The sequence below is a fragment of the endosymbiont of Lamellibrachia barhami genome, from assembly GCF_011947365.2.
Taxonomy (GTDB): Bacteria; Pseudomonadota; Gammaproteobacteria; order Chromatiales; family Chromatiaceae; genus QGON01.
In genome coordinates, this window is record NZ_JAAVSH020000001.1 from 2048764 (window position 1) to 2091952 (window position 43189).

General features: G+C 55.2%; 34 protein-coding genes, 1 tRNA gene and 2 pseudogenes. 9 read left to right on the plus strand and 28 right to left on the minus strand.

The window, feature by feature from the left end; genetic code table 11:
- Positions 1 to 71 precede the first annotated feature (71 nt).
- Positions 72 to 596, minus strand: coding sequence for a type 2 periplasmic-binding domain-containing protein (locus tag G9Q73_RS09205; RefSeq protein ID WP_177419523.1), 525 nt, complete (start codon positions 594 to 596; stop codon positions 72 to 74).
- 110 nt (positions 597 to 706) lie between these two features.
- Positions 707 to 3772: a methyl-accepting chemotaxis protein gene (locus G9Q73_RS09210; protein ID WP_177419524.1), complete on the minus strand. Its 3066-nt coding sequence runs from the start codon at positions 3770 to 3772 to the stop codon at positions 707 to 709.
- Positions 3773 to 3917: 145 nt separating this feature from the next.
- Here G9Q73_RS09210 and G9Q73_RS09215 point away from each other — a divergent pair, with 145 nt between their 5' ends.
- Positions 3918 to 4190 carry a type II toxin-antitoxin system HicA family toxin gene (locus G9Q73_RS09215; RefSeq protein ID WP_177419525.1) on the plus strand — a complete coding sequence of 91 codons (273 nt, stop codon included), beginning with the start codon at positions 3918 to 3920 and terminating at the stop codon, positions 4188 to 4190.
- Positions 4191 to 4219: 29 nt separating this feature from the next.
- On the opposite strand, the gene G9Q73_RS09220 is transcribed toward G9Q73_RS09215, so the two are convergent.
- From G9Q73_RS09220 to G9Q73_RS09230, 3 genes are all read right to left on the minus strand, one after another.
- Positions 4220 to 4510, minus strand: a complete 291-nt coding sequence (locus G9Q73_RS09220; RefSeq protein ID WP_177419526.1) for a type II toxin-antitoxin system RelE family toxin — start codon at positions 4508 to 4510, stop codon at positions 4220 to 4222.
- On the minus strand, positions 4500 to 4754 hold the full coding sequence (locus G9Q73_RS09225; RefSeq protein WP_177419527.1) for a type II toxin-antitoxin system Phd/YefM family antitoxin: 255 nt from the start codon (positions 4752 to 4754) through the stop codon (positions 4500 to 4502). Before G9Q73_RS09225 ends, G9Q73_RS09220 begins: the two co-directional genes overlap by 11 nt.
- Positions 4755 to 5447: 693 nt before the next feature.
- Positions 5448 to 5524 (minus strand) — tRNA-Arg (locus tag G9Q73_RS09230).
- A 147-nt stretch (positions 5525 to 5671) separates the two neighbouring features.
- Between G9Q73_RS09230 and G9Q73_RS20180 the strand changes: the two genes are divergently transcribed.
- Positions 5672 to 6169: a c-type cytochrome gene (locus G9Q73_RS20180; RefSeq protein WP_369408866.1), complete on the plus strand. Its 498-nt coding sequence runs from the start codon at positions 5672 to 5674 to the stop codon at positions 6167 to 6169.
- 61 nt (positions 6170 to 6230) lie between these two features.
- On the opposite strand, the gene rep is transcribed toward G9Q73_RS20180, so the two are convergent.
- Positions 6231 to 8237: a DNA helicase Rep gene (gene rep / locus G9Q73_RS09240; RefSeq protein ID WP_177419528.1), complete on the minus strand. Its 2007-nt coding sequence runs from the start codon at positions 8235 to 8237 to the stop codon at positions 6231 to 6233.
- Between the two features lie 142 nt (positions 8238 to 8379).
- Between rep and G9Q73_RS09245 the strand changes: the two are divergent.
- From G9Q73_RS09245 to G9Q73_RS09265, 5 genes and pseudogenes are all read left to right on the plus strand, one after another.
- Positions 8380 to 9106 (plus strand): annotated as a pseudogene (locus tag G9Q73_RS09245) (LOG family protein).
- An 18-nt stretch (positions 9107 to 9124) separates the two neighbouring features.
- Positions 9125 to 9457 (plus strand): DUF2782 domain-containing protein, encoded by a 333-nt coding sequence (locus G9Q73_RS09250; protein ID WP_177419529.1) that lies wholly within the window; start codon positions 9125 to 9127, stop codon positions 9455 to 9457.
- 41 nt (positions 9458 to 9498) lie between these two features.
- A complete protein-coding gene (locus tag G9Q73_RS09255) occupies positions 9499 to 10038 on the plus strand; it encodes a TRAP transporter small permease subunit (protein ID WP_177419530.1) in 540 nt (179 codons plus the stop codon).
- Positions 10035 to 11420: a TRAP transporter large permease gene (locus tag G9Q73_RS09260; protein ID WP_177419531.1), complete on the plus strand. Its 1386-nt coding sequence runs from the start codon at positions 10035 to 10037 to the stop codon at positions 11418 to 11420. Before G9Q73_RS09255 ends, G9Q73_RS09260 begins: the two co-directional genes overlap by 4 nt.
- Before the next feature lie 473 nt (positions 11421 to 11893).
- A complete protein-coding gene (locus G9Q73_RS09265) occupies positions 11894 to 15208 on the plus strand; it encodes an SdrD B-like domain-containing protein (protein WP_177419532.1) in 3315 nt (1104 codons plus the stop codon).
- Between the two features lie 169 nt (positions 15209 to 15377).
- Here the strand turns inward: G9Q73_RS09265 and G9Q73_RS09270 are convergent, their stop codons facing one another.
- From G9Q73_RS09270 to G9Q73_RS09290, 5 genes are all read right to left on the minus strand, one after another.
- On the minus strand, positions 15378 to 15716 hold the full coding sequence (locus G9Q73_RS09270; RefSeq protein ID WP_177419533.1) for a hypothetical protein: 339 nt from the start codon (positions 15714 to 15716) through the stop codon (positions 15378 to 15380).
- Between the two features lie 77 nt (positions 15717 to 15793).
- Positions 15794 to 16402, minus strand: coding sequence for an RdgB/HAM1 family non-canonical purine NTP pyrophosphatase (gene rdgB / locus G9Q73_RS09275; RefSeq protein ID WP_177419534.1), 609 nt, complete (start codon positions 16400 to 16402; stop codon positions 15794 to 15796).
- A gap of 121 nt (positions 16403 to 16523) precedes the next feature.
- The gene (rph, locus tag G9Q73_RS09280) at positions 16524 to 17240 is read right to left on the minus strand and encodes a ribonuclease PH (protein WP_177419535.1); all 717 of its coding nucleotides are present in this window, start codon (positions 17238 to 17240) and stop codon (positions 16524 to 16526) included.
- Between the two features lie 8 nt (positions 17241 to 17248).
- A complete protein-coding gene (locus G9Q73_RS09285; protein ID WP_177419536.1) occupies positions 17249 to 18148 on the minus strand; it encodes a PP2C family protein-serine/threonine phosphatase in 900 nt (299 codons plus the stop codon).
- Complete coding sequence (locus G9Q73_RS09290; protein ID WP_177419537.1) at positions 18145 to 19098, minus strand: serine/threonine protein kinase; 954 nt, start codon at positions 19096 to 19098, stop codon at positions 18145 to 18147. The genes G9Q73_RS09285 and G9Q73_RS09290 overlap by 4 nt, the downstream gene beginning before the upstream one ends.
- Before the next feature lie 167 nt (positions 19099 to 19265).
- Between G9Q73_RS09290 and G9Q73_RS09295 the strand changes: the two genes are divergently transcribed.
- Positions 19266 to 20132, plus strand: a complete 867-nt coding sequence (locus G9Q73_RS09295) for a YicC/YloC family endoribonuclease (protein ID WP_177419538.1) — start codon at positions 19266 to 19268, stop codon at positions 20130 to 20132.
- Positions 20133 to 20422: 290 nt separating this feature from the next.
- Here G9Q73_RS09295 and G9Q73_RS09300 read toward each other — a convergent pair whose 3' ends face one another.
- The 9 genes and pseudogenes from G9Q73_RS09300 to guaB form a co-directional block, all read right to left on the minus strand.
- Positions 20423 to 21631 (minus strand): ImmA/IrrE family metallo-endopeptidase, encoded by a 1209-nt coding sequence (locus G9Q73_RS09300; protein ID WP_177419539.1) that lies wholly within the window; start codon positions 21629 to 21631, stop codon positions 20423 to 20425.
- Between the two features lie 10 nt (positions 21632 to 21641).
- Positions 21642 to 21899 carry a type II toxin-antitoxin system HigB family toxin gene (locus tag G9Q73_RS09305; RefSeq protein WP_304956586.1) on the minus strand — a complete coding sequence of 86 codons (258 nt, stop codon included), beginning with the start codon at positions 21897 to 21899 and terminating at the stop codon, positions 21642 to 21644.
- Between the two features lie 192 nt (positions 21900 to 22091).
- The gene (locus G9Q73_RS09310) at positions 22092 to 22364 is read right to left on the minus strand and encodes a hypothetical protein (RefSeq protein WP_177419541.1); all 273 of its coding nucleotides are present in this window, start codon (positions 22362 to 22364) and stop codon (positions 22092 to 22094) included.
- Complete coding sequence (gene hhe / locus G9Q73_RS09315; RefSeq protein ID WP_177419542.1) at positions 22364 to 27841, minus strand: DUF4011 domain-containing anti-phage protein Hhe; 5478 nt, start codon at positions 27839 to 27841, stop codon at positions 22364 to 22366. The genes G9Q73_RS09310 and hhe overlap by 1 nt, the downstream gene beginning before the upstream one ends.
- Positions 27842 to 27861: 20 nt before the next feature.
- On the minus strand, positions 27862 to 29577 hold the full coding sequence (locus tag G9Q73_RS09320) for a restriction endonuclease subunit S (RefSeq protein WP_177419543.1): 1716 nt from the start codon (positions 29575 to 29577) through the stop codon (positions 27862 to 27864).
- Positions 29574 to 31019 carry a type I restriction-modification system subunit M gene (locus G9Q73_RS09325; protein WP_177419544.1) on the minus strand — a complete coding sequence of 482 codons (1446 nt, stop codon included), beginning with the start codon at positions 31017 to 31019 and terminating at the stop codon, positions 29574 to 29576. The genes G9Q73_RS09320 and G9Q73_RS09325 overlap by 4 nt, the downstream gene beginning before the upstream one ends.
- On the minus strand, positions 31016 to 31408 hold the full coding sequence (vapC, locus tag G9Q73_RS09330; protein WP_246345157.1) for a type II toxin-antitoxin system VapC family toxin: 393 nt from the start codon (positions 31406 to 31408) through the stop codon (positions 31016 to 31018). The genes G9Q73_RS09325 and vapC overlap by 4 nt, the downstream gene beginning before the upstream one ends.
- 64 nt (positions 31409 to 31472) lie before the next feature.
- Positions 31473 to 32760: pseudogene (guaA, locus tag G9Q73_RS09335) on the minus strand (glutamine-hydrolyzing GMP synthase); the annotation flags it as partial.
- 71 nt (positions 32761 to 32831) lie between these two features.
- Positions 32832 to 34298: an IMP dehydrogenase gene (gene guaB / locus G9Q73_RS09340; RefSeq protein ID WP_177419545.1), complete on the minus strand. Its 1467-nt coding sequence runs from the start codon at positions 34296 to 34298 to the stop codon at positions 32832 to 32834.
- A gap of 251 nt (positions 34299 to 34549) precedes the next feature.
- On the opposite strand from guaB, the gene xseA reads away from it, so the two are divergent.
- The gene (gene xseA / locus G9Q73_RS09345; protein ID WP_177419546.1) at positions 34550 to 35899 is read left to right on the plus strand and encodes an exodeoxyribonuclease VII large subunit; all 1350 of its coding nucleotides are present in this window, start codon (positions 34550 to 34552) and stop codon (positions 35897 to 35899) included.
- A 22-nt stretch (positions 35900 to 35921) separates the two neighbouring features.
- On the opposite strand, the gene G9Q73_RS09350 is transcribed toward xseA, so the two are convergent.
- The 8 genes from G9Q73_RS09350 to G9Q73_RS09385 form a co-directional block, all read right to left on the minus strand.
- Positions 35922 to 38315 (minus strand): Lon protease family protein, encoded by a 2394-nt coding sequence (locus G9Q73_RS09350; RefSeq protein WP_177419547.1) that lies wholly within the window; start codon positions 38313 to 38315, stop codon positions 35922 to 35924.
- A gap of 2 nt (positions 38316 to 38317) precedes the next feature.
- Positions 38318 to 38716: a host attachment protein gene (locus G9Q73_RS09355; RefSeq protein ID WP_177419548.1), complete on the minus strand. Its 399-nt coding sequence runs from the start codon at positions 38714 to 38716 to the stop codon at positions 38318 to 38320.
- A gap of 141 nt (positions 38717 to 38857) precedes the next feature.
- Positions 38858 to 40303, minus strand: coding sequence for an aldehyde dehydrogenase family protein (locus tag G9Q73_RS09360; RefSeq protein WP_369408867.1), 1446 nt, complete (start codon positions 40301 to 40303; stop codon positions 38858 to 38860).
- Positions 40304 to 40321: 18 nt separating this feature from the next.
- The gene (locus G9Q73_RS09365) at positions 40322 to 40519 is read right to left on the minus strand and encodes a hypothetical protein (protein WP_177419549.1); all 198 of its coding nucleotides are present in this window, start codon (positions 40517 to 40519) and stop codon (positions 40322 to 40324) included.
- A gap of 71 nt (positions 40520 to 40590) precedes the next feature.
- Positions 40591 to 41019: a DUF1841 family protein gene (locus G9Q73_RS09370; protein ID WP_177419550.1), complete on the minus strand. Its 429-nt coding sequence runs from the start codon at positions 41017 to 41019 to the stop codon at positions 40591 to 40593.
- Between the two features lie 17 nt (positions 41020 to 41036).
- On the minus strand, positions 41037 to 41492 hold the full coding sequence (locus G9Q73_RS09375) for a DUF302 domain-containing protein (RefSeq protein WP_177419551.1): 456 nt from the start codon (positions 41490 to 41492) through the stop codon (positions 41037 to 41039).
- A 36-nt stretch (positions 41493 to 41528) separates the two neighbouring features.
- On the minus strand, positions 41529 to 42161 hold the full coding sequence (gene nth / locus G9Q73_RS09380; RefSeq protein ID WP_177419552.1) for an endonuclease III: 633 nt from the start codon (positions 42159 to 42161) through the stop codon (positions 41529 to 41531).
- Between the two features lie 291 nt (positions 42162 to 42452).
- Entirely contained in the window at positions 42453 to 42842 is a 390-nt protein-coding gene (locus tag G9Q73_RS09385; protein WP_177419553.1) for an arsenate reductase ArsC, read from the minus strand.
- Between the last annotated feature and the right edge of the window lie 347 nt (positions 42843 to 43189).

Here is a 43189-nt window from a genome sequence, read left to right on the forward strand (position 1 = left end):
TTGTTGTGCTTCGTTCAGTTACGTATTGCTCTTGAGGAAGGCCAGACAGTCAGCCAAATAAGCGCCCCCGTTCATAGATCACCCGGAGCAGCAATCTTTCTGTCGGGAGAGACCACCGCAGTCCCAGAATACTCAGCGCCAGCCATCACTTTTCTGGAACACGCGGTAGTGGCGGATGCAGGTTTGACGATATAGGGCTTGATCATCAGATCTTGACCTCCAGCTCTTTCCAGTTCTTGAGTCTTCCCGTAACCATCTCTGAGTTGCGTTTTGGAGAGCCGGGTCACCGGGTTACGAATATTGACCACTGCGGCAATAGCGTCTTTGCCGATCATCACCGCATGAACGCCCTGCTCCAGCGCACTGGGGTCGACCATGCGGGCGACTCCACCCAGCTCACACGTATCCCAGGTGGCACACTGCTCGCCACCCAGGCTTTCGCTATCATCATTTATCTTGAATGAGGATCCCACGTAGATCTTGTCGGCATCGGATATGAATTTTCCGATCGTGGAGGAACCTTCGTAGTTGATGGTGCCTGCCATAACGAAAAAGCTGGCGAATAACCCAATTAACGCTAACAATCCTCTTTTCATCTTGTCCTCTCCGCGCATAAATCGCGTTATATTCCCAGAAATCTTAGGAGGTGTATCGGCTATACCCACCATAACTTTAGGGACAAATACAGCGTGATCACACTAGCGGATTATTTCCCAGGCAGGGTGAAATTGCTTACCAGCTCCACCAGCCGCTTGGCTTGGTCATCGAGGGATTGACTGGCCGCCGAAGTCTCCTCACTCAGCGCCGCATTCTGTTGCGTGCTGTCGTCCAGCTGGATGACTGCCTGGTTTACCTGCCGAATGCCCTCCGCCTGCTCCGAACTGGCAGCTGCAATCTCAGAGACCACATCACCGACCTTTGTCATGGCGTCAATCATCTCTCTCAGGGTCTCCCCTGATTTGTTGACCAGATCGGAGCCTGTCGCCACTTTTTCTTCACTGTCCTTGATCAACGTCTTTATCTCCCCGGCAGCAGTGGCACTGCGTTGCGCCAGGTTTCTCACCTCGGCCGCCACCACGGCAAAACCACGCCCCTTTTCTCCTGCACGCGCCGCCTCCACCGAAGCGTTGAGTGCCAGTAGATTGGTCTGGAAGGCGATCTCATCGATAACCCCAATGATGTTGGCGATCTTACTGCTTGACTGGCTGATCTCTTCCATCGCCTGGACAGTCTGGGTCACCACCACGCCACCCTGTTCTCCGACACTCCTGCCCGCAATTGCCAATTGATTGGCGACAGAGGCGTTTTCTGCATTTTGCTGTACCGTGCTGGTCAACTCCTCCATGCTGGCAGCAGTCTCTTCCAGGCTTGAAGCCTGTGTCTCTGCACGCCGGGACATCTCCGTGCTACCGGAGGCAATCTCAGAGGTGGATTGGGTGATGGCGTCGGCGGAGGATTGAATCTCCTGAACCATGTTTCTGAGCTTGTCCACCGTCCGGTTTGCCGCTTCAGACAAACGCCCAAAAGCCCCCTCACTCTCTTCACTGAGTTTACGGGTCAGATCACCATCGGAAAGAGAACCGAGGACCGCTTCCATCTCTGAAACACTCTCAGCTACAACTTGGGTAAGTCTGTTGATACCTGTACCAAGGCTCCTCATGAATCCATGCTTGCCTTCAAGATCGATGTGCTGTTGTAGCTCTCCCTGCACCACGCCTTCCACCACAGCGGCCACTTCCTCTTCAACCTGAACCTGTTCGGTAACATCACTCCATTCGGTCGCAGTACCCTGTCGCTCCCCCTCATCATCCATGACCGGGCTGCTTGCAATATCAAAGATGCGACTGCCGAGGTTGATCCGGGATCGGTCTGTAGTGGTCAACTGGTCAAGTAACTGGCGTTGCTGCTCAGGATGTTTGTGGAAGCGGTCGATACTTGTGCCAATGATAGCCTCGGCGGAAAAATCAGAGATCTCCGTCAGGATCTCCTTCTCAATATCATGGAACAGTTTCTGCGCAGCTCTGTTGATGTAGATGATGTTGTGATCCCTGTCCGCAACCATCACGCTGCTGGAGACATTGTCTAGCGCCGTCTGGATCCGCAGGGCCTCGTCTGCCCGGCGTTCGGCCTCTGTGATATCGAAGCCGAGCTTGATCTGCATCGCCTTCAGGCCGCGCAGCACATTGCTGATCTCATCTTCCGATGTCGGTTCAATCCTGTTGTGATATTCACCGGAACTGATACGGCGAAATATCTTCAGCGTCTCCTGGAGTGGAATGGCCACACTTCTGCGCAGCAGGATATAGCTGATGAGGATTGTGGCAAGCACGATGAACAGCGCTGCACCCACTGCGAAATATACAACCTTCATTGCCTCCTGTTCACGCAAACTCAGGCCCGCATAGATCTGCTCGACGCCGATATCGAACAGTTGCAAAAGACCATCTATTCCCTGCACCGATCGGTTGGAGAAATCCTCCGGCGTGACGCCGGACTCCTCTCCGGTCAACACCTTGTTCGCCATGAGCTCCTGCATTGCCGGCAGGAGTCCGGAGGAGGCGTATTTGTACTCACCAAAAGGTGACGTTGTTTTCTCTTCCAACCCGGGGGTGTTCGCTGTCGTCTCCTCCAGCAATCTTCTGGAACGCTCATCCAGGATCGTCAAACTGTAAAAAGTATTGGTCAGTCCGGATTCACTCTCTTCATCCAACTCCCCACTTGCCTGCAGTGCCGTTACGATGGATTGAGATTGACTTAGAAAATCCGCCATCTGCGGCAGCAGTTCGATGAGCAGGATGCTCCAATTCTGCGTGTTCACATTTGGATCCTGCTTCAGCCCGGAATGCTTGCCCAGCAGGCGGAACATCTGCATCAGGTCAGACTGAAGTTCAGTATGCAGGAAGACATTCTCGGCCGGGCCATGATCTCTATACCCTTCGCGAATCTCTTCCCAGTAACTTTCGAGCCCCTCCAGATTTTCCTCCAACTGGAAGCGGTTCTGATGTTGCCCCACAAGTTGCCGGATCCTGACGAGATCATCCGAAATCTGATTACCCAGCGCATCAAGGCCCTCACCGGTCCCACCATCGCCAGCCAGCAACGCAGTACTTTGGCTGCGGTGGTCCGCGATGTGGCGCAGGGTCTGCTTCAGGTACGTCAGGTGTTCCACGCCGAGCTGTTCCGTCTCCACAACTTGCAGCCCCTGCCATCTGTCCAGAATCAAAACGGAAGCAAACAGGATCACCGCAATAACGGGAATGGCCGAAACCACCATCAGCTTCTTCAAAATACTAAAGCGGCGAAACAGGTTGAGCCGATCACGCCAGGGTGAGCGGATTACACTACCCTCGCGCAGGCCGACCTTGCCTTCCGCCGCCAATTTGTAGACGGTTTCCGCTGCCGAGATCTGCTCGCGGCTGGGTTTGTTGCGTACCGAAAGATAACCGGCAATCTCACCCGCTTCAAAAATGGGTGCCACGTTGGCTTCCACCCAGTAGAAGTCACCGTTTTTACAACGGTTTTTTACAATTCCCGTCCAGGGACGCCCCGCCTTGAGGGTCTGCCACAGATCCCCGAACGCGCCAGCAGGCACATCCGGATGGCGCACGATGTTGTGATTTTTCCCAATCATCTCAGCTTCAGTGAAGCCACTGATATCGATAAAATCCTGGTTGGCAAAGGTGATGATTCCCTTCAAATCTGTCTTGGAGACGATCGTCTGACCGTCTCGCATGACCTGCTCGTTATCAGTAACTGGAAGATTGACCTTCATGCGACGCTTCTTTTTAGTAAAAACCGGACAACTGAGGGGTTTAGCGTCAATAGGGGGGGGAACTTGAGACCTTCTCGATATTTGACAGCGTGTTTCGTGTCACCAAGTCAGCGCAACAACCCACACTGTTTTATACTCACTCGCTATGAGTCAAAAACATTCACGCATTCTGCATGCGATTCTCCAGGGGCCTGCCGGCGGCAATATCCATTGGCGGGATATTGAATCACTGCTGCGACATCTTGGAGCCGACATCCAGGCAGGCCACGGTGCACGCATGCGAATTATCCTGAATGGAGTGGAAGGCACTTTGCATCGTCCCCACCACAGCAGCACATACAGCAAGCAGGATATCCACCACCTGCGTGACTACCTCATCTCTGCTGGCATGGATATGTCAGCTTTGAATAATGAATAATCCGGGGCAGACTTGTTTGTGATTAGTCATCATTCGACAAGTCTACTCTTTGCGGCTTTGTAGGCCCGGTTTCTCTCGCGTTTGCCCACGGAGAGGACAAGGACAACGACATCTCCCTGATCTACGTGATAGACCAGCCGGTAACCTGAGCCACGCTGTTTGATCTTGTAACAATCTGGCATTCCAGACAGTCTGGCGGCAGGGCGGATAGGGCTTTCGAGGACTTTCTCAAGTTTGTTTTTGAGTGGCCTCCGAATGCTTTGATCGAGAGCGTGCCACTCGGCCAGCGCCTCTGGCATGAATCTTAGTTCATAGGTCATCCAACGAAACCGCAATGGCCTCATCAGCACGACTCAAGCGCTCACGGGCGATGGTAGCAAGTTCGATATCGTCCAGGCGCCCCACCATCTCTTCAAAGAGTTCGGCTGGTACGCAATAGAACTCGGGTGTATCGCGGTTGAGCACAGCCACAGGCCCACCGTGCCCCGCCGAGACAAACTTGGAGGGATTGCGCTTTAGTTCAGAAATTGAGCCGACAACATCGGCAAAAATTGCGTGTGGCATGATTTCGCCTTTTGGCTAAAGAGTCTTCGAAAGAAGTGTAGAAGGGATCACTAAAGAGGTCAATAAAGAGGTCGCTAAAGGGCGCTTTAAAGCGGTCTTAAGCGGTCTTAAGCGGAGTTTAGTCACCGGTAACTGGTTTTTCTGGCTCATCTTTCGGTTTTTGGGTGACAGGATTGTAGCGCCAGAACGGATCGCGCAATTTTGAGTTTTTCCAGATTGGCTCTTCATTGGCGGCAAGGTAGTCCTCAAAATCCTGATTGCGCCGATAGCACCTGGGGAGCTACGTATCTCCTCATGAACCGTCTGATGCCAAGAAAAGACTTACCAGATCCTTGCATCATTTCGGCTGCAACCCGACCGAGGCTCCAACCGGGCAGATGGCTGGGGTTTATTTTGGCGTCCAACAAAAAGTTCCCAAGTCATCAATTTAGATGACTGAGATGAGCACGCAAGTGAATAGTACGGAAAACGACGCGGCAGCAGCTTAGTAAGGTGCACTGTGTTCCCAGCCCCATCACGGTGTGGAATCAAAGCGATTTAGGGGGATCTTGAGTTAAAACACTAGACATTAGGAAGGCATTAGGAAGGCATTAGGAAGGCATTAGGAAGGCATTAGACTGTCGCATCCTATTAACAGTCATTATTAATTCCGGGAACTTTCCATGTAACGAATTGTTTTTTTATAAACAAAAATGGCGCGCCCGACAGGAGTTGAACCTGTGACCACCGCCTTCGGAGGGCGGTACTCTATCCAGCTGAGCTACGGGCGCGAAGATCGCGTATTTTACCCGCCCCCCAAGTGTGCGTCTATGCCGGTTCGCGCTTTTCTCTTCCTGCCTGTATAATCCGCTGATTTACTAATACTGGGCTCGCGACAGCGGACCATTGATTGAATCCTTTTGTGGAGGAAGATGCCTGTGAATAAGTTTGCCGCCCCTATGAGTATTGCGCTGGCTGGCGCCATGGCCCTGGTTTCCGCGAACCAGGTAATGGCTGATGACCGTGATGATGTGCTGTCCCGGATCAAGCCGGTCGGTACAGTTGCCATTGAGGGACAGCCTGCACCGGCTGCTGCCTCAGCTCCAGTCGCTGCTGCTCCGGCGGCTACACCAGCTCCTGCTGCCCCGGCACCCGCCCCAGTAGCGGCTCCCGCACCGGCTGCCGGTGGATCTGAGGGCGCCGCTCTCTATGCCGCCAAAGGCTGTGCAGGCTGTCATGGGGCAGATGGCAAAACGACCATAATGCCGATCTACCCCACGCTGGCCGGACAGAGTCCTGCCTACCTCGTAGCGCAGATGAAGGACATCAAGAACGGCGCCCGTAACAACGGCCAGTCGATCATCATGAAGGGAATCATTGCAGGTGTCTCTGATACCGAAATAGAGACCATTGCAGATTGGCTGAGCAATCAGTAAGCCTGACTTAGCTAGCACACAAGGGCTCGGAGTCAAATTTGACTCCGAGCCCCTTTCTGACTCACGAGAGCATCGACTTGAGATTGGCCAGATGTGCGCTGCCGCGCTCCTGCTTCTCCTCTTTCGACAGCTTGCTCTTCTTGCCCTCCCACACCAGATCGTCTTCCGGCAGTTCCTGCAGAAAACGGCTGGGTTCGCAACGGATGATCTCTCCGAAGCGTTTGCGTTTCGCCGCATAGGTCATGGTCAGACTGCGCTGGGCGCGGGTGATGCCGACGTAGGCGAGACGCCGCTCCTCTTCGATGTTCTCATCCTCGATGCTGGTACGGTGGGGCAGCAGCTCCTCCTCCATGCCGACCAGAAAGACGTGAGGGAACTCCAGCCCCTTGGCCGCGTGCAGCGTCATCAGATGGACCTGCTCACCCACCTCCTCTTCATTCTGGCGCTCCAGCACATCCATCAGGGTCAGATGGTTGACCATCTCCGCCAGGGTCTTCTCCTGCAGCTCGCCATTCTGCAGGGCATTGAGCCACTCCAGCAGATCGTTGACGTTACCCATGCGCCTTTCACTCACCGCATCACTGCTGCTGTTCTCCCGCACCCAATCCTCGTACTGAATTTCCAGGATCAGACTGCGAATCACCTTCACCGGGTTTTCGTTTTCGGCACGACGGGCAAAGTGATCGATCATCTGCGAGAAGCGTTGCAGACGTTCCAGCGGCCGGCTCGAAAGCTGGGTCTGCAAACCCAGTTCATCACAGGCGGCCAACATACCGACCTCCCGCTGCTGGGCGTAACCACCCAACTTTTCCAGGGTGGAGGGACCTATCTCCCGGCGCGGCGTGTTGACGATACGCAGAAAGGCGGTGTCGTCATCCGGATTCGCCAGCAGCCGCAGATAGGCCATCGCATCCTTCACCTCGGTACGGGAGAAGAAGGAGGTGCCACCACTGAGAAAATAGGGGATGTTGTGGGTGCGCAGCGCTTTTTCAAAGACACGCGCCTGGTGGTTGCCACGATAGAGAATCGCGTAGTCGCCATAGTTGCAGCGGCTGGTGAATTTGTGGTGCAGGATCTCAGAAACCACTCGTTCAGCTTCATGCTCCTCACTGCGGCACTCCAGTACCCGCAGCGGGTCTCCCGGTCCCAGCTCACACCAGAGCCGCTTCTCGAAGACGTGGGGATTATTGGCGATCAGATGGTTCGCCGCCTTCAGGATGCGGCCGCTGGAGCGGTAGTTCTGTTCCAGCTTGGTGACCTTGAGGATCGGAAAATCCGCCTTCAACTGCGCCAGGTTCTCCGGCCGGGCACCACGCCAGGCGTAAATCGACTGGTCATCATCGCCAACCACAGTGAACCTCGCCCGCACACCCACCAACTGTTTGACCAGCTCATACTGGGCCAGATTGGTGTCCTGATACTCGTCCACCAGCAGATAGCGGATGCGGTTCTGCCACTCGTCAAGGGCATCCGGATGATCCCGGAAAAGCTGTACCGGCAACAGGATCAAGTCATCGAAATCAACTGCGTTATAGGCCTTTAGATGACGCTGATACTCGGCAAAGAGCCGCGCATTGCCTGCTTCCAGGTCGTCTTCCGCCTGACTGAGCGCGGCTTCCGAACTGACCAGATCATTCTTCCAGTCCGAGATACGCCACTGGGCGCTGGAGACCACCGCCTCGTCACCGCTGTTCTGACGCTTCAGCAGATCCTTGAGCAGGGTGGCGCTGTCCTGATCGTCGAAGATGGAGAAGCCGGGTTTGTAACCGAGCCGCTTCAGCTCCCGGCGCAGTATATTCAGTCCCAAGGTATGGAAGGTGGAGATGTTCACCCCGCTGCCCGCTTTACCGCCCAACTGCTTGCCCACACGCGCTTTCATCTCCCGCGCCGCCTTGTTGGTGAAGGTGACGGCGGTGATGTTGCGCAGATTGTAGCCGCACTGCTCCACCAGGTGTGCGATCTTGGTGGTGATCACCCGGGTCTTGCCACTGCCCGCTCCGGCGAGCACCAGCAGGGGACCGTCGACATATCGAACGGCATCACGTTGGCCGGGGTTCAGGTCAGACATCTTGTTGCCAGGAAGTTTAGCGCTGTGTGGGCGAGAAGAGTACGCAGAGCATTTTGCCATTGCAACCATTCAAGCATCTGTTTCGTGGCCTTGATATGATGGATGCGTCCCTCCTTTCCACTATCTAGATATCGAGCAAGTCATGAGCATCCAGATCAAAGACCGGCGTTCCACGACCCGGCCACTGGCGGAAAAACAGCTGACCCGTGAATCCTGGCGGGTTTTTCAAATCATGGCCGAATTCGTGGAAGGATTCGAGCAGTTGGGACAGATCCGGCCCTCGGTGAGTTTCTTCGGCTCCGCCCGGACCCCCCCGCAGCCACCCGAACTATGCCCTGGCGGAAGAGATTGCACGACGCCTCTCCGACAGCGGCTTCTCGGTAGTCAGCGGTGGCGGCCCCGGCATCATGGAGGCAGCCAACAAAGGGGCTTTCGAGGGGAAATCAACCAGTATCGGCCTGAACATCCAGCTTCCGATGGAGCAGGTGGGCAACCCCTATCAGGATATCTCCCTCAACTTCAAACACTTTTTCTCCAGAAAGGTGATGTTCGTAAAATACGCTTCCGCCTATGTGGTCATGCCCGGCGGCTTCGGCACCCTGGATGAGATGGCGGAGATCCTGACCCTGGTGCAGACCCGCAAGACCAGGGAGATCCCGATTATCCTGGTGGATGACAAATTCTGGCGGGGTTTGCTGGATTGGTTCCGCGGCTCACTTTGTGAAGCCGGTACCATTTCACCCTCCGACCTCGATCTGGTGCAGGTCTGTAACGAGCCGCAAGAGGTGGTGGATGCTATCTTTGCGCACTACGAGAGCCGTGGCTTCGAACCTTCAGCGGAAGAGCAGGAGATGCTGCTTGAACTTTAGGCTCCTTAGGAGATGACAATGAATAAACTGCTGGCGCTACTCTTTGCAGGCTCGAGCGTTTTTTCCATCCAGTCAATGGCCGCAGAACCCTCTGCTGCACCTGAACCACCAGATATCCCACCGCCTGTTGTCAGTGGTGAGACCCTGGAGCCGGAAGTCACCATCATCAAGCAGGAGGAGGGCACCCTCTACGAATACCGGGTCAACGGTCTGCTCTATATGGTCAAGGTCGTGCCTCAGTTTGGCCCACCCTACTATATGCTCGACAGGGACGGCGACGGGGAATTCGACTCACGGGGCAGTGATCCCACCAATGTCTCCGTACCTCAGTGGGTGCTGTTTCGCTGGTAACGCCCTGCCCGTACAATCGCAACCCTCTGCCGCTGTAACCTATGAATGAACAACTGGAGCGACTGGCCGCGGCTATCGAAAACACCAACGACTGGCTGGGAAGACAGGTCTCCTGGCTCAGCCTGTTGATGGTACTGGTCACTTTCGCCATCGTCGTCCTGCGGTACGTCTTCGACCTGGGCTGGATCTGGCTGCAGGAGTCGGTGACCTACATGCATGCCACCCTGTTTCTGGTGGGCGCCGCCTATACCCTGAAACATCAGGGCCACGTACGGGTCGACATCTTCTACCACCGATTTCCCCCACGCACACGCGCCTGGGTAGACCTGTTCGGCAGCCTGCTACTGCTGCTGCCGGTCTGTTTCATGATCTTCCATCTGAGCGCGGGGTATGTCGTCCAATCCTGGGAGTTCTGGGAAGGTTCCCGCGAGGCGGGTGGTCTCGATGGCGTATTCTTGCTCAAAAGCCTGATTCTGCTCATGGCCGTGACCCTCGGTCTGCAGGGGTTGGCCCAGGCCATCCACTGTTATCTCGGACTGAATGGCCACCGGACACTGAGCGGGGATCAGAGGCAATCATGAGCGCCGAATTTATCCCTCTGCTGCTATTCTTCGCCGTCTGCCTGGTACTGCTGCTGGGTTATCCCGTCGCTTTCTCCCTGGGCGGCACTGCGCTGGCCTTTGCCTGGTTCGGCACTTTGACCGGTCACTTCGACGATGCCTTTCTGTCGGCCCTGCCCAACAGGCTCTACGGCATCATGACCAACCAAACCCTGATCGCCGTACCCTTGTTCATCTTCATGGGGGTGATGCTGGAACGCTCCCGCGTGGCAGAGAATCTGCTCGACACCATGGCGTCCCTGTTCGGACCCATGCGGGGTGGACTGGGCATATCTGTCACCCTGGTGGGCATGCTGCTGGCCGCCAGCACCGGCATCGTCGGCGCAACCGTGGTGACCATGGGACTGCTCTCCCTGCCCACCATGCTGAAACGCAACTACGACCCCGGCGTCTCCAGCGGCATTATCTGCGCCGCAGGTACATTGGGGCAGATCATTCCACCCTCCATCGTCCTGGTACTGCTGGGAGACGTACTCTCCGCCGCCTATCAACAGGCGCAACTGGATATGGGCATATTCTCACCGGACACGGTCTCTGTCGGGGATCTGTTTCTCGGCGCACTGATCCCCGGCCTGATGCTCGTGGCGCTCTACCTCGCCTATCTGGGGGGTGTCGCCATCTTCAAACCTGATGCGGTGCCGGCAATCCCTGAGGCAGAGCGGGAAAAGGATCTGCGAACCCTCTTGATCCGCGTCCTGAAGGTGCTGGTACCGCCGCTATTGTTGATCGTTGCGGTACTGGGTTCGATTCTCGGCGGACTGGCGACCCCCACCGAGGCCGCCTCGGTCGGCGCCGTGGGCGCCATGCTCCTTGCCTTCAGCCAGAAACAGCTGAACCTGACCACCCTCAAGGCAGTCATGACCGGCACCACCAGGATCACCAGCATGGTGTTCCTGATCTTCATCGGCGCCTCGCTATTTTCGCTGGTATTCCGTGGTTTCGGCGGCGATGAGGTGGTCACCGATCTGCTGACCGGGCTGCCCGGCGGCGTCTTCGGGGCCATGCTGGTGGTGATGCTGGTGATGTTTCTGCTCGGCTTCATCCTGGACTTTATCGAGATCACCTTCGTGGTGGTCCCGATCGTCGGCCCCATCCTGCTGGCCATGGGTCTCGACCCGGTCTGGTTGGGGGTGATGATCGCCATCAATCTGCAGACCTCCTTTCTCACCCCGCCCTTCGGTTTCGCCCTCTTCTACCTCCGTGGCGTTGCTCCGCCTGAAGTCACCACCGGGGCTATCTATCGCGGCGTCGCACCTTTCATCCTGATCCAGTTGCTGATGCTGGAACTGCTCTCTCTCTGGCCACAGATGGCGACTTGGCTGCCCGGTATCGTCTATCAATAAGGTGTCCCTTTCCTGAAGCATCAGGCCAGATCTGTCTGCAACTGTGTAGACGCCAGATAGTGTCGGATTTTTTTACACCATCCACAGAACCAAATTCCCGCCACGATTAGACACAAATACCCTTTAAAAACAACTGATTACACGAAAATAATTCCTTTTTCTGTAAACATCCTCAAACACCGTGACGATTTGTGAAATTAATGACTATTTTAGATACTTTAATTCTTTCAATCGTTATATTTCCCTCAGGTAATCGAAATAGCCTGCTGATAATTCGATAAACAGCTTCGCTACCACTGTCGAAAAATCTTACACAAGGTCCAATCGCTGTCTCAATGGCACCCAATAACGTGACGGATTTCTCAATATTTTCAATCAGTAAACATCAACAAGCACAACACCATTATAAATGGCGCGATTGTTGCGGACAGAACCACAGACACAATGTCGCACTTCTTACAAGAGGGAGAACTATGCACATCAGTACAGTGGACAGACCCATATCCATGGGCAGACCAAAGAAAAATACACTGACCAAGGGTATGGGGCTGATCGCCGCCATGCTCATGCTCTTCGGAATCAATGAGGCACACGCAACGGGGCCTGGCCTCAGCGCTGTTATTGCCATGGGCTGTGATTCATACACCATCGGCGTTAAAGGCGATGGGGATCAGACCGTCACCTATACTTCTTCCCTGGAATCCCTCTCTGGAGGGGCACCTGTCGCCCTTGATGGTTCCTTCTATATGGAACCCGGGCCCCGAAGCGTACTGCGCACCTATACGGTTACAATCGATCCGCCACTAACCGGCTCATACCAATTCAACGGTGCGCCAGGTTACGAAGCCGGTTCTGCGACATTCTCTGCATACGGTGAAGTCATTAACACCCTGCCAATAACATCCTCTCTGCCCAATCTCACGCTGAATTGCGACATTGAACCGGCATCCATTGGCGACCGCGTTTGGTACGATGACGACGGCGACGGCATACAGAGCGGCTCCGAAATCGACGCGGACGACATGGTCGCCAGACTCTATGACTGCGATGGAAACACCCTTCGCGATCCCTTCGGCAACTATTACATCGACTACACCGACATAAACGGCAACTACCTCTTCGATGGTCTGCTGCCTGGCTGTTACCACGTCAAGTTCTACCATAACACCACGTATAATAGCCTGCCGGATGGCTACGAATTCAGCCCACTGGACCAGGGCGGTTCTGAGGCGCTGGATAACGATGCCCATTCAAATGGCTGGACCTCAGCTATCCAACTGGCCTCCGGCGAGCATAACCGCGATGTCGATGCAGGCGTCTACATGCCCATTGTGACAACCGCCAAACTTGGTGACCGTGTCTTCAGCGATCTGGATGGCGATGGTATCCAGGATCCGAACGAAAACGGAATCGAGAACGTCCAGGTTGTCCTGTATGACTGTGCCGATGACAGCCAGGTTGCAACCACCTCGACAGATACCAGCGGCATGTATCTGTTTGATGCGCTTGCAGCAGGCAGCTACAAGGTTGAATTCCTCTCGGCTACCGGTCGCTTCAGCCCCATTGATCAAGGCACCGATGACACCAGTGACAGTGATGCCAATCCTCTGAACGGCATGACTCAGTGTGTCGACCTGGCAACCGGCGAATCCAACATCACCATTGATGCAGGAATCTATGAGACTGTCTCGCTCGGCGACTATGTCTGGTTCGACGACAACCGCAACGGCGTTCAGGAAGGTACGGAGTATGGCGTTGATGACGTAACCGTCACGCTTACTGACTGCAGCATTCCGCCCAATTCAGTGCTCGATTCCGACGGCAATGTTGTTGTAGTGACTTCCACACTCAACGGCGCTTATCAGTTCGATAATCTGCTGCCCGGCTGCTATGTGGTGACTTTCGATAACCTGCCGACTGGTTTCAACTTCAGCCCGGCCAACTCAGGCGGCGACGACACTATAGACAGTGACGCCAACACTGCAACCGGTCGCAGTCATGATGTTATTCTGGAATCTGGTGATAGCGACAACACCATTGACGCCGGTATCAACTATCCGCCGAGTGCCCGTATTGGTGACCGAGTCTTTGAAGACCTGAACACCAACGGCATTCAGGATGCAGGCGAACCCGGTATCCCCGGCGTGCCAGTTGAGCTGCTCGACTGCAATGGCACCAGTGTAACAACCACTGTAACCGGTCCAGATGGCAACTATCTGTTCACCAGCCTGGATGCAGGGGGTTATGTCGTACGTTTCACTCAGATGAACGGCCACTTCTTCACCGCTGCAAACGCAGGTGCTGATGATGCGGTAGACAGCGATGCGGACACGACCACTGGTGAGAGCGCATGCACCACCGTTGCCGTGGACGAAGTCAACCTGACCATCGATGCCGGTATGTTTCGCCTCGCATCCCTGGGTGACTATGTCTGGAACGACAGCAACATGGATGGCGTACAGGATATCGGCGAAGCAGGTATCCCGAACGTCCGCGTCTCCCTGACCAGCGACTGCAACAACGACGGCAGCATCGACTCTGTTGATGAAACCATCACTGATGCAAACGGTGCTTACGGCTTCATCGCTCTGTGCCCTGGATCTCACACGGTTGACATCGACCCGGCTACCCTGCCGGCCGGTATGATCCAGAGCTACGATCCGGATTCCGTACTCGACGGCATGGCGGATACCATCCTCATCTCCGGTGGTTCCGACCTCACGCTCGACTTCGGCTACTACGAAGATCTGCCTGTCGTCTGCAGTGTCTGCGATGGAAAGGTGACCGAACTGACCCTCAAGTACAATGGAGCTACTGCTGGCTACGTTGAAGTCTCACAGAAGAAGGGCGGCATTGTCTTCTTCGGTATGGTTCTGCCTGGTGAGACCTTCTCCTTCAGCGGCACCGACAAGAAGGGAACCCTGGGCACTGAGATTACCATCACAGTTGATGGTGCTCTTGATGCCAAGATCCACACCAGCTGCTCCAAGCCGATTGGCCCTGGCTTGATTGCCGGTAGCTTTGAGGTCATTGAAGGCGTCAGCCGTAACGGCGGCAATCTCTGCCCCGTTGATGGTGCCCCGCCACCACCCGCTACCTGTGATTGCGATGGCAAAGTGGTTAACCTGACCCTCAAGTACAATGGAGCTACTCCTGGCTACGTTGAAGTCTCACAGAAGAAGGGCGGCATTGTCTTCTCCGGCATGGTTCAACCTGGTGAGGAGTTCTCCTTCAGCGGCACCGACAAGAAGGGTACCCTGGGCACCGAGATCAGCATCACAGTTGATGGCAGTCTCGACACCAAGATTCACACCAGCTGCTCCAAGCCTATCGGCCCCGGCCTGATTGCCGGTATTTTCGAGGTGATCAGTGGCACCAGCCGCAACGGCGGAGAGCTCTGCCCTGTTGATGGCGGCACTAACCCACCCCCGACACCCGTGGATTGCGGCAAGTGCGACGGTAAGGTGACCGAACTGACCCTCCAGTACAACGGATCCGCAACCATCGACGTGACGGTTGTGCAGAAGAAGGACGGTGACACCGTATTCTCCGGCACCGTTGCACCGGGTGAGTCCTTTTCGTTCATCGGCACCGACAAGAAAGGCACCTTGAGTACGGAAATCTCACTCTTCGTTGATGGCCAGCTATACACCAAGATCCATACTAGTTGCTCTCAACCGATTGGACCTGGAATGGTGTTGGGTGACTTTACCGTTGCCAGCGGCAAAAGCCGGAACGGTGGAGTGCTCCCTATCTACAACAGCAACACCTGCCCGACACAGCCATAAGGCTCATCACAGTAAAGACGATGGGATGCACTAAGGACGCAAAGAATAGCGGCCGCTGAATAAGGACTTTCAACAAAAAAGCCCGCGGAAACGCGGGCTTTTTTGTTGCCGATTTTTTGCTTCAGATGTCTGTAAGGCGGTCTGGAACCTCTAGCCGATCTGCCTCACATCAACTCAGCATCACTCTGCCCGCCACCGGTGAAATGGGACGCTGCAACGGTGCGGTAACGACCTTGAACAGGCGGTGTTCAGGGGTTCTGAACATCACTCCCATCCCCGTTGGATTGGAGTGAATGACGACTGCAGGCACCCGCCAATTTTCACCCTCCAGCGTAAATGCCAGATCAAGTTCGGCGCCGATCCCCTCGGGTGCCGTCTCGATCTCCATGTGCACCCCTTCAGGTGAGATATTTCTGATCAGGGCAGGAACACAACCCCCTGTTTTGTATCGCAGTTCAACCTGAAAAGCGGCCACATGCCTCTCAGTCACCCTCGTTTTTTTTTGCATATTGATATCCTTTCTGCGAAAAACACCCACTCGTTTCAAGGTTGTCGGCACTCCAGCCGGTTTCTTTAGATAAATTTCTATTCAGTCAGAGCTGCAAGCAACTTATGCAGTGCCTGGCCACGATGACTGAGGCTGTTCTTCACTTCCGCCGGAAGTTCTGCTGAGGTGCAGTTGTGAGTGGGAACATAGAAGACCGGGTCGTAGCCGAAGCCATTGTCACCCCTGGCCTCAAAGAGCACCCGGCCCTCCCAGGTTCCCTGACAGATGATTGGGGTGGGATCCTCTGCATGGCGCATATAGACCAGAAGGCACTGGAAGCGGGCGGTACGCGCCTCCTCCGGCACATCCTTCAGGCTCTCCAGCAGCTTCTCCAGATTTGCCTGGTCCGATGCACCCTCCCCCGCATAACGGGCGGAGTAGATGCCCGGTGCACCCTTGAGTGCATCGACTTCGATACCCGAGTCATCAGCAATGGCGGGCAGTCCGCTCAGGCTCGATGCATGTCTGGCCTTTTTGATCGCATTTTCGACGAAGCTGAGACCGTCCTCCACTGCGTCAGGGATATCGAATTCGCGCTGTGGCACCACCTCGATATGCCCAGCGGCGAGCAATTGGTTGATCTCACGCACCTTGCCGGCATTATTACTGGCAAGAACGATTTGCTCTCCGGTGTGACGGCTGGTCATGCTCTCTTTCCTGAAATTGAGTTGTGGAGTGGTGCCCCGCCACGATTTACCTGTCTACGGAGTCATCGCGGCGGGGATTTAGACCCAAGAGATTTGGATAGTTTCGCTGAAGCTGTAGAGTTTAGCCGCTCAAAGCGGCCTGCTGAATCTCAAGCAGTTGCCGGATACCCTGATCCGCAAGATCAAGCATGGCATTAAGCTCATCGCGACTGTAGGCGTCGCCTTCGGCGGTCCCCTGCACCTCGATGAAACCGCCCTTGTCGTTCATCACCACATTCATATCGGTCTCGGCATTGGAATCCTCTGCATAGTCCAGGTCCAATACCGGAGTGCCCTGGAAGACACCCACTGAGACAGAGGCAATCATATTCACCAGTGGATTTCTCTCCAGCAGATCCTGCTCACGAAGATGGGAGATAGCGTCCACCAAGGCAACACAGGCTCCCGTAATGGAGGCAGTCCGAGTGCCTCCATCCGCCTGAATGACATCACAGTCGATGGCAATCATGCGCTCCCCCAGCGCCTCAAGATCTACCGCCGCCCGCAGGGAGCGACCGATAAGCCGCTGAATCTCCAGTGTGCGCCCACCCTGTTTTCCTCTAGCGGCCTCACGCCCCATGCGCTCAGTGGTGGAACGGGGCAACATGCCGTATTCAGCAGTCACCCAACCCCGGCCCTTGCCCTTCAGGAAACGCGGCACTCGCGCCTCCACCGAAGCGGTGCAGATAACCTTGGTGTCGCCAAACTCCACCAGCACGGAACCTTCCGCATGTTTTGTGTAACCACGGGTAATCTTGACAGCCCGCAGATCGGCGGGCTGACGTCCGGAAGGTCTCATTGGATGGGTTACTCCTTAGGTTTTGAGCTGTGATGAATATCGACAACGTCGCGCAACTCTTCGATAGCTTGTTTTATCTCATGCTCGCTGCGTGGCAGATGCGCAGTGCTGGCGGCATTATCCACTAAAGTCATACCCAAGTCAGTGGGTCGAAGGTCGATAGTGCCACGCCGCCAGCGTACAGCCACTACAGTGACATTATCACTCTCCGGCATACCATTACTCTCTGCCAGGGATGAGAGCTGGTTAACGGCTGACTGCAATGACTGATCGGCACGAAAAAATGCCTCCACCATCGGACGCGCCGGCAACTTGCCCCAGAAACCATCTGAGCAGAGCAGCAGGACATCTCCCCCTTCCAGACGGTGCGGCTCCCCAAGTTCCGCTACAGGACGATTGGAGATACCACCGAGACACCGGGTCACGTAGTTGCGAAACCGGTGGGTATGGATCTGAGCGGCGGAGATGATGCCCTGCTGCCGCAACTGCTCCACGTAGGAGTGATCCTCGGTACGGGAGAGGATGACATTGTCACGCATAATATAGAACCGGCTGTCGCCGACATGGGCCCAGAAGGCCTGCCCCTCCTGGATCAGGCAGAGCACTGCAGTGGTGCGTGGTTCAATATGGGGTTCCTGGTCGCGACCGTAATCGAGGATGCGGCGATGCGCCATCTCCATCAATCCACTGAGAAAAACCCGTGGACCGGTGATAGGCTTGCGGCTGGTGAGGAAGGCTCTGCGGCAGGTATCCATGAGGATCTGCGCCGCCATCTCACCACGCGGGTGACCGCCCATACCGTCGGCCAGAGCCACCAGCATGGCATCGGGCGCCTCCAGAATCAGGCAGCGGTCCTGATTCATCCGGCGATTCCCAAGCAGGGTGCAGTGGGCGGTTTCATACTTCATGTAGAGAGACTCCCGCCTTTAATGAACGAACGTCGCGACAGATCACCACCAATGTCATCGAGGCTCTCTTTCAGTTTTGATTTGCCCTGCAGCGCAGTCAGCAGCTCTCCGGCATTTTGCGGCCGCTCTGCCTGGTTTACCTCCATCGCCCAGTCGATCGCCTCCAGTAGGTAAGCGGGATAACGGCGGCGATAGACTCGGGTTGCCGGCTTCAACTTGTTGTCTGCATGACGTTCGATGGCAGAGGGTGGCGACTTGCCGTCCAGACAGGCCCGCATGCTTGCACCTATGGCATAGACATCGCTCCAGGGTCCGACATCACCTGACTGATAATACTGCTCCACCGGGGAAAACCCGCTGGTGACCACCCGTCCACTGCGACCGCCGCCACTCTCTTCCACCTGATAAACCGCGCCGAAATCGAGCAACAGCGGGTTGCCGCCAGTACGCAGATGGATATTGCTGGGTTTGATATCGAGATGCAGCAGATTTCTGGAGTGGATTAGATCAAGGGCATCCAGGATGGGAGGAAAAACCGTCAACATAAAACGGGTACTCAGACCGCCACTGCGTTTTTTTATATAGCTCGCAAGGTTCTTGCCGCGCTCGTGATCCATCACCAGATAGCCGGTATCGTTGGCCAGGAAAAAACCCCGTACCTGCACGATGTTCGGATGCCTCAGGGAAGCAAGCACCTTGGCTTCCTGGTAGAAAAGCCGCCGACTGCGGTTAAGATTATCGATCTGTTTCGAGTTGATGACCTCGACCTGAAGACCCTCCCCACGCTTGGCCAGCTTCTTTGGCAGAAACTCCTTGATGATCACCTCGTCCTGGGTATCCTCGTCTTCCGCCAGATAAATCAGGCTGAAGCCGCCGCTCGCGACCAGTTTCATGATCACGTAACAGTCGAGAACGGTGCCTGAAGGCAAACTGTCGCGGGCTTTTTCCATCAATAAATTTTATTTTCGGGCGTATGCTTTCTTATTATAAGACCGGTTTCAGAAAATAGTGGCTCCAACATCCCGGCGAATCGCATTATGATACACACTTCACGAAATGCTGAACCATTCCTAATATAGCGTTCAGAATAATTGACTACCAACCTCAGGTTAGACAGATGATTAGCAGTATGACCGCTTTTGCGCGGGAAGAGTACCGGGGAGAACTCGGTGTAATGAGTTGGGAGATCCGCTCCGTCAACCACCGCTACCTTGAGGCCTTCGTGCGGCTGCCGGAGGAGTTGCGCGTCCTGGAGACTAAAGTGCGGGAGCAACTGGCGGCCAAACTGGGACGCGGCAAGCTTGACTGCTCACTGAAATTCAAGCCGGGCACCGCCGCCGGGACTGAACTCCACGTCAACCGGCGCCTGGTAAAACAGTTACTCAGCGCCGGTAGCGAAGTCGCCGACATAATTGATACCCAAGCCAATCTGCGCCCGTTTGAGTTACTGCGCTGGCCCGGCGTCCTTGAGGAACAGGAGCGGGACTTCACCCCGGTCACAAGGCAGGCAATGGAACTGCTGGGCCTCACTCTCGACAGTCTGATGGAAAGCCGTCAACGCGAAGGCCGACGACTCGGTGAGATCATCCGGCAGCGCCGACAGGCGATGCAGACGCAGGTGGATCAGGTCCGCAAACTGATGCCGGAGGTACTGGAGAAGGTCAAAGAGCGCATCCGCACGCGCCTGCAGGAGGTCATGGATGAGTTGGACGAAACCCGGCTGGAGCAGGAGATGGCTCTGCTCGCCCAACGGTTGGATGTGGATGAGGAGATGGACCGCCTCGACACGCATCTTGCAGAGGTTGAACGTGTGCTCTCCGCCAATGAACCCGTCGGACGGCGCCTCGACTTTCTGATGCAGGAGTTGAACCGGGAGGCCAATACCCTGACCTCCAAGTCGAACGATGTAAAAATCACCCGCATCGCGGTGGAGATGAAGGTTCTCATCGAACAGATGCGGGAACAGATCCAGAATATTGAGTGAGTTTCAGCTTGTTTCTTTTTGTTTCAACACTGCTGTCCCGTTAGCTCCCTCTCCCACAGGGAGAGGGTTGGGGTGAGGGATTCATCCTGTCCTTCTCCCTGGGGGAGAAGGGATTGCTCCGATGATGATGTTGCGTGATTTCATGTCTTTAACATCTTCGATCAGGCTGGGTGTTCACAAAACCAGTAACTTATCGACTATTGCGATCATGTTAACGGGACAGCAGTGAAAGATGATGGCAGATTTTTTTGATTGGCATACTACTGGTGCACTTGGTAACCAATATCCTATCAAAGATGCTCGCTCAGCCTCTCTCTAATTTTTTCTCTGAACAGTTTTCCAAATAGCATGTGATTATCATGTCCATGCCGTAACCGACCCGCAATGATGCAGGGCGAGATGCTTAAATTACGTGCCAAAGCTCTCACGGAGTCAGGATCAATAAAATGGAGACTCGACCATGCCTCACGAGGCACCAGCGACTCCTGAGCCAGCGCATCGGCCTCACTCTCTTTCTTATCCACACCGACAGCGTCAAGATCATCGATAAACCAGGTTTCTGTACCATCGAGATGCATCGCAATATGCGCCAGCTCATGCATCAGCGTGAACCAGAAGTTATCCAGCTTGTCATGGCGGAGGGTTAGCGCAATGACGGGATTGCCGTTGGCGTTCACACAAACTGCGCCATCTAGATAGGTCTTGGGCAGATGTTGCTCGATAATCAGGTGTATACCGTGGCGGTTCAGGTACTCGATGGCTAACTGAGGGCCCTGCTCTGACCATGAAAGCTGGGTGAGTTTCTGCATCCATTCACGATCGACGGTACCCTTCTCATAATTGGTGGGTAACTGCTCTTCCTGTGCTTTCTGCAACACACGAACTTGCCAGGCCCAGAGTGCATAAGGATCTGTCTTCTTATCGTTGGAGCGCAGATGGGCGGTACTTCTCAGCATGGCTGGCTGCAGATCAAAGCCACTGGGTACGCTCGAAAGCAGTTTGCTTACCTTCTCGGCTGCATATTCACGCAACTCCTGCAGGGTGCCAGTGAATCCCTCAAAGTAGCCGCGTTTACGCATTTCACTCAGCGGGAAGGCCTGCCAGTCAATCCCACTCTCGTTAGCCAGTTGCTGTACTGGTTCCCGAATCAGTACTTCGGCGGGAATACCCAGGCCAGTAGAGAGCTTACGGATCATATTGAGGCTCAGCTTGCGCTTGCCATTGAGCACATCGCTTGCTTTGGATGCTGAACCAAAGTAAGGGGCCAGGTCTTTATTCCTCAGCCCCTGTTGCTCCATGCGAAACTTAATCGCCTCAATGGGATCAGGCGGATCCATCGGGAACTGCTGCTGCTCATAACGCTCGATCAGGAGCGCCAGCACATCCAGTTCGTCTGCCTCACGACTGCCAAGAGTGGGCGCAGCATCCATCAGGCTCATTAGACGCGCCAAGGCCTGCTCATGCTCCTGCTCTGATTTGATGACTTTGATATGGTTCATTGCCCTCTCCCTAAAAGCACTTCTTCTCATAATCAGCATGTGTTCCCACCCACTCGACAACGACAATGCCTTTTTGATACCGCACCTTAACGACCAAGCGATAGTTGTTGCCCTTGATATTGAAGATGACCCGGTTATCGGCCAAAAAACTGGCGCTGCAGTATCGATCCTTGATGTCCTGGGATGTATTCCATTCACTCAACTCAGTCTCGCTAAACCATGCATCCAGGGCACTCTTGGCTGAAGCATGCTTTCGAGTGAACTTCATCAACTTGTCTCGTCCTAAGACCTTCATAGACGCCCTTTATTCCCAATATGGGAATAATAGCAAATATTCCCATATTAGGTACTTATAAATTTACCCACATCGTATAACAGAAAAACACCACGACAAAACACTATCTCTTTGTTTTATAAGTATTATTCAACTCGCAGAGACAAATTCATCCAGTCGAGCATATCAATCCCACAACCCACATTCGTATAGCTGCAGCTGATTTTCTTTGCAGTGGGGGCATATGAGTGCCGCGCCCTCCTCCGACTCAATAGGGGTGAGTTTTCGGCTGGCACAACTGCTGCAACGCTCCTGTTGGGTGGTATCGCGGGAGTTGAGCAGGGCGTGACAACGCTGGCACTGGTAGATGCCGAACCCTTGCCGCATCATGCCGCTTCCTTCTAACAAGGAGTGGCTCTGGTAGCCACAGGGGCAGACTGCTGCGTACATCTCCCCCATCAGGCCTCATCCATAGAAGCATTGATGATGTCGAAAACCTGCTCCAGGTACTTTCCTGCTTCTGCCGCCTCCGTCGCTTGTCGAATGTAAGACGGAAGTGTTTCAAGAAATTCTACCTTGCTCGTCGGCGTAAATTCCATGAGCGCTTCGAGCATCGAAGGTCGCAGTAGCCGCTTGTTTTCGGGAGTCTCAGGAAACGCCCTGCGAATCACCTCTTGATCGAAGCGAATCAACTTGTCTTTGAGACTCGATTCATCAAAGGCAAACAGATCAACCTGGGCTTCTTCGATTTCGGCATTTTCGATGATTACCTCTATCTCATCAACCTCTGACTCAATCTCTGTCTCAACAGGCATAACAGCGGACTTCAGATCGTGAAGCTCCCGAATAATCGGCCGCAATTCACCATGGGGATTCTTGAACCAATCGGTTGACCAGATACGGCGAATATTCCATCCAAGACGCTCCAGGATTGTCTGACGAAGCCGATCCCTGTCTCGTGCGGACTTCGCGGAATGATAGGTCGCGCCATCGCACTCGATGCCCATCAGGTAGCGGCCGGGGTTACCGGGATCAATTACCGCCACATCGATGAAGAATCCCGCAACGCCAACTTGAGGTATGCATTCAAAACCTTCATCACGCAGCGCGTTCATCACAGCAATCTCAAAATCACTGTCCGGGCCTCGCCCAGTCTCCCGCTCAGTCTTGTGGAGAATTCCAGTCTCACAGAAGCTTAAGAAGTCGCGCAAAGCCTGCACACCGCGCTTACTTGTTGCCCCGGCAACAATGTCATCTGACCCCATGGAGCTGAAAATATGCATCCGCTTCTTTGAACGGGTAAAGAGCACATTGAGACGCCGCCAGCCCACGTCCGAGTTGATTGGACCAAAACGCTGGAATACTCGCCCGCCCGGCTCTTGTGGGCCGTAGGTCATCGAGATAAAGATCACATCCCGTTCATCACCCTGAACGTTCTCAAGGTTCTTGACGAACAGGGACTCGCGCCTTGTCGAATCTTTATCCAGCCGCTCCTGGAAAACAGTATCGTCTTTTGCCAGCGTCTCTATCGCTCGCTCAATCTGTAAACGCTGTTCCGCGCTCATTGCGACGACGCCCAAGGTTTCATCCGGGCGATGCCTGAAATGCTCTCTGACAGCCTCGGAGATGATCTTTGCCTCTTCCATATTACGCCTGTTCACGAAACAACCGCGCGACACCCGAGAATAGTGAACACCATAGTTCTCAGTCTGTTTATGCGGCGATGGAAAAAGAACCAGGTCGCCCTCATAGAACGAGTGGTTAGAGAAGGCAATCAGGCTTTCATGCTGTGAGCGGTAGTGCCAGCGCAATCGTCGAGCAGGGAACATGGGGAGCGTCGCATCGAGGATACTCTCAGACTCCTCAATGCCCGTTGGGTCATCCTCATCGTCTTCGATGATACGATCAAAGAAGCTTGTCGGCGGCAGCTGTTTTGGGTCACCAACCACCACCAGCTGCCCACCTCGCGCCACAGCACCGAGTGCATCCTGCGGTTTGATCTGGGAAGCCTCGTCCATCACCACCAAGTCAAAATCTATATCGCCGGGCGCGAGGTATTGGGCAACGGACATCGGCCCCATCATGAAACACGGCTTCAATGCAACCAGCGCGCTGCTCGCCCTTTGCAGCAATTGCCTGATCGGTATGTGCCGGGTTTTCTTACTGCATTCACGCTCCAGCAGAACCCGTTCGGTAAGCTCGCTCACTCGCGCCGCCATTTTCCCTGTTGGAATCTTGGTCTGATCGATCTTCCAGGCGATCTGCTCACACTGCAGCAGCTTGAGCCGGTTGTCGTACTCTTTAAATTTATCCTGCAATGCCTCCTGAGAATGACCGGAGAACCTGCCAAGTTCCGGATCTTCCCGCAGGATTTCTCTCGCCAAAACATCGAAGATACCCGCCTGGTAGGCCTCCTCAACCTGCTCGATCTCGAATTCGCTGCGTTCAACGCCATCAGCAAGTCTACCCAATCCCAAAGCTTCCACCTGGTCACGCACGCGCACATAGTCGAGCCAGTTCTGCAACGTCTCCCCATTATCCAGCGCCAGCTGATTCCGGAGTATCAGATCGTCCAGCCGGTCACCGGAATGAACAGTCCACCCCTCCCGGTCCAGGCAAACCACGGCTGCAAAGGCATCATAGGAATCCTGCTGCGAAGCCATCGTGACTCGCAATTGCTCGGCGTGTGACGCCAGGGACACGAAGGTCGATTCGGCTGGATGTCCATAGATGTAATCAACAAGTGTCTTATTGCTCAGATGTCCATCGACACAGGCCGCAAGCGCCAGGGTATTGCGTAACATGAAGAGGCCAACGGTATTATCGACACCCACCCCGGCCTTCAGGCCGAGCCTTCCCTGGAATAGCTTTCTGTCGAAATCAGCTTTCTGCCACTTATCGACACGATGCTTCAGCATCCCGATCTGCGCAATGCGGTCAGCCAGATCCGTCATGGTGAGTGAATCGTCACTGGTCAGGGAACCGCAGGCGCGGATGGCTTCATTCACCGCACTCAGCAGGCGTGGAATCGCGCCCCCCTCTCCGACCAGCAGCGTATCGCCATTGCGCAGTTCTGCGACCGGTGCAAACACCTCTTTCAAACTACCCAGATCATCCAGCAGGTCATTGAGTTGCGCCTGTACACCCCGCTCAGCCAATGAACGCACCGCCTTGGCGATGTTCGGTGACAGCTCCAGGATCGCATCACCCAGCGGCACCTTCTGCCCGAAGCCGACGCCATACTGCTGGCGAACGCGTTTGTACCAGGCTCTCAGCGACTCCAGTGCAGCGAGGTCCGTCTCCAGCCCCTGCAAATGGTCGCCAACTGCTTCTTTGTAGCGCGCATTCTCCTCTAACTTCCGGCGCTTCCCGACAAACGTCGCCAGGTCATCCAGATGCAGCGCCAGACTGGGGTACTTAAGCTGAACGTTTGCCGCAAAGCTCAGCACCTGCATGCGTGCCGTCCGCCAGTCGCCCTTGAACCAACGAAAAATCCCACCGGAGGCAAGCGTAGCCGCAAGTTGGCGAATTTCACTCTCATCAGGCACGCTTTCAAGGGTGAACACACCATAAACGGTGTCATGCAGCCCCTGCAGCTTTTCGAGTTCGGAGCGCAACTGGGGCAACAATTCGTCCAGCTCTTCGTTATCGAAAAGATCATCTCGATGCTTCCAGTGGGAGGGGTTCAGACTGGCAATCAGTTCGATGACCGTTTTGAACTCGGTCAATCCTGATTCGCTGACGCTCAGATGCCTGGCAGCCGGCTCACCCAAGGCGGACAACACTCCCTGCAACGGCTCATCGAGCTGTCCCAGCTGATCCTCGATCGCGGAGAGGCGATTGATGGCTTCGGCCAGATCACCCATCTCGACACTCTGACCAACCAATTTCTTCAGCTGCTCACTGCCTGAATGCAGCTGATCCACGACGGAAAGATCCTGCAATATCTCCGGGCCGATCATCTTGCTCAGGGAGGCGTACTGTTCCTGTATATCCTCAAACAGCTTCAGATAGCGTTGTGTCTTCTGCAGCACGCCACTGCGAAGGACAGGAAGCCGCACCAGAACCTCGTCGCCTTTCAGTGCCGGAATGCTCTCCAGCTCACTCAGAAACGCCTGCGCATCAGTCAAGGTTTCTGCGACTGTCGATATCTCACAACCAAGCGTATGGGCAATTTCTCCCCGCTGAGCACTCACCCCTTGCAGAGATTCCTGCCACGCGCCCAGAGCCTCTTTCACCCGATCCAGATCGAATATCTGCAGGTCCCCATTGCGTACGCCGTACCACGGGTGGTCCTGCAAAGCAGCATCGTTATCCAGCTGACGCGCTACTGCCTGGTAGACCTTGCAATAGGCCTCTACCTGATCCTCGTTGCGGCGCTGTGCAGCGGCATCGTAATTACTGCCGTCATAGCCCTCGGGATGAAGCCCTTCCGGATTGATCCCGATCGCATTGCGATAGCGGGTTGCCGCCATGAAGATCTCGTGCAGCGTTTTGCCGGTGTTCTTCCATAGCCGATTGATCTTTTCCGCGTGGGTCTTGAGCGCCGTCTTGAGTTCTTCATACCGCGCTATATCCACCTCAATATCTTTCGGCTTGCGGTAGCGCCCGTTTTTCTTCAGGCGCTCACCAACTTCATCCAGAACCTTGCGCTTCTGTGACTTGTGGCTGTGCAGTTCCAGGCAGAACTCGCCAAGCCCCGCGTTATCGAGACGACTGCGTACCACCTCCAGCGCGGCCAGCTTTTCCGCGACAAACAGTACACGCTTGCCCTGCGCCATGGCGGCGGCGATCAGGTTGGTAATGGTCTGTGACTTGCCGGTGCCGGGCGGTCCCTCAATGACCAGGTTCTTGCCATCGACTGCGTCGATCAGGGCGCTGTGCTGCGAGCTGTCGGCATCATCGATCAGTGGATAGTTGGCATGGATCTCATCCATCTCATCGATGATGTACTCCTCGCCAAAGCCGTGACCACCGGCTGGCTCATCCTGCCCGTAGCCAGACAAAAAGCTCGATACCACCGGATGATCCACTATATTGGCATCTTCGGGCCAACGATCCGGATCAAGATCCAGATACATCAGCAACTTGCTGAAGTTGAGCAACGCCATCGAAATGTAGCGGCGCATGCGCCAGCGTGGTTGCTTGTCTTTGATCAGCGCCTGGACTGCACCAAAATAGTCCTCTGGCACCGTATTCTCATCAAGCTCCGGCAGGGCCATGGCAAAGTCGGCGCGCAGTTTTTCCCGCAGCGACAGATTGGGAATAAGGTCCTCACCCGAGTAGCTCAATGTGTATTCGTAAGTCCGGGTATCTTTGTTCAGCCTGCCCTTGTGCAAGCGGACCGGGACCAGAAAGAGTGGTGCAATGCGTGGTTTATCTGAGCTACTGGAGTCGTACCACTCCAAAAAGCCAAACGACAGGTAGAGGATATTCGCCCCCATCTCCTGGATTGCCGACTCAGCCGACTGCAACAAACTCTTGAGCCGGGCCTCCATCTCGTAGGGATAGAGCAAGGTCTGGATGGCGGTATCCGAGTGTTTGCCTGAGTCACCCTCGCCAGAGGCTTCAGGCACCTCGTAACTGGTGGCAAAACCGAGATGCTTTGCCCACTCTTCTGCAGAAGGATCATTGCGTAGCCGAACCAGCTGCTGGGTTTCCTCATCAAACTCCAGATAACCCGCTGCGATCAGCTCCTCTTCGGTCGGCTCGGAAATAGCCTCGAAGCGCATCTCTGTATCCGCCAACAGAGTTTCCACCAGCTGATTGGGCAACTCATCGATGATGCGCAGGCTGGCGCTCTTGGTGTGGCGAAAATTGATCAGGCGATTGCGGGCTGTCAGGTCCAGCAAGCGCATACGCAGGTTTTCGAGCGCCCTGTGTGCCGGCGACTGATCAATGGCTTGGTGCTCGGTATTATTGTTGTCGTTTGGCATGACGCTGATCCTGTCTTGGATTATGCAGCGGCTATCTGTTGAACGATGGCGTCGGCATAGCGGGCGGCTATGTCGTTTTTGTTACGGATGCTGGCTTCCAGCTGGACGCAGAGCGCCATCAGTCCATCGACCTTGGCGACGATACGGTGTTGTTCAGCTACTGGGGGAACGGCAACGGGCATTTTGTTGAGTATGCCGTGGTTCAGGTTGGTCATAGTTGTTCCCACCGAATTTCCGCCAAGATACATGCGTACATGTTCACTAGAGAACAACATCAATACGAAACGACGATTCACATCTGGATGAAATCTCAGGACGAAACTTCCCGTACCGCACAGCCACCCTTCTCCTTCCGTTTCTACTAACGCGCATCGCCCCATTTCACCACGCCTCGCCATAACAATGTCATTGGCAAATAGCTTGTAGGAGCTTAATTCGCTCGCTTTCTCTATTGAGACTGAAACGGAATCATCTGGTACGACCTTTCCATCAATCATGTGTGATGGATTGATCAGCGGCGTTCCGCCTGAAACGTAATCTGATTTGTGCACCATTGAACCAAAAGGCCCCGTCGCGACTTCGTTAGAAAAGTCCGAAAAACGTGTGAGCATCCAGTTAGTGGGCGCACAAAACATTTCCTCTTCTTTCGCAATAGGAGGCAACTGTTTTGTTTTCTTGATCTTATTCTCTAATCGAAGTAGTTCTTTATTCGCAGATATTCTGTCAATCAAGACCGAAGCAGATTCTTCATCCAGATTCTGCGCCACCAACTTCCCCTGCACAGCCAGCTGAAGAATGGTCTGGCGCAGGGCCTGGACGGATTCGAGGGTGGTGTATAGGTCGGCGAAGTTGTCGCGGATGCGGTGCCAGGCGGTTTGGGTGGCGGCGGTGTCGCTAGCCTCGGTGAGCGGATGGTGGACGGCGCGAATGAGACGATGGTGGGTCGCGGCCCGGGCGTTGCGTTCGGTCTCCAGCTGGTCGCAGAGGGCGATCAGTTCGTCGACCTTGGCGACGATGTGATGCTGTTCGGCTAGTGGGGGGATAGGAGCTTGGAGTGCCCTCAGTGAGGTCGCATTAACATTTGGTTGTCCTGTACCAGCACTTTTTGCGTAGAGCTGTGACCAATAAAGGGGAGTTTCCATAAATATCTTTAGATATTTTGGGCACATGAGTTCACTAGGAATAGCTCGTATCAAGTAGGATGCGAAAACAGCCTTTACTGATAGATTTTCAACAATATACGTTTTCCCTATTGTGCCGCCTGTGCGAGCAATAAGAATGTCGTTTTCATTGAGCGAGTTTGCTTTGTAGCTTTTCTCATTGATTTCACATCCGGGAACAGAATTCCAATCGACTTTGTTATTCTGAATATCGGTTATTCGGAGTAAACGTATGCCCTTTTTATTATGGTCAGCTGATGCTGTATAGCCATAATGTACGGTATAAGTAATCTCATCGAGGATTGACCAATTCCACGATTCTGGCAAATCAAAGGCGGGGTCTAGTATTTCGCTAGAAGGTAGCTTCTTTAGTTTTGCATATCGTTTTTCAGCCATATTCGCAGTCTTTCTATCCCTGACTTTTTTTAAAAACTCTGAAGCTGGCTCATCGTTCGGGTCTTGCGTCACCAACTTCCCCTGTACCGCCAACTGCAAGATCAACTCACGCAGCTTCTGAATACCATTAGGTGCATCAACGAAATGACCGAACTGCTGGAGAAACTGCTCATTGGTCATGCGTCATGCTCCAGAGCCTCGGCAAGCTGGGTTTTGAGCTGTTCCTGAATGTCAACAATCGCACTCTGCAATCCCTGGTACTGGGCCAACAGCTCGTCGGGGTCTCCGGGACCTTCATCGGCATCATGGGGGTTCTTGATATCAATGTTGTAGTTGTTGGCCTTGATAGTGTCGACACTTACTCGCCAAGCCTGTTCATTCTCTTCACGCTTCTCCCACCAGTCTTTCTCCGGTTTGAACTCCTGAATGCGCATGGGCTTGGTCTTGGAATAGAACTTATAACCTGCTGGATAGGGGCGCTCGTAGTACCAGATCTCTTTGGTCGGCTCACCCTTGGTGAAGAAGAGCAGGTTGGTCTTGATGCCGGTGTAGGGGTTGAAGACGCCGTTGGGCAGTCGGACGATGGTGTGCAGGTTGCACTCCTCCAGCAGCTTCTCTTTGATGCGGGTCTTGTTACCCTCGCCGAAGAGGAAGCCGTCTGGCAGCACCACGGCGGCGCGGCCATCCTGCTTGAGGCGGCGCATAATGAGCACCATGAAGAGGTCGGCGGTCTCGCGGGTACTGAAGCTGCCAAAATTCTTTTCGATGCCGTCCTCTTCCATACCGCCAAAGGGTGGATTGGTGACGATAACATCCACTTCATCCTGGGGGCCGTAGTCACGCAGGGGGCGAGTGAGGGAGTTGTCGTGGGCGACTTGATTAGGCACTTCGATGCCGTGCAGCAGCATGTTAGTGGTGCAGAGCAGGTGGGGTAGCTGTTTCTTCTCGACACCGTGGATAGCCTGTTGCAACTGCTCCCGGTCTTCAACGCTTTTCACATAGTTGTTGCGCAGATGCTCTATTGAGCAGGCGAGGAAGCCACCGGTACCGCAGGCGGGGTCGAGGATCGATTCGCCCAGTTTGGGATCAGTCATATCGACCATGAACTGGGTGACGGCGCGGGGCGTGTAGAACTCACCGGCGTTGCCGGCGCTCTGCAGATCTTTGAGGATCTTCTCGTAGATGTCGTTGAAGGTGTGGCGGCCGGCGCTGCGATTGAAGTCGATCTCGTTGAGCTTGTTGATCACCTGACGAATCAGGGTGCCGTTTTTCATGTAGTTGTAGGCGTCTTCAAAGACGCTCTGCACCACAAAACCCCGTGGCGTGTTTCCGGTGTGGCTGGTGAGCTCCTTGAGTTTGCGGAAGAGATCGTCATTGATGAAATCGAGCAAACTATCGCCGGTAATGCCTTCGGGGTCGGTGGCCCAACTGCTCCAGCGCAGATGTTCCGGGATAGGGGATTGGTAGTCATCGTAGGTGAGTTCAAGCTCCTGTTCCTGGTCATCGAATATCTTGAGGAACAGCATCCATCCGATCTGGCCGATGCGCTGGGCATCGCCATCGACACCGGCGTCTTTGCGCATGATGTCCTGGATGGATTTGATGACGGAGGTAATACTCATGTGTTGATGGTTTCCAGTTCACTGTGGCGGGCCAGATTTTCAAAGTCACGGTCGTTGTGCAGTAGCGGCACCCCGTGCTCGATAGCTGTGGCGGCAATGATGCAGTCGTTGGTCTTGCGGATGGTCAGCCCCTGTTTGCGCAACTGTCTAAACAGCTCGGCGGCCTGAATGAATGTGGATTCGGCCATGGGCAAAAACAGCAACGGTTTGAGGTGCCGCCTGACCTGCTGGCACTGCCTTTCGTCACGAATGCCTTGCAGGGTCTCGGTCAGGATGATGCCGCAGATAGCGATGTCGCTGCCGTCGAGGATACTCTGTTCCAGGTGGCGCACCTGAGGAGTGTCACGGCCGGCAAAGAAGTCGATCCAGACGCTGGTATCAACCAGCATCAGGCCGGGCCTTCGTCTGGGATGTCGGTACGCATGGCCTCCAGGTAGAGTTTCTTCCAATGTAGATAATGATCCTGCTTATACGGCGCAGCAGGTCGCATACTCTTTCTTCACCTCACCGAGAATACGCACCGACCCCGGTCAGGAAGGGATAGCGGTAGATCATCTCGTAAGACGAGCCGAGTTCCACACCGATCTTACGCACTTCGTCGCCCGAAGAGTTCACGCAGAGGTTCGATCAGTTCCAGCTTCATGTAGTCAGGCAGACCACCCACATTGTGGGTGGGACTTGACGACATGCGCCTTGCCGATTTTGCGCCAGCAGCAGATTCGATCACATCAGGATAGATGGTTCCCTGGGCGAACTCGGCATCATCAGTTTGCTCGCCTCCTCCTCGAATGTCGATAAAAAGATTTGCCGATGATCTTGCGTTTCTGCTCGGGATCAGAGACCCCTTTCAACGCCTTGAGGAAGCGATCCTCTGCATTGATCCTGATCACCGTCACACCCATGTGCTCGGCGAAGTCGCCATGACCTGATCCCCTTCGTGCAGACGCAGCAGACCATTGTCGACAAAGACACAGGTCAGCTGATCACCGATGGCTTTGTGTAACAGCGCCGCCACCACGGAGGAGTCGACGCCGCCAGAGAGTCCCAACACCACCTGTTTGTCACCCACCCGCTCCCGGGCATGGTCGATGTTCTCCTCGATGATCTGCCCTGAGGTCCAGAGTGCCTCGCAGTCACAGATCTCAAACAGAAACTTGTCGATGATGCGCTTGCCCTGATGCGTATGGGTCACTTCCGGGTGAAACTGCAGGCCGTAGAAGCCACGCGCCTCGTCCGCCATACCGGCCAGCGGCGCGCTGCCGGTCTCACAGATGACATGAAAACCTTCCGGCAAAGTATCGACCCGGTCGCCATGACTCATCCATACATCCAGCAGACCATAACCCTCTTCGCTGGTGTGATCCTCGATATCCCGCAATAGTTTGGAGTGCCCCCGTGCGCGCACCTGTGCATAACCATATTCATGTTTGTCGGAAGGGGTCACGCTGCCGCCCAGCTGGGCCGCCATGGTCTGCATGCCGTAGCAGATGCCCAATACCGGCACGCCCAGTTCGAATATCTCTTGGGGTGCGCAGGGCGATTCGTCAGCGGTGGTCGTTTCCGGCCCGCCTGAGAGGATTACCCCAGCAGGTTTCTTCCCGGCCAGACCCTCATCCGCATTATCATAGGGATAGATCTCGCAATAGACACCCGCTTCACGTACACGTCGGGCGATGAGTTGGGTGTATTGGGAGCCAAAATCGAGGATCAGGATTCGATGGGCGTGGATGTCTGTGATCATAATTACTTAATCCGGAAAATGAGAAACCGCGAAGGGCGCAAAGCACCCTTCGCGGTTATAAGTACCTGCTATCAGTCGCGCCGGTAGTTCGGTGCTTCCTTGGTGATGGTGACGTCATGCACATGAGACTCGGTCATGCCCGCATTGGTCACCCGCACGAACTCCGGCTTGGTACGCATCTCGTCGATGGTGGCGCAGCCGGTATAACCCATGCTGGAGCGGATACCGCCGATAATCTGGTAGATGATGCTCAGAGCGGTTCCCTTATAAGGAACCCTTCCCTCGATGCCCTCCGGCACCAGCTTCTCCTTGTCCTGGGTATCTTCCTGGAAATAGCGGTCGCTGGAACCCTGCTTGCCCGACATGGCGCCCAGAGAGCCCATGCCGCGATAGGATTTGTAGGAACGCCCCTGGAAGATCTCCACGTCACCAGGGGACTCATCGGTACCCGCAAACATGCCGCCGATCATCACCGAATAGGCGCCTGCCGCCAGTACCTTGGCAATATCACCGGAGTAGCGCAGACCACCATCCGCAATCAGCGGCACGCCGGTGCCTTCCAGCGCTTTGGCGACATTTGATACAGCCGTCACCTGGGGCACGCCCACACCGGCAACGATGCGGGTGGTGCAGATCGACCCGGGACCGATTCCAACCTTCACCGCATCCGCACCTGCATCCGCCAAGGCGCGGGCGGCAGCTGCAGTGGCGATATTGCCGCCGATGACCTGCACCTGTGGATAGTGCTTTTTCACCCAAGCCACCCGGTCGAGCACACCCTGGGAGTGACCATGGGCGGTATCCACCACGATGACATCGACGCCTGCCGCAGCCAGCAGTTCAACGCGCTTCTCGGTGCCGGCGCCCACTCCGACTGCGGCGCCCACCCGCAGGCGCTCCTGATCGTCACGGCAGGCATTCGGATTGTCTTTCGCTTTCTGGATATCCTTCACGGTGATCATGCCGCGCAGCTTGAAATCGCCGTTCACCACCAGCACCTTCTCGATACGGTGTTTGTGCAGCAGGTTGAGCACCTCATCCCGGTCGGCACCCTCTTTTACCGTAACGAGGTTCTCCTTACGGGTCATGATATTGCGCACCGGATCATCCATCTTGCGCTCGAAGCGCAGATCGCGGCTGGTTACGATGCCGACCAGATCATCGCCATCCACCACTGGCACCCCGGAGATGTTGTTGGCCCGGGTCAACTCCACGACCTCGCCAATACTGATATTCGGCGCAACGGTGATCGGTTCGCGGATCACCCCACTCTCATACTTCTTGACGCTTGCGACCTCCTGGGCCTGCTGCTCTGGCGTCATATTTTTGTGCACGATACCGATGCCGCCCTCCAATGCCAGCGCAATCGCAAACTTGGATTCAGTAACCGTATCCATCGCCGCAGAGACCAGTGGGATGCTGAGCTCGATGTCGCGGGTAAGCATGGTGCGCAGATCCACATTCTTGGGCAGGACCGTGGAGTGCGCCGGCACCAGCAGAACATCGTCAAAAGTAAGGGCTTCCTCGATAACACGCATAGTTTTCGTTTCCGGGTGGGGTGAACTTAGCGGGGCATTATAGAATTTGACGCCAGACCGGTAAACTGGATAGCCTGACGAATGGTAAAAATAGCGGTAAAAATCGAATATTGAACGATTATTTCCCTGAAATCAGGGGTTCGCGGCAGGAAAAACCGTCCCGAAAGAGTGGAAAACACGGAATCGTAGGTGTCGCGATTGATGCGGTTCGTTGTACTCACCACATCCTACTCATCAAGTGACAGCAGGCAATGCAACCAGAACGCAATAATCAACGCGACATCTATACCATCTCCCGTCTTGTCCGGGAGACCCGTGCTGTGCTGGAAGGCAGCTTCCCGCTGCTCTGGATCGAGGGTGAGATATCCAACCTCGCAAAACCGGCCTCCGGGCATATCTACTTCTCCCTGAAGGACGAGGCAGCCCAGGTACGCTGCGCCATGTTCCGCATGAAGCGGCAGCGTCTGCGTTTTCAACCGGAGAACGGTCAGCAGGTGTTGATCCGCGCCAGAATCAGCCTCTACGAGGCAAGAGGGGAATTCCAGCTCATCGCGGAGCATATGGAGCCCTCCGGTGAAGGGGCGCTGCGGCTCGCCTTCGACCAACTCAAACAGAAGCTGGCGGATGAGGGACTCTTCGACAGCCGCCACAAACAGCCACTGCCCAGCCTGCCGGGACAGATCGGTCTCATCACCTCGCCTTCAGGCGCCGCCGTGCGCGATCTGTTGACCGTGCTGCAACGGCGCTTTCCGGCGATACCCGTGGTCATCTATCCGGTGGCGGTACAGGGCAGAGAGGCCCCGGCACAGATCATCCGCAAAATCGAACTCGCCAACCGCCGGGCCGAGTGCGACCTGCTGATCCTCAGCCGTGGAGGCGGTTCCCTTGAGGATCTGCAGGCCTTCAACGATGAGCAGGTGGCCCGTGCAGTCTATGCCTCCAGAATTCCACTGGTCACCGGCATCGGCCACGAGATCGACTTCACGATTGCCGACTTCGTCGCTGATCAGCGGGCCGCCACACCCTCGGCTGCCGCCGAGCTGGTCAGCCCCGATCAAGCAGCCTGGCGGCTTCGACTGCAGCGTCTCCAGCAGCAGATGACCCTGCGCTGGCAGCAGCAGTTCTCAAACTACCGGGAGCGACTGGAGAGTCTGTCGGGACGACTGGAACGCCAGCACGTCGGGCAGCGCCTGTTGCAGCGTAGCCAACGCCTGGATGAACTGACTCAACGGCTGCATCAGATCCAAAGACAACTGGCGGAGCGGCAACAGAGCCATCTGCAGAGCCTGCAGACCCGTCTTCTGGCCCAATCACCGGAGTGGCAGATCGAACGTCTGAAGTTCAGCCACAAGACACTGCAGTCACGCTTGCGCCAGCAAATCGAAGGGAAGATCGCCGGACAACTCAACCGTCTGAGCCAACTGGCAAGGGATCTGCATACCCTGAGTCCACTGAATACCCTGGAACGGGGTTATGCCATCGTCTCCCGCGAGAAGGACGGCCAGATCATCCATGCAGCAGCCGAGGTGGCAGTGGGTGATACAGTCAAGGCAAGAGTCGCCAGGGGGCAACTGATCTGTCAGGTAACCTCCGTCGGTTAACCCGGTAGCGGAATCAAACCGCTCACTCCCCAACCGTGTGACCAGACAGGGACAACCTCAAGGCAAACCACTCTGCCAAGCGCGCCTGAACCTTGCCGTTGAGTGTCTCCTCTGAATAGATCCCTTGATCATCCGCCACTCCGGCGGGTAATCCCGTCAGCAACTCCAGCGCCTGCTCCACATGCTTTACGGCATACACATGGAATTGCCCCGCTTCTGCCGCCTCGACAACGGCGCGCTTCAACATCAGATCCCGCATATTCGTCTCGGGAATAATGACACCCTGTGTACCATCCAGACCCCGTTTGTCACAGATATCGAAAAAACCCTCAATCTTCTCGCAAACGCCGCCAATCGGCTGCATCTCACCATGCTGATTGACGGAGCCGGTGATCGCCAAAGACTGGCGGATTGGAATATCCCCCAGTACGGATAAAAGCGCACATAGTTCACCGGCGGAGGCGCTGTCTCCCTCCACTTCTCCATAGGTCTGTTCGAAAACCAGGGTGGCGGCCACGGAGAGTGGCTGATAACGCGCGTAGCGGCGATTGAGATAAGCCGCCAGGATGAAGACGCCCTTGCTGTGAATGGGACCGCCCTGATCCACTTCCCGCTCGATGTCGATGACTTCACCGCTGCCAATCCGGACAGTGGCACTGATTCGATTTGGCAGACCAAAAGCGTGATCACCCACCTGAACCTCGGCGAGGCCGTTCACCCGTCCCAATTGAACGCCGTCAGTATCGATCATGAGGGTGCCCTTCAGGATCTCCTCCTGCATCAATTCACAATATTGACTCACGCGGCGCAACTGCTGCTGTATGGCCCACTGAACATGCTCGACCCCGATCGATTCACTGCCGAGCGCTTCTGCCCTGTAATCCGCTTCTTTCAGCAGATCCAGCAGACTGCCGATGTGCAACGACAACTTTTCACCGTTCCCGGCATTTCTGGCGGCCTCTTCGATGAGGCGCTGAACCGCAGCCTTGGTAACGGGACGCAACCCCTCCTGTCGCTGCAACGTCGCAATAAGCCGCGCAAACATCTCATCGTTACCGTTCTCCCGTGGCAGTGACTCGGAAAAATCAGCCACCACCTTGAAGAGTGTGCCGAAGTCAGAATCGTAGGCCTTCAACAGATGGTATATCTGACGGTCACCGATCAGCACCACTTTAAGATCAATCGGGATAGGATCGGGTTCCAGGGTGATCGTGCTGAGCATGCTGAGTTGCCGCTCCAGCGGTTCAATACGAATCTCACGAGCGTTCAGTGTGCGTTTCAGAGCATCCCAGGCAAACCCATTCGACAGCAACTTCTCGGCGTCCAGCACCAGAAACCCGTCGTTGGCCCGGTGCAGCGCACCAGGCTTGATGAGGGTAAAATCGGTGGCCAGCGTACCCATGCGGGCCTGGTGTTCCACCCTGCCCAATAGATTCTGATAGGTGGGGTTGGGTTCGTAGATAATCGGCACCGCCGGTCCATCCCGGTTGTCCACCAACAGATTGATCCTGTAACGCGTAAAACGGGGATCATCTGCCTCGATAAGATTCCCCGCTTCATCTTCGTTATTGAGAAAGCGCTCGAGGTTGTCGAGTACGTCCGACCTGACCTGATCGAGATAGCTGACCAGTTCCGCCTGTTCCACATATTTGCGGGTCAGTTCACCCACCAGCCGATTGACAACCAGCTCGGCCACCTCCTGCTCCAGCGCCTTGTAACGCACGCGCATCTCGCGCTGCCATAGTGGAATCTGCCCCAGGGTATCCCTGAGCTCCCGGTGAAACGCCTCGATTTTGGACTCTATCTCCGCGCGTTCTTTCTCCGGCAGTTCCCGAAACGCCTCGGCACTGAGGATCTTGTCGTCCTTCAACGGCACCAGCGAGTAGCCGTTGGGCGAGTGGAGTAAGGCAATGCCCTGCTCCCGGGTCCTGTCACCAAAATCCGCAGCTATCTTCTCTTCCTGCTTCTGCAACGAAGCGGTGATCTCCTCGGCCCGGTGACGAAACTCTTTGCTCTGCAGTGCCGCCGGAATTGCGCCCAGCAGGTCGCCCACCAGAACCTCCATATCCTGGCGCAGCATCCTGCCCATACCGGGAGGCAGGCAGAGGGTCTGCGGTTGATTGGGATCATCAAAGTTGGCGACGTAACACCAATCGAGTGAACATTTGCCGGCAGGCTGACTGAGCCTGTTCAGGGTATCGGTAACGACCCGGTGACGCCCCACGCCGGTGGAACCCATGACGTAGAGGTTATAGCCCTCATGAGAAATGCCCACACCAAAACGGAGCGACTCCAATACCCGTTCCTGCCCGATGGTTTCAAGGAGGATCTCAAGGGTTTCAGTGGTGCTGAAGTCAAGCCCGCCAAGCTCACATGCATGATAGAGCAGGGAGGCATCGAGGGACTTGATATCCATCGTCAGAGATATTCGGGCAGATGTTTCCTGATCTGTGCCGGATCCATTGCCGCGAGGTTTTTATCGACCTCACCGAGAATCATCTGTTTCAGTGAATCGCTTTCATGCTTACGCAGCATGCCAAGAAAAGCGGGGGCCGCCAGCAGATAGAGCTTGCGGAACTCGCCGGTTTTACGTCCCGCCTCAAGGGTGGCGCATACATGCGCGGCAAAACGATCGGCACCGTCCTGCTTGTGTTCATCCGGCTCCCCTTCAGGTTTGTCAGAAATGAGATCACCTTCATGCAGACGTGCCTCAGGGTGGCTTAGTGTCTGGATCTCCTGCAAAGACCCGGCGGACTTATCTACTGTAAAAATTCTTGCACGGCTCGCATCTGCTGCAACTACCCAAGTTATCGACATATTGAACTCCCCTGTTATTTTAATTGAGCGACTGCCTACTACCTTCAACCAGACCGTATCAATACGGCCCGATCAAGCTGTCTCTACTTAAAGATTAAACCCGTTTGCATCAACTGGCTATTGCGCGAAATCAGGAATCACTCAGATTTCCGTTGAACGAATCACCATCATCTTCTCCACCTGCATATCCCGCATGGAGTGAGGGATGCCGCCAACCCCCATCCCCGACTGCCGCAGACCCGCAAACGGCATCCAGTCAACGCGAAAGGCAGTGAACTGATTGACCATCACGGCAGATGCGTTGAGGCGACGGTAGGCCCGCAACGAGGTCTCAAGACTCTTGGTGAAGATTGCGGATTGAAAGGCATAGGGGAGAGAATTTGCCCGTTCGAGGGCCTCATCGAGGTCGTCGTAACTGTAGACGCAGATCACGGGACCAAAGACCTCCAGCGTGCTGACTTTCGCATCGGCTGGAGGATTGAGCAGCACAGTGGCGGGATAACAGGTCTCGGAGATCGGCTCGCCGCCGCAGAGCAGTTCCGCCCCAGTCTGCACGGCTTCAGTCACCCACTCATGGATGCGCTCCACTTCACGGGGACGGATCAAAGGCCCGATGGCTGTTGCCTCCTGCACCGGATCACCCACAGCCATGGCACTGCCCTCTTTCGCCAGTCCCTCGGCAAGTTGCCGCGCTATCGATCGCTGGGCGAACACGCGCTGGACGGAAACGCAGACCTGGCCGGCATGGTAGAACCCCCCCTTGGCCAGCAGCGGCATGGCATCATCGAGATCCGCATCCGCAGCGACGATTACGGGCGCCGCCCCCCCGTGCTCAAGCGCGCAGCGAGTGCCGGGATAGAGCTGTGAACGCAGCCACCAGCCCACCTTTGCACTGCCGATAAAGGAGAAGAAATCGACCCGAGGATCGGTCACCAACTTGGTAGCCACCTTATGGTCACTTGTCACCAGGCCCTGTACCCATCCCTCGGGCAGTCCGGCTTCCAGCAGGATCTCGATGAAGTGCATGCATGAGAGTGGCGTATCCTCCGCCGGTTTCACGATCACAGGGCAGCCTGTGGCCACCGCCGGTCCCACCTGATGCACAATCAGGTTCAACGGGTGGTTGAATGCGCTCACCGCCACCACCACGCCGATCGGTTCGCGACGGGTAAATGCGAGATGTCCCAGGGAAGCGGCGTTCACCCCCATCGGTATCTCTTCGCCGCCCTCGGTGCGCAGGGTCTCGATGCAGATCTGTATGCCGTCGATGGCGCGGGCCACCTCGACCCTGGAATCCAGCAGTGGCTTGCCGCCTTCCCGTGCCGCCTCCAACGCCAACTGTTCGGCCCGCTCCTGCATAATCTCACCGGCACGCCTCAGGATGATGATGCGCTCGGCAGCCGTCAGCCAACCATCCCGATTCTGAAACAGGGCGTGGGCCTTGGCCAGCGCCTGATCGACCCCCTTTTCATCCAGCGTGTCGATGGTGGCAATAGGTGACTGATCGTAGGGGGCAGTGATCTCCAGGGAACCTGCCGGCTCGATATCGCCTGCAATCATGTGGGGAAAGTGGGGTAGCTGATTCACGAAATCTCTCCGTATGTTCTACTTTTGTTCAGGCCGTTTGCGATTCATATACGCGGTCAGCGCTATCGCACCGAAGAGCGCATAGAGCACTGCATCCTGCTCCTCTGCGCCGAACCAGATCGCGCCATAACCGGCGACCGCTGCCCCCAATCCGCCAAAGGCAAAACCACGCATGACGCGGCAGAGGGTGCAATTCATGTGGTTGGTTTTCGGCATTTAATGCTGTTTGTTCAGAAGTTTAGTTGAAGTTGGAACTAGAGACTCCCTGAAGCAGTTCAGGACAGACACTAAATGACAAGGCGTTTGACGCATTCGAGATAGGCCTGCTCATCCGGCATCCGCTTGTTGACCTGCGCCTCCCAAAGCATATGCGCGAGACACTCCATCAATTGGTGTTCCGCCTCGTGGGCATCTCCAATACGTTGGGTCAGCCGTTGGTAGAGCCCGGCGACCCCATTCGGACGATCAGTGGAGAGTTGCTCCTGCAGACTAATGTGCATGCCCATATGCAGAAACGGATTGCTCTCACCGTCTTCCGGCAGAAACTCCCGGCTCAATGCTGCTTCACGGTCGTCCAGCAGTTTATGGTATTCAGGATGTTCAGCCACTACGGCAGCGATCATCTGTTCAAGCGGCTCCAGTGGTTTACCCTGAATCCGCTTCTGCCAGGCATCCACAAAGACCTGCCGGATCTGATTTCTATCGCTGCCAAACACAGAATAGGAATTCCGGGTCAGGGTCTGGTCGAAACACGGGCGAACTTGGCCAATATACCGGTCATCTTCTTCTTGACCTTGGGTCGATTATCGATCCCGAAACGGTTGAGCATATAACCCGGACGAGTATAGCTGAACCAGACATGGCCCTCGGCATCCTTCCAGACCAACACCTTGAGCGGCAGGTCGAGGCCGACCCGTTGATCGCTCTTCATCAGGGGAGTCCCCGCCTTCGGACTGCCGAAGATCAAGAGTTGGGTCGGACGTAGCGTTTTGCCTATTTTCTCCGCCCCTTTGGCGTGGTCGATACGCGCGAAGACCCGCATGCCTGCCGTTTTAACCACCGTCTCCAGACGATCCATGGTCTTCTGCACGCCGAATTGACTGCGCATGTTTACCAAGCCGTTTCCAGCTTGAACGCTGGCTGACAACAAAAAGAAAAAGGCGAAAAGAGAGAGCGCTATTCGATGCATTGGTAAAACTCCTAAAAAGATTTCAACCCCGTAGATTTACGACGTCTTCTCCTTGAATTCACAAAGATCCTCAATCACACAGCTGCCGCAACGTGGTTTTCTGGCGACGCAGGTATAACGCCCATGCAGAATAAGCCAGTGGTGGGCATCCTGCAGGAAGGCTTCTGGTGTCCAGCGCAGCAGTTTTTTCTCCACCTCAAGCGGCGTCTTTCCTGGCGCCAGCCGGGTCCGGTTCCCAACCCTGAAGATATGGGTATCCACTGCCATTGTGGGCTGTCCGAAAGCAGTATTCAACACCACATTTGCAGTCTTGCGGCCAACACCTGGCAGCGCCTCCAGTGCTAGTCGCCCATTCGGCACTTCACTGTCGTGAATATCGATCAGCATACGGCAGGTCTGGATGATATTTTTTGCTTTGGAATTGAACAGTCCGATGGTCTTGATGTACGCCTTCAAACCCGTTTCGCCAAGTTCTAAGATCGCTTCCGGCGTATTGGCAACCGGAAACAGGCGCGCAGTTGCCTTATTGACGCCCTTATCCGTCGCCTGAGCAGAGAGGATCACCGCCAGCAGCAGTTCAAAGGGGGTTCGATAGTTGAGTTCGGTAGTCGGATTTGGATTAGCCGCCTGCAGGCGCTCGAAAATGGCCTGCCGTTTTTCCTTATTCATGAGGCAATATTAAAGGCTGGCAAATCGAAGTTTTCCTGAATCATGTGCCAAGCATGTAGGCCCGATCAAGCGTAGCGGATCGGGCATCCAAACTATGGAAGAACGATATAGGTTGCCGGTTCCGCTACGCTTGAACCGGCCTTCTACATGCTGCCGTTTTTCCTTATTCATGGGGATAATAATAAAGGTTCAAGGTAAAAGGCTAAAGGTGGCCGTACCAAATAGACAGACCGAGATGCTTCGTCATTCCCGACGCTTTTCGCCTTTCGCCTTTCGCCTTTTACCTATCCCTTAATTAATCCGCGTCAGAAGATCCAGCACCCGGTGTTCGATCTCATCCCTGACCACGTTGAACTCGTCCGGCGGCAGTGTTTTGGGATCAGGAAGATCCCAGTCTTCACGGATTAACGCCGGAATATGGGAACATCGATCACCGCACCCCATGGTGATAACAAAATCGAACTGCGCATCGGGCAGGTCACTGAACGATTTGGAGTGGTGTATCGTCAGGTCGCATCCCTTCTCCTGCATCGCGGCAATCGCCTTGGGATTGACCTGGCCACTGGGATTGGAACCGGCACTGAAGGCCTTCAAATGGTTACTGCCATGCAGCCGCGCAAAGGCCTCAGCCATCTGACTGCGATTGGAATTCTCCACGCATACAAATAGAACAGCTTTCATAACTCCCCCTTAGTTTTATTATTTCCGATCAGACTGCTGCCAGGCTCACGAATGCCGCGAAAAACTGGCAGGCATGCCTATTGCGTATATTGACAAGCCTGTGGCTCGATTGTTCCGGTTATCCCGCCGTCCATTCGAAAACATGCTTTTGAGCGCAAAGGCTTACCATGTTGTTCTGCCAGACATTGTAACTGTAGAGTGACATCTCGATTACCCCTTTTTGAGGCAGTAGAAGAGCGAAAAAGATTTTTTCCAATATTGAATCGCAGCGACGAAAAAAATAGGGCGCCCTATTTGCGCGAAGACAAATGCGGTGCCATCCCCAGCGGTCTGAACGCGCTCTCAGC

Excerpts from the sequence above, each read along its gene's own strand:
- G9Q73_RS09205 (WP_177419523.1), bottom strand. The coding sequence starts at position 596 with ATGAAAAGAGGATTGTTAGCGTTAATTGGGTTATTCGCCAGCTTTTTC.
- G9Q73_RS09210 (WP_177419524.1), bottom strand. The coding sequence starts at position 3,772 with ATGAAGGTCAATCTTCCAGTTACTGATAACGAGCAGGTCATGCGAGAC.
- G9Q73_RS09215 (WP_177419525.1), top strand. The coding sequence starts at position 3,918 with ATGAGTCAAAAACATTCACGCATTCTGCATGCGATTCTCCAGGGGCCT.
- G9Q73_RS09220 (WP_177419526.1), bottom strand. The coding sequence starts at position 4,510 with ATGACCTATGAACTAAGATTCATGCCAGAGGCGCTGGCCGAGTGGCAC.
- G9Q73_RS09225 (WP_177419527.1), bottom strand. The coding sequence starts at position 4,754 with ATGCCACACGCAATTTTTGCCGATGTTGTCGGCTCAATTTCTGAACTA.
- rep (WP_177419528.1), bottom strand. The coding sequence starts at position 8,237 with ATGTCTGACCTGAACCCCGGCCAACGTGATGCCGTTCGATATGTCGAC.
- G9Q73_RS09250 (WP_177419529.1), top strand. The coding sequence starts at position 9,125 with ATGAATAAACTGCTGGCGCTACTCTTTGCAGGCTCGAGCGTTTTTTCC.
- G9Q73_RS09255 (WP_177419530.1), top strand. The coding sequence starts at position 9,499 with ATGAATGAACAACTGGAGCGACTGGCCGCGGCTATCGAAAACACCAAC.
- G9Q73_RS09260 (WP_177419531.1), top strand. The coding sequence starts at position 10,035 with ATGAGCGCCGAATTTATCCCTCTGCTGCTATTCTTCGCCGTCTGCCTG.
- G9Q73_RS09265 (WP_177419532.1), top strand. The coding sequence starts at position 11,894 with ATGCACATCAGTACAGTGGACAGACCCATATCCATGGGCAGACCAAAG.
- G9Q73_RS09270 (WP_177419533.1), bottom strand. The coding sequence starts at position 15,716 with ATGCAAAAAAAAACGAGGGTGACTGAGAGGCATGTGGCCGCTTTTCAG.
- rdgB (WP_177419534.1), bottom strand. The coding sequence starts at position 16,402 with ATGACCAGCCGTCACACCGGAGAGCAAATCGTTCTTGCCAGTAATAAT.
- rph (WP_177419535.1), bottom strand. The coding sequence starts at position 17,240 with ATGAGACCTTCCGGACGTCAGCCCGCCGATCTGCGGGCTGTCAAGATT.
- G9Q73_RS09285 (WP_177419536.1), bottom strand. The coding sequence starts at position 18,148 with ATGAAGTATGAAACCGCCCACTGCACCCTGCTTGGGAATCGCCGGATG.
- G9Q73_RS09290 (WP_177419537.1), bottom strand. The coding sequence starts at position 19,098 with ATGGAAAAAGCCCGCGACAGTTTGCCTTCAGGCACCGTTCTCGACTGT.
- G9Q73_RS09295 (WP_177419538.1), top strand. The coding sequence starts at position 19,266 with ATGATTAGCAGTATGACCGCTTTTGCGCGGGAAGAGTACCGGGGAGAA.
- G9Q73_RS09300 (WP_177419539.1), bottom strand. The coding sequence starts at position 21,631 with ATGAACCATATCAAAGTCATCAAATCAGAGCAGGAGCATGAGCAGGCC.
- G9Q73_RS09305 (WP_304956586.1), bottom strand. The coding sequence starts at position 21,899 with ATGAAGTTCACTCGAAAGCATGCTTCAGCCAAGAGTGCCCTGGATGCA.
- G9Q73_RS09310 (WP_177419541.1), bottom strand. The coding sequence starts at position 22,364 with ATGGGGGAGATGTACGCAGCAGTCTGCCCCTGTGGCTACCAGAGCCAC.
- hhe (WP_177419542.1), bottom strand. The coding sequence starts at position 27,841 with ATGCCAAACGACAACAATAATACCGAGCACCAAGCCATTGATCAGTCG.
- G9Q73_RS09320 (WP_177419543.1), bottom strand. The coding sequence starts at position 29,577 with ATGACCAATGAGCAGTTTCTCCAGCAGTTCGGTCATTTCGTTGATGCA.
- G9Q73_RS09325 (WP_177419544.1), bottom strand. The coding sequence starts at position 31,019 with ATGAGTATTACCTCCGTCATCAAATCCATCCAGGACATCATGCGCAAA.
- vapC (WP_246345157.1), bottom strand. The coding sequence starts at position 31,408 with ATGCTGGTTGATACCAGCGTCTGGATCGACTTCTTTGCCGGCCGTGAC.
- guaB (WP_177419545.1), bottom strand. The coding sequence starts at position 34,298 with ATGCGTGTTATCGAGGAAGCCCTTACTTTTGACGATGTTCTGCTGGTG.
- xseA (WP_177419546.1), top strand. The coding sequence starts at position 34,550 with ATGCAACCAGAACGCAATAATCAACGCGACATCTATACCATCTCCCGT.
- G9Q73_RS09350 (WP_177419547.1), bottom strand. The coding sequence starts at position 38,315 with ATGGATATCAAGTCCCTCGATGCCTCCCTGCTCTATCATGCATGTGAG.
- G9Q73_RS09355 (WP_177419548.1), bottom strand. The coding sequence starts at position 38,716 with ATGTCGATAACTTGGGTAGTTGCAGCAGATGCGAGCCGTGCAAGAATT.
- G9Q73_RS09365 (WP_177419549.1), bottom strand. The coding sequence starts at position 40,519 with ATGCCGAAAACCAACCACATGAATTGCACCCTCTGCCGCGTCATGCGT.
- G9Q73_RS09375 (WP_177419551.1), bottom strand. The coding sequence starts at position 41,492 with ATGCATCGAATAGCGCTCTCTCTTTTCGCCTTTTTCTTTTTGTTGTCA.
- nth (WP_177419552.1), bottom strand. The coding sequence starts at position 42,161 with ATGAATAAGGAAAAACGGCAGGCCATTTTCGAGCGCCTGCAGGCGGCT.
- G9Q73_RS09385 (WP_177419553.1), bottom strand. The coding sequence starts at position 42,842 with ATGAAAGCTGTTCTATTTGTATGCGTGGAGAATTCCAATCGCAGTCAG.